The organism is Pseudomonas sp. RC10-4-2 (genome assembly GCF_050433085.1).
In the GTDB taxonomy this organism is placed as follows: domain Bacteria; phylum Pseudomonadota; class Gammaproteobacteria; order Pseudomonadales; family Pseudomonadaceae; genus Pseudomonas; species Pseudomonas aeruginosa.
Window position 1 is genome coordinate 1 of record NZ_JBNPXX010000010.1, and the last position, 56,085, is coordinate 56,085.

56 protein-coding genes and 4 tRNA genes (1 of these 60 only partly in view) are annotated in these 56,085 nt (G+C 63.4%); 55 read left to right on the forward strand and 5 right to left on the reverse strand.

What is annotated here, in order from left to right; translation table 11 throughout:
• Positions 1-197 precede the first annotated feature (197 nt).
• The 50 genes from birA (at position 198) to bfr (ending at position 36,948) form a co-directional block, all read left to right on the forward strand.
• Positions 198-1,136 (forward strand): bifunctional biotin--[acetyl-CoA-carboxylase] ligase/biotin operon repressor BirA, encoded by a 939-nt coding sequence (gene birA / locus FHW81_RS29895; protein WP_003117986.1) that lies wholly within the window; start codon positions 198-200, stop codon positions 1,134-1,136.
• Entirely contained in the window at positions 1,133-1,879 is a 747-nt protein-coding gene (locus FHW81_RS29900) for a pantothenate kinase (RefSeq protein WP_003118934.1), read from the forward strand. Before birA ends, FHW81_RS29900 begins: the two co-directional genes overlap by 4 nt.
• Before the next feature lie 8 nt (positions 1,880-1,887).
• Positions 1,888-2,592, forward strand: coding sequence for an SPOR domain-containing protein (locus FHW81_RS29905; RefSeq protein ID WP_003118935.1), 705 nt, complete (start codon positions 1,888-1,890; stop codon positions 2,590-2,592).
• A gap of 147 nt (positions 2,593-2,739) precedes the next feature.
• A tRNA-Tyr gene (locus FHW81_RS29910) sits at positions 2,740-2,824 on the forward strand.
• Positions 2,825-2,850: 26 nt separating this feature from the next.
• Positions 2,851-2,924, forward strand: a tRNA-Gly gene (locus tag FHW81_RS29915).
• 19 nt (positions 2,925-2,943) lie between these two features.
• Positions 2,944-3,019 (forward strand) — tRNA-Thr (locus tag FHW81_RS29920).
• A gap of 84 nt (positions 3,020-3,103) precedes the next feature.
• Positions 3,104-4,297: an elongation factor Tu gene (gene tuf, locus FHW81_RS29925; protein WP_003115146.1), complete on the forward strand. Its 1,194-nt coding sequence runs from the start codon at positions 3,104-3,106 to the stop codon at positions 4,295-4,297.
• A gap of 55 nt (positions 4,298-4,352) precedes the next feature.
• Positions 4,353-4,428, forward strand: a tRNA-Trp gene (locus FHW81_RS29930).
• A 45-nt stretch (positions 4,429-4,473) separates the two neighbouring features.
• Positions 4,474-4,842 carry a preprotein translocase subunit SecE gene (gene secE, locus FHW81_RS29935; protein WP_003108030.1) on the forward strand — a complete coding sequence of 123 codons (369 nt, stop codon included), beginning with the start codon at positions 4,474-4,476 and terminating at the stop codon, positions 4,840-4,842.
• A gap of 9 nt (positions 4,843-4,851) precedes the next feature.
• A complete protein-coding gene (gene nusG / locus FHW81_RS29940) occupies positions 4,852-5,385 on the forward strand; it encodes a transcription termination/antitermination protein NusG (protein ID WP_003108028.1) in 534 nt (177 codons plus the stop codon).
• Between the two features lie 116 nt (positions 5,386-5,501).
• On the forward strand, positions 5,502-5,933 hold the full coding sequence (gene rplK / locus FHW81_RS29945) for a 50S ribosomal protein L11 (protein WP_003093751.1): 432 nt from the start codon (positions 5,502-5,504) through the stop codon (positions 5,931-5,933).
• Positions 5,933-6,628 (forward strand): 50S ribosomal protein L1, encoded by a 696-nt coding sequence (gene rplA / locus FHW81_RS29950; protein ID WP_003093749.1) that lies wholly within the window; start codon positions 5,933-5,935, stop codon positions 6,626-6,628. Before rplK ends, rplA begins: the two co-directional genes overlap by 1 nt.
• A 198-nt stretch (positions 6,629-6,826) precedes the next feature.
• On the forward strand, positions 6,827-7,327 hold the full coding sequence (gene rplJ / locus FHW81_RS29955) for a 50S ribosomal protein L10 (protein ID WP_003093748.1): 501 nt from the start codon (positions 6,827-6,829) through the stop codon (positions 7,325-7,327).
• Between the two features lie 78 nt (positions 7,328-7,405).
• Positions 7,406-7,774 carry a 50S ribosomal protein L7/L12 gene (rplL, locus tag FHW81_RS29960; protein ID WP_003093747.1) on the forward strand — a complete coding sequence of 123 codons (369 nt, stop codon included), beginning with the start codon at positions 7,406-7,408 and terminating at the stop codon, positions 7,772-7,774.
• Between the two features lie 221 nt (positions 7,775-7,995).
• Entirely contained in the window at positions 7,996-12,069 is a 4,074-nt protein-coding gene (gene rpoB / locus FHW81_RS29965; protein ID WP_003093746.1) for a DNA-directed RNA polymerase subunit beta, read from the forward strand.
• 65 nt (positions 12,070-12,134) lie between these two features.
• Positions 12,135-16,334 carry a DNA-directed RNA polymerase subunit beta' gene (gene rpoC / locus FHW81_RS29970; RefSeq protein WP_003093745.1) on the forward strand — a complete coding sequence of 1,400 codons (4,200 nt, stop codon included), beginning with the start codon at positions 12,135-12,137 and terminating at the stop codon, positions 16,332-16,334.
• A 151-nt stretch (positions 16,335-16,485) separates the two neighbouring features.
• A complete protein-coding gene (rpsL, locus tag FHW81_RS29975) occupies positions 16,486-16,857 on the forward strand; it encodes a 30S ribosomal protein S12 (protein WP_003093744.1) in 372 nt (123 codons plus the stop codon).
• Positions 16,858-16,956: 99 nt separating this feature from the next.
• Positions 16,957-17,427: a 30S ribosomal protein S7 gene (gene rpsG, locus FHW81_RS29980; protein ID WP_003093742.1), complete on the forward strand. Its 471-nt coding sequence runs from the start codon at positions 16,957-16,959 to the stop codon at positions 17,425-17,427.
• Between the two features lie 30 nt (positions 17,428-17,457).
• Positions 17,458-19,578 (forward strand): elongation factor G, encoded by a 2,121-nt coding sequence (fusA, locus tag FHW81_RS29985; RefSeq protein WP_003093741.1) that lies wholly within the window; start codon positions 17,458-17,460, stop codon positions 19,576-19,578.
• 30 nt (positions 19,579-19,608) lie between these two features.
• A complete protein-coding gene (tuf, locus tag FHW81_RS29990; protein WP_003115146.1) occupies positions 19,609-20,802 on the forward strand; it encodes an elongation factor Tu in 1,194 nt (397 codons plus the stop codon).
• A 156-nt stretch (positions 20,803-20,958) separates the two neighbouring features.
• The gene (gene rpsJ, locus FHW81_RS29995; protein ID WP_003103876.1) at positions 20,959-21,270 is read left to right on the forward strand and encodes a 30S ribosomal protein S10; all 312 of its coding nucleotides are present in this window, start codon (positions 20,959-20,961) and stop codon (positions 21,268-21,270) included.
• An 82-nt stretch (positions 21,271-21,352) separates the two neighbouring features.
• Entirely contained in the window at positions 21,353-21,988 is a 636-nt protein-coding gene (gene rplC, locus FHW81_RS30000) for a 50S ribosomal protein L3 (RefSeq protein ID WP_003103877.1), read from the forward strand.
• 13 nt (positions 21,989-22,001) lie between these two features.
• Positions 22,002-22,604: a 50S ribosomal protein L4 gene (gene rplD / locus FHW81_RS30005; protein ID WP_003093737.1), complete on the forward strand. Its 603-nt coding sequence runs from the start codon at positions 22,002-22,004 to the stop codon at positions 22,602-22,604.
• On the forward strand, positions 22,601-22,900 hold the full coding sequence (gene rplW / locus FHW81_RS30010) for a 50S ribosomal protein L23 (protein ID WP_003093736.1): 300 nt from the start codon (positions 22,601-22,603) through the stop codon (positions 22,898-22,900). Before rplD ends, rplW begins: the two co-directional genes overlap by 4 nt.
• Before the next feature lie 11 nt (positions 22,901-22,911).
• Positions 22,912-23,733: a 50S ribosomal protein L2 gene (rplB, locus tag FHW81_RS30015; protein WP_003103878.1), complete on the forward strand. Its 822-nt coding sequence runs from the start codon at positions 22,912-22,914 to the stop codon at positions 23,731-23,733.
• 16 nt (positions 23,734-23,749) lie between these two features.
• Positions 23,750-24,025 carry a 30S ribosomal protein S19 gene (gene rpsS, locus FHW81_RS30020; RefSeq protein WP_003093734.1) on the forward strand — a complete coding sequence of 92 codons (276 nt, stop codon included), beginning with the start codon at positions 23,750-23,752 and terminating at the stop codon, positions 24,023-24,025.
• Positions 24,026-24,037: 12 nt separating this feature from the next.
• Complete coding sequence (rplV, locus tag FHW81_RS30025; protein ID WP_003103908.1) at positions 24,038-24,370, forward strand: 50S ribosomal protein L22; 333 nt, start codon at positions 24,038-24,040, stop codon at positions 24,368-24,370.
• 12 nt (positions 24,371-24,382) lie between these two features.
• Positions 24,383-25,069 (forward strand): 30S ribosomal protein S3, encoded by a 687-nt coding sequence (gene rpsC / locus FHW81_RS30030; RefSeq protein WP_003093727.1) that lies wholly within the window; start codon positions 24,383-24,385, stop codon positions 25,067-25,069.
• A gap of 11 nt (positions 25,070-25,080) precedes the next feature.
• Positions 25,081-25,494 carry a 50S ribosomal protein L16 gene (gene rplP / locus FHW81_RS30035; RefSeq protein ID WP_003093723.1) on the forward strand — a complete coding sequence of 138 codons (414 nt, stop codon included), beginning with the start codon at positions 25,081-25,083 and terminating at the stop codon, positions 25,492-25,494.
• Positions 25,494-25,685 carry a 50S ribosomal protein L29 gene (rpmC, locus tag FHW81_RS30040; protein WP_003093720.1) on the forward strand — a complete coding sequence of 64 codons (192 nt, stop codon included), beginning with the start codon at positions 25,494-25,496 and terminating at the stop codon, positions 25,683-25,685. The genes rplP and rpmC overlap by 1 nt, the downstream gene beginning before the upstream one ends.
• Before the next feature lie 2 nt (positions 25,686-25,687).
• Positions 25,688-25,954 carry a 30S ribosomal protein S17 gene (gene rpsQ, locus FHW81_RS30045; protein ID WP_003093717.1) on the forward strand — a complete coding sequence of 89 codons (267 nt, stop codon included), beginning with the start codon at positions 25,688-25,690 and terminating at the stop codon, positions 25,952-25,954.
• A gap of 23 nt (positions 25,955-25,977) precedes the next feature.
• Positions 25,978-26,346, forward strand: coding sequence for a 50S ribosomal protein L14 (rplN, locus tag FHW81_RS30050; protein WP_003093714.1), 369 nt, complete (start codon positions 25,978-25,980; stop codon positions 26,344-26,346).
• 12 nt (positions 26,347-26,358) lie between these two features.
• Positions 26,359-26,673: a 50S ribosomal protein L24 gene (gene rplX, locus FHW81_RS30055; RefSeq protein ID WP_003093711.1), complete on the forward strand. Its 315-nt coding sequence runs from the start codon at positions 26,359-26,361 to the stop codon at positions 26,671-26,673.
• 19 nt (positions 26,674-26,692) lie between these two features.
• Complete coding sequence (gene rplE / locus FHW81_RS30060) at positions 26,693-27,232, forward strand: 50S ribosomal protein L5 (RefSeq protein WP_003093703.1); 540 nt, start codon at positions 26,693-26,695, stop codon at positions 27,230-27,232.
• A gap of 13 nt (positions 27,233-27,245) precedes the next feature.
• Positions 27,246-27,551 carry a 30S ribosomal protein S14 gene (rpsN, locus tag FHW81_RS30065; RefSeq protein WP_003093701.1) on the forward strand — a complete coding sequence of 102 codons (306 nt, stop codon included), beginning with the start codon at positions 27,246-27,248 and terminating at the stop codon, positions 27,549-27,551.
• A 189-nt stretch (positions 27,552-27,740) separates the two neighbouring features.
• The gene (gene rpsH / locus FHW81_RS30070; protein ID WP_003093700.1) at positions 27,741-28,133 is read left to right on the forward strand and encodes a 30S ribosomal protein S8; all 393 of its coding nucleotides are present in this window, start codon (positions 27,741-27,743) and stop codon (positions 28,131-28,133) included.
• 11 nt (positions 28,134-28,144) lie between these two features.
• The gene (gene rplF / locus FHW81_RS30075; RefSeq protein ID WP_003093699.1) at positions 28,145-28,678 is read left to right on the forward strand and encodes a 50S ribosomal protein L6; all 534 of its coding nucleotides are present in this window, start codon (positions 28,145-28,147) and stop codon (positions 28,676-28,678) included.
• Positions 28,679-28,688: 10 nt separating this feature from the next.
• Entirely contained in the window at positions 28,689-29,039 is a 351-nt protein-coding gene (gene rplR / locus FHW81_RS30080) for a 50S ribosomal protein L18 (RefSeq protein ID WP_003093698.1), read from the forward strand.
• Between the two features lie 3 nt (positions 29,040-29,042).
• A complete protein-coding gene (gene rpsE, locus FHW81_RS30085) occupies positions 29,043-29,543 on the forward strand; it encodes a 30S ribosomal protein S5 (RefSeq protein ID WP_003093697.1) in 501 nt (166 codons plus the stop codon).
• Positions 29,544-29,545: 2 nt separating this feature from the next.
• The gene (rpmD, locus tag FHW81_RS30090; protein WP_003093696.1) at positions 29,546-29,722 is read left to right on the forward strand and encodes a 50S ribosomal protein L30; all 177 of its coding nucleotides are present in this window, start codon (positions 29,546-29,548) and stop codon (positions 29,720-29,722) included.
• Positions 29,723-29,725: 3 nt separating this feature from the next.
• Complete coding sequence (gene rplO / locus FHW81_RS30095) at positions 29,726-30,160, forward strand: 50S ribosomal protein L15 (protein WP_003093695.1); 435 nt, start codon at positions 29,726-29,728, stop codon at positions 30,158-30,160.
• Positions 30,161-31,489: a preprotein translocase subunit SecY gene (gene secY / locus FHW81_RS30100; protein ID WP_003093694.1), complete on the forward strand. Its 1,329-nt coding sequence runs from the start codon at positions 30,161-30,163 to the stop codon at positions 31,487-31,489.
• Positions 31,490-31,517: 28 nt separating this feature from the next.
• Positions 31,518-31,634, forward strand: coding sequence for a 50S ribosomal protein L36 (gene rpmJ / locus FHW81_RS30105; protein ID WP_003093693.1), 117 nt, complete (start codon positions 31,518-31,520; stop codon positions 31,632-31,634).
• A gap of 130 nt (positions 31,635-31,764) precedes the next feature.
• Complete coding sequence (gene rpsM, locus FHW81_RS30110; RefSeq protein ID WP_003093692.1) at positions 31,765-32,121, forward strand: 30S ribosomal protein S13; 357 nt, start codon at positions 31,765-31,767, stop codon at positions 32,119-32,121.
• Positions 32,122-32,139: 18 nt separating this feature from the next.
• A complete protein-coding gene (gene rpsK / locus FHW81_RS30115; RefSeq protein WP_003093689.1) occupies positions 32,140-32,529 on the forward strand; it encodes a 30S ribosomal protein S11 in 390 nt (129 codons plus the stop codon).
• A gap of 16 nt (positions 32,530-32,545) precedes the next feature.
• A complete protein-coding gene (rpsD, locus tag FHW81_RS30120; protein ID WP_003093678.1) occupies positions 32,546-33,166 on the forward strand; it encodes a 30S ribosomal protein S4 in 621 nt (206 codons plus the stop codon).
• 22 nt (positions 33,167-33,188) lie between these two features.
• Positions 33,189-34,190 carry a DNA-directed RNA polymerase subunit alpha gene (locus FHW81_RS30125; protein ID WP_003093675.1) on the forward strand — a complete coding sequence of 334 codons (1,002 nt, stop codon included), beginning with the start codon at positions 33,189-33,191 and terminating at the stop codon, positions 34,188-34,190.
• A 43-nt stretch (positions 34,191-34,233) separates the two neighbouring features.
• On the forward strand, positions 34,234-34,623 hold the full coding sequence (rplQ, locus tag FHW81_RS30130; protein WP_003093672.1) for a 50S ribosomal protein L17: 390 nt from the start codon (positions 34,234-34,236) through the stop codon (positions 34,621-34,623).
• A gap of 281 nt (positions 34,624-34,904) precedes the next feature.
• Positions 34,905-36,353: a catalase KatA gene (katA, locus tag FHW81_RS30135; protein WP_003103909.1), complete on the forward strand. Its 1,449-nt coding sequence runs from the start codon at positions 34,905-34,907 to the stop codon at positions 36,351-36,353.
• Positions 36,354-36,483: 130 nt separating this feature from the next.
• Positions 36,484-36,948 carry a bacterioferritin gene (gene bfr, locus FHW81_RS30140; RefSeq protein WP_003093668.1) on the forward strand — a complete coding sequence of 155 codons (465 nt, stop codon included), beginning with the start codon at positions 36,484-36,486 and terminating at the stop codon, positions 36,946-36,948.
• 71 nt (positions 36,949-37,019) lie between these two features.
• On the opposite strand, the gene uvrA is transcribed toward bfr, so the two are convergent.
• Positions 37,020-39,857 carry an excinuclease ABC subunit UvrA gene (uvrA, locus tag FHW81_RS30145; protein WP_003093663.1) on the reverse strand — a complete coding sequence of 946 codons (2,838 nt, stop codon included), beginning with the start codon at positions 39,855-39,857 and terminating at the stop codon, positions 37,020-37,022.
• A gap of 213 nt (positions 39,858-40,070) precedes the next feature.
• On the opposite strand from uvrA, the gene FHW81_RS30150 reads away from it, so the two are divergent.
• Positions 40,071-41,459, forward strand: a complete 1,389-nt coding sequence (locus FHW81_RS30150; RefSeq protein ID WP_003103910.1) for an MFS transporter — start codon at positions 40,071-40,073, stop codon at positions 41,457-41,459.
• 16 nt (positions 41,460-41,475) lie between these two features.
• Positions 41,476-41,973, forward strand: a complete 498-nt coding sequence (ssb, locus tag FHW81_RS30155) for a single-stranded DNA-binding protein (protein ID WP_003114685.1) — start codon at positions 41,476-41,478, stop codon at positions 41,971-41,973.
• 88 nt (positions 41,974-42,061) lie between these two features.
• Here ssb and pchA read toward each other — a convergent pair whose 3' ends face one another.
• The 4 genes from pchA to pchD are packed head-to-tail and all read right to left on the reverse strand — an operon-like array spanning position 42,062 to position 46,189.
• Positions 42,062-43,492, reverse strand: coding sequence for an isochorismate synthase PchA (gene pchA / locus FHW81_RS30160; RefSeq protein WP_003114686.1), 1,431 nt, complete (start codon positions 43,490-43,492; stop codon positions 42,062-42,064).
• The gene (gene pchB, locus FHW81_RS30165; RefSeq protein WP_003106950.1) at positions 43,489-43,794 is read right to left on the reverse strand and encodes an isochorismate lyase PchB; all 306 of its coding nucleotides are present in this window, start codon (positions 43,792-43,794) and stop codon (positions 43,489-43,491) included. Before pchB ends, pchA begins: the two co-directional genes overlap by 4 nt.
• Positions 43,794-44,549, reverse strand: a complete 756-nt coding sequence (gene pchC / locus FHW81_RS30170; protein ID WP_096314561.1) for a pyochelin biosynthesis editing thioesterase PchC — start codon at positions 44,547-44,549, stop codon at positions 43,794-43,796. Before pchC ends, pchB begins: the two co-directional genes overlap by 1 nt.
• Positions 44,546-46,189 carry a pyochelin biosynthesis salicyl-AMP ligase PchD gene (gene pchD, locus FHW81_RS30175; protein WP_023085650.1) on the reverse strand — a complete coding sequence of 548 codons (1,644 nt, stop codon included), beginning with the start codon at positions 46,187-46,189 and terminating at the stop codon, positions 44,546-44,548. The genes pchC and pchD overlap by 4 nt, the downstream gene beginning before the upstream one ends.
• Before the next feature lie 229 nt (positions 46,190-46,418).
• Here pchD and pchR point away from each other — a divergent pair, with 229 nt between their 5' ends.
• From pchR to pchF, 3 genes are all read left to right on the forward strand, one after another.
• Positions 46,419-47,309: a pyochelin biosynthesis transcriptional regulator PchR gene (gene pchR, locus FHW81_RS30180; protein WP_003106955.1), complete on the forward strand. Its 891-nt coding sequence runs from the start codon at positions 46,419-46,421 to the stop codon at positions 47,307-47,309.
• Between the two features lie 193 nt (positions 47,310-47,502).
• Positions 47,503-51,819, forward strand: coding sequence for a pyochelin non-ribosomal peptide synthetase PchE (gene pchE, locus FHW81_RS30185; RefSeq protein WP_017148495.1), 4,317 nt, complete (start codon positions 47,503-47,505; stop codon positions 51,817-51,819).
• On the forward strand, positions 51,816-56,085 hold the 5' portion of the coding sequence (gene pchF / locus FHW81_RS30190) for a pyochelin non-ribosomal peptide synthetase PchF (RefSeq protein ID WP_034007761.1). Its footprint extends 1,160 nt past the window's final position; the window shows 4,270 of its 5,430 coding nt (coding positions 1-4,270); the start codon lies at positions 51,816-51,818; the stop codon falls past the right edge of the window. The genes pchE and pchF overlap by 4 nt, the downstream gene beginning before the upstream one ends.

Consider the following 56,085-nt stretch of genomic DNA (forward strand, 5'->3'; position numbering starts at 1 on the left):
GGGGTCTCCCCATGTGAGAGTAGGTCATCGTCAAGCTCCTATCCCAAAACCCCTGGTCAGCGATGACCGGGGGTTTTGCTTTTGCGCGCGGAAAAGTCTGCGAAAATCCGGGGAAAAGGCAGCTATACGGCAGGGCTTTTCGTAGGCAAAGCGCAAGTGCCTCTATATGATGCGTGCCTGGCTAGTGTGGGGCGTCTATGCAGACCTTGCTGAAACTACTTCAAGACGGGCGATTCCACTCCGGTGAGGAGTTGGGGGCAGTACTGGGCATCAGTCGCAGTGCAGTCTGGAAACGCTTGCAGCACCTGGAGGCTGAACATGGCCTGCAGTTCCACAAGGTGCGTGGCCGGGGTTACCGCCTGGCGAGTCCCCTCAGTCTCCTGGATCCGCGGAAGATCGACAGCCTCTGGCCGGTCGAGATCATGCCCACCGTCGATTCGACCAATAGCGAGGCCATGCGCAGGCTCGCGGCTGGAGCCTCGACGCCTTTCGTTATCGTCGCCGAGCAGCAGACTGCCGGGCGTGGACGTCGCGGCCGAGCCTGGGTCAGTCCCTATGGAGAGAACCTCTATTATTCTCTGGCCATTACTGTCAGGGGGGGCGCTCGGGAGCTCGAAGGGTTGAGCCTGGTTGTCGGTCTCGCGGTGCTCCGGGCCCTGGAGTCTTTGGGCGTCCGGGACGCCGGGTTGAAGTGGCCGAACGACCTTCTGCAGGGAGGCAAGAAGATCGCCGGAATTCTCCTGGAGCTGAGTGGCGACCCCGCGGATCTGTGTCATGTCGTTATCGGCATAGGGATCAACGTCAACATGAAGACCGCCACTGATATCGGCCAGCCTTGGACCTCCCTGCGCGAAGCGCTGGGGGAACTGGTGGATCGTTCGCGGCTGCTTTCTGCTCTCAATCGGCAGTTGGCCGATTATCTCGATAGGCATTCGCGCGAAGGCTTTGCTGCAAGTCGCGAGGAGTGGGAGTCCTGCAATCTCTGGCAGGGTGCCCAGGTCATTCTCTCGACTGCTCTGAGTTCCATCGAGGGTCGTGTGCTGGGTGTCGATAGCCGAGGAGCGCTGCGTCTCGAGGTGGATGGCGTGGAGCAGGGGTTCAGTGGAGGGGAGCTTAGTTTGAGGTTGCGTCAATGATTCTTGAGCTCGACTGTGGAAACTCGCTGATCAAGTGGCGGGTCATCGAGGGCGCGTCACGGTCGGTCGCCGGTGGCCTTGCGGAGTCCGATGATGCCCTGGTCGAACAGTTAACGTCGCAGCAAGCGTTGCCAGTGCGAGCCTGTCGCCTGGTGAGCGTTCGCAGCGAGCAGGAAACCTCGCAACTGGTCGCACGGTTGGAGCAGCTGTTCCCGGTTTCGGCGCTGGTTGCATCATCCGGCAAGCAGTTGGCGGGTGTGCGCAACGGCTATCTCGATTACCAGCGCCTGGGGCTCGACCGCTGGCTGGCCCTCGTCGCGGCTCATCACCTGGCTAAGAAGGCCTGCCTGGTCATCGATCTGGGGACCGCGGTCACCTCTGACCTGGTCGCGGCGGATGGAGTGCATCTGGGGGGCTACATATGCCCGGGCATGACCCTGATGAGAAGCCAGTTGCGCACCCATACCCGACGTATCCGCTACGACGATGCAGAGGCCCGTCGGGCGCTTGCCAGTCTCCAGCCGGGGCAGGCCACGGCCGAGGCGGTTGAGCGGGGTTGTCTGCTCATGCTCAGGGGGTTCGTTCGTGAGCAGTACGCCATGGCGTGCGAGCTGCTCGGTCCGGATTGTGAAATATTCCTGACGGGTGGGGATGCCGAACTGGTTCGCGACGAACTGGCTGGCGCCCGGATCATGCCGGACCTGGTTTTCGTAGGGCTGGCACTGGCTTGCCCGATTGAGTGAGAGGATCTATGCGCTGGTTCTTCCTGTTTCTCCTGGCCCTGAACGTCTTCTACTACGTCTGGCACCAGCAGCAATCCCCGCTACGGGCCAAGGAAATCGCACCGCTGGAACTCTATAAGGATGGGCAGAAGAACATTCTGCTGTTGGCCGAGAGCAACCTTGCTTCCAGGGCGCGCTCGGGATCGCAGGTGCCGGCGCCGAGTGTGCCTCCGGCTGCCGAAGAGTCGATCGCATCCGAGTCGGCCTGTCTCTATCTTGGCGGAGGCGGTGAGGAGGCGGATGCCCGAAGGTTGCAGCAGCGCCTGCTGGGCCTGGATATCGAGGCGGAGGTCGAGGCCCGTGGGGAGATGAGCGTCGATTACTGGGTCTATCTTCCTCCGCTAGCCTCGCGGGAGGCTGCGCTTCGTCAGTTGAAGGAGCTTCAGGCGCGCAATATCGACAGCTACCTGATTGGCGAGGGAGTGCTGGCCAATGGCATTTCTTTGGGGATGTTTTCCGCGCGGGATTCGGCTGAAAGTGCGCAGGCCCGTCTCAAGACGGCAGGTTACGAGGCGGAGCTGAAGGAATTGCCCCGCGGGCAGCGTGATTTCTGGGTAAGGGTGGCACCCGGCAGCCGGCGTCTGGTGGATGAGCAACTGCTCCAGGAGCTGGCTCGGGACTTCAAGGGATTGCAGCATCAAATAATGTCGTGCAAAGGTGTTGCATCCCCCTGATGGTTTGCATAGAATGGCGCCCGCTTCGCAGGGGGAAGGCTGAAAGACTCCTACCATGAAGTTGCTGTTGAAACCTAAGTTCAGGTTTTTTAAGAGAAAACTCTTGACAGCAAGGTGGCAGACGTAGAGAATGCCGCCCACCAGTTTGGAGGGATTCCCGAGTGGCCAAAGGGATCAGACTGTAAATCTGACGTCATAGACTTCGAAGGTTCGAATCCTTCTCCCTCCACCAGTTTAAAAGCGTGAGCTTCGGGCTCCGCGGGTATAGTTCAGTGGTAGAACCTCAGCCTTCCAAGCTGATGATGCGGGTTCGATTCCCGCTACCCGCTCCAGTCAAGTTGCTTGTGTTTCGCTCATGTAGCTCAGTTGGTAGAGCACACCCTTGGTAAGGGTGAGGTCAGCGGTTCAAATCCGCTCATGAGCTCCATTTATCCAGGGGCAGATATGAAAATATCTGCCCTTGTTCTAATGGTAGCGTGATCCGCTCAATTCCTTGAAGGGGATGGTCTCCATGGCTAAAGAAAAATTTGAACGGAACAAGCCGCACGTCAACGTCGGCACCATCGGTCACGTTGACCATGGCAAGACCACTCTGACCGCTGCACTGACCAAGGTCTGCTCCGACACCTGGGGTGGTTCCGCTCGTGCTTTCGATCAGATCGACAACGCGCCGGAAGAAAAGGCCCGCGGTATCACCATCAACACCTCGCACGTTGAATACGATTCCGCTGTTCGTCACTACGCCCACGTTGACTGCCCCGGTCACGCCGACTACGTGAAGAACATGATCACCGGTGCTGCCCAGATGGACGGCGCGATCCTGGTTTGCTCGGCTGCCGACGGCCCCATGCCGCAGACCCGCGAGCACATCCTGCTGTCCCGCCAGGTAGGCGTTCCCTACATCGTCGTGTTCCTGAACAAGGCCGACATGGTCGACGACGCCGAGCTGCTGGAACTGGTCGAGATGGAAGTTCGCGATCTGCTGAACACCTACGACTTCCCGGGCGACGACACTCCGATCATCATCGGTTCCGCGCTGATGGCGCTGGAAGGCAAGGATGACAACGGCATCGGCGTAAGCGCCGTGCAGAAGCTGGTAGAGACCCTGGACTCCTACATTCCGGAGCCGGTTCGTGCCATCGACCAGCCGTTCCTGATGCCGATCGAAGACGTGTTCTCGATCTCCGGCCGCGGTACCGTGGTAACTGGTCGTGTAGAGCGCGGCATCATCAAGGTCCAGGAAGAAGTGGAAATCGTCGGCATCAAGGCGACCACCAAGACCACCTGCACCGGCGTTGAAATGTTCCGCAAGCTGCTCGACGAAGGTCGTGCTGGTGAGAACGTTGGTATCCTGCTGCGTGGCACCAAGCGTGAAGACGTAGAGCGTGGCCAGGTACTGGCCAAGCCGGGCACCATCAAGCCGCACACCAAGTTCGAGTGCGAAGTGTACGTGCTGTCCAAGGAAGAAGGTGGTCGTCACACCCCGTTCTTCAAGGGCTACCGTCCGCAGTTCTACTTCCGTACCACCGACGTGACCGGTAACTGCGAACTGCCGGAAGGCGTAGAGATGGTAATGCCGGGCGACAACATCAAGATGGTTGTCACCCTGATCGCTCCGATCGCCATGGAAGATGGCCTGCGCTTCGCGATCCGCGAAGGCGGCCGTACCGTTGGCGCCGGCGTGGTTGCCAAGATCATCGAATAATATCGGTTGATCTTCCCCTCTCAGGCTGGCATAATGGTCGGCCTGATTTTGCTTCAGGCCAGTAGCTCAATTGGCAGAGCGGCGGTCTCCAAAACCGCAGGTTGGGGGTTCGATTCCCTCCTGGCCTGCCAGATTTCCCAAGTAAATCTGGCTTTTCTTCACGAGATTCCTAACAGATGAATGCCAAGGCAGAAGCCAAAGAATCACGTTTTGATCTCTTGAAATGGCTCTTGGTTGCCGTTCTGGTTGTGGTTGCCGTTGTGGGCAATCAGTACTTTTCGGCTCAACCAATCCTGTATCGCGTTCTCGGTATTCTCGTTCTGGCGGTGATCGCTGCTTTCCTGGCTCTGCAAACGGCCAAGGGGCAGGCCTTCTTTAGTCTTGCTAAGGAAGCGCGCGTCGAGATTCGCAAGGTCGTATGGCCGAGTCGTCAAGAAACAACTCAGACCACGCTGATCGTGGTCGCGGTAGTGCTGGTAATGGCGCTGCTGCTGTGGGGGCTCGATTCCCTGCTGGGTTGGTTGGTTTCCATGATTGTAGGTTAAGGGTGCGCCGTGGCTAAGCGTTGGTACGTTGTGCATGCATACTCGGGCTACGAGAAGCATGTCATGCGCTCGCTGATCGAGCGTGTCAAGCTTGCTGGCATGGAAGAAGAGTTCGGCGAGATTCTGGTTCCCACCGAAGAAGTGGTGGAGATGCGGAACGGCCAGAAGCGCAAGAGCGAGCGCAAATTCTTCCCTGGCTATGTGCTGGTTCAGATGGAAATGAACGAAGGTACCTGGCACCTGGTGAAGGATACCCCGCGTGTCATGGGCTTCATCGGCGGGACTGCCGACAAGCCGGCTCCGATCACCGATCGTGAGGCTGATGCAATCCTGCGTCGCGTGGCCGATAGCGGCGACAAGCCCAAGCCGAAGACCCTGTTCGAGCCGGGCGAGACCGTTCGTGTCATCGATGGTCCTTTCGCCGACTTCAATGGTGTCGTCGAAGAAGTTAACTACGAGAAGAGCCGGATCCAAGTGGCCGTGCTCATCTTTGGCCGCTCTACCCCGGTGGAGCTGGAGTTCAGTCAGGTCGAAAAGGTCTAGCTGAAAACGCATCCCTCACCCCGCAGCCCAAGGCTGCGGGGTTTTGTCGTCACTGGGATAAACGCGAAAGCAACCGGGGAGCCTTCAGGCGCTTGTACCCGAATTTGGAGTAGCAAATGGCTAAGAAAATCCAGGCTTATATCAAGCTGCAAGTAAAGGCCGGTCAGGCCAACCCGTCGCCGCCGGTCGGCCCTGCCCTGGGTCAGCACGGCGTGAACATCATGGAATTCTGCAAGGCGTTCAACGCCAAGACCCAAGGCCAAGAGCCGGGCCTGCCGACTCCTGTGATCATCACCGTTTACAGCGACCGTAGCTTCACCTTCGAAACCAAGAGCACCCCGGCTGCCGTCCTGCTGAAAAAAGCAGCTGGCATCACCAGCGGCTCCGCTCGTCCGAACTCCCAGAAAGTCGGCACCGTTACCCGTGCCCAGCTGGAAGAGATCGCCAAGACCAAGCAGGCTGACCTGACCGCTGCTGATCTGGACGCTGCTGTACGTACCATCGCTGGCTCCGCGCGCAGCATGGGCCTGAACGTGGAGGGTGTGTAATGGCTAAGCTGACCAAGCGCCAGAAGGCGATTGCCGAGAAAGTAGTTGCCGGCAAGCAGTACAGCTTCGAAGAGGCCGCCAAGCTGCTGGCCGAGCTGTCCACCATCAAGTTCAAGGAGTCCGTGGACGTTGCCGTGAACCTCGGCGTCGATCCGCGTAAATCCGACCAGGTCGTTCGTGGCGCCACCGTCCTGCCGAACGGCACCGGCAAGAGCGTCCGCGTTGCCGTCTTCACCCAGGGTCCGGCTGCCGAAGCCGCTCTGGCTGCCGGCGCCGACAAGGTGGGCATGGACGAGCTGGCTGCCGAAATGAAAGGCGGCGACCTGAACTACGACGTCGTCATCGCTTCCCCGGATGCCATGCGTGTCGTCGGCCAGCTGGGCCAGATCCTCGGCCCGCGTGGTCTGATGCCGAACCCGAAAGTCGGCACCGTGACTCCGGACGTCGCTACCGCCGTGAAGAATGCCAAGGCTGGTCAGGTACGTTTCCGTACCGACAAGAACGGCATCATCCACAGCTCCGTCGGTAAGGTCGATTTCGAGCCGGCCAAGCTGCAGCAGAACGTTGAAGCGCTGCTGGCCGACCTGAAGCGCCTGAAGCCGTCCTCGTCGAAAGGCGTGTACGTCAAGCGCGTGACCCTGAGCACCACCATGGGTCCGGGCCTGCAGATCGACCTGGCTTCCCTGGAAGCCTAAGTGAAATCGTGCAGCGGGTTCTGCCCGCTGCACAGGTATTGGGGTCCCTGCCTGGCGGGGGCTATCCAAGACCGTAGGTGGCGCAAGCCTTAAACCACAAGCCTACGCAGATGGTGCTCCCGATTCGGTTACCGAATCAGACACCAAAACGACGTCCGGCCCCGGCTGGACGAAACGGTAACATCCAGGAGTAAACCCGTGGCAATTAAACTCGAAGACAAGAAGGCCATCGTCGCTGAAGTCAACGAGGCTGCCAAAGCTGCCCTGTCCGCTGTCGTGGCCGATGCCCGTGGCGTGACCGTAGGCGCCATGACCGGACTCCGTAAAGAGGCCCGCGAAGCTGGTGTGTACGTGAAAGTCGTACGTAACACCCTGCTCAAGCGCGCCGTTGAAGGCACCCAGTTCGACGTGCTCAACGACGTGTTCAAAGGCCCGACCCTGATCGCTTTCTCCAACGAACATCCGGGCGCTGCCGCTCGTATCTTCCGTGAGTTCGCCAAGGGTCAGGACAAGTTCGAGATCAAGGCGGCTGCCTTCGAGGGTCAGTTCCTCGCAGCCAATCAGATCGACGTACTGGCAAGCCTGCCGACCTACGACGAAGCCGTATCGCAGCTGATGAGCGTGATTCAGGGCGCTACCAGCAAGCTGGCTCGTACTCTGGCGGCCATTCGCGACCAGAAAGAAGCTGCTGCCGCCTAAGTCGGCTCGCAAGCGCTTTCAATCTTATTTGTTTAATACGATGGCCGCAGGCCGTCCCCCAATACAGGAATTAGAGTCATGGCTCTGACCAACGAAGACATCATCAACGCCGTATCCGAAATGTCCGTCATGCAAGTGGTCGAACTGATCAAGGCGATGGAAGAGAAGTTCGGCGTTACCGCTGCTGCCGCTACCGTTGCCGCTGCTGGCCCGGCTGCTGCCGCTGCCGAAGAGCAGACCGAGTTCACCATCGTCCTGGCCGAAGCTGGCGACAAGAAAGTGAACGTGATCAAGGTCGTTCGCGAACTGACCGGTCTGGGTCTGAAAGAAGCCAAGGCCGTCGTAGACGGCGCTCCGGGCGTGGTGAAGGAAGGCGCTTCGAAAGAAGAAGCCGAAGCCGCCAAGAAAGCCCTGGAAGAAGCAGGCGCCAAAGTCGAGCTCAAGTAAGCGACGACCTTGCGTCTACAGCCCGAGCGTCAAGCGAAAGGCTGATGGCTGGTGGCTTTTGCCACCGGCCTTTTTCCGTTCTGGGTGGACTCGCCTCGGGCGTTCCACCCAAGACGTGAAAGTGCCCCGAGTGGGCAATGCAGGCCAAGGGGTCTGCAAGATTTTCCGGCTGCTCCCGTCGGAGACGCCAAACAAGCAGGTGACCAAGCTGGGGAACGCTGATGGCTTACTCATACACTGAGAAAAAACGTATCCGCAAGGACTTTAGCAAGTTGCCGGACGTCATGGATGTGCCGTATTTGCTGGCCATCCAGCTGGATTCCTATCGCGAATTCCTGCAGGCTGGCGCAACCAAGGAGCAGTTCCGCGATATCGGTCTGCACGCGGCCTTCAAGTCCGTTTTCCCGATTATCAGCTATTCCGGCAATGCTGCCCTGGAATACGTCGGCTACCGTCTGGGTGAGCCGGCATTCGATGTCAAGGAGTGCGTGCTGCGCGGCGTGACCTTCGCCGTACCGCTGCGCGTGAAAGTTCGCCTGATCATCTTCGACCGCGAGTCGTCGAACAAGGCGATCAAGGACATCAAGGAACAAGAAGTCTACATGGGGGAAATCCCCCTGATGACCGAGAACGGTACCTTCATCATCAACGGTACCGAACGTGTCATCGTCTCCCAGCTGCACCGTTCCCCGGGCGTGTTCTTCGACCACGACCGTGGCAAGACCCACAGCTCCGGCAAGCTGCTGTACTCCGCGCGGATCATTCCTTACCGCGGTTCCTGGCTGGACTTCGAGTTCGATCCGAAGGACTGCGTGTTCGTCCGTATCGACCGTCGCCGCAAGCTGCCGGCCTCGGTACTGCTGCGCGCGCTCGGCTACAGCACCGAAGAGATCCTCAACGCCTTCTACGCGACCAACGTCTTCCACATCAAGGGCGAGACCCTGAACCTGGAACTGGTCCCGCAGCGCCTGCGCGGTGAAGTCGCGAGCATCGACATCAAGGATGGCAGCGGCAAGGTGATCGTGGAGCAGGGGCGTCGTATCACTGCCCGCCACATCAACCAGCTGGAAAAGGCTGGCGTGAGTCAGCTGGAAGTGCCGTTCGACTACCTGATCGGCCGTACCATCGCCAAGGCGATCGTGCATCCGGCTACCGGCGAGATCATCGCCGAGTGCAACACCGAGCTGACCCTCGACCTCCTGGCCAAGGTGGCCAAGGCCCAGGTCGTGCGCATCGAGACCCTGTACACCAACGACATCGACTGCGGTCCGTTCATCTCCGACACCCTGAAGATCGACAACACCAGCAACCAGCTGGAAGCCCTGGTCGAGATCTACCGGATGATGCGTCCGGGCGAGCCGCCGACCAAGGAAGCTGCCGAGACCCTGTTCGGCAACCTGTTCTTCAGCGCCGAGCGTTACGACCTGTCGGCCGTAGGCCGGATGAAGTTCAACCGCCGTATCGGTCGTACCGAGATCGAAGGTCCGGGCGTCCTGAGCAAGGAAGACATCATCGATGTGCTCAAGACCCTCGTCGACATCCGTAACGGCAAGGGCATCGTCGATGACATCGACCACCTGGGCAACCGTCGCGTCCGTTGCGTCGGCGAAATGGCCGAGAACCAGTTCCGCGTGGGCCTGGTGCGTGTCGAGCGCGCGGTCAAGGAGCGCCTGTCCATGGCCGAAAGCGAAGGCCTGATGCCGCAGGACCTGATCAACGCCAAGCCGGTGGCTGCCGCGATCAAGGAGTTCTTCGGTTCGAGCCAGCTGTCGCAGTTCATGGACCAGAACAACCCGCTTTCCGAGATCACCCACAAGCGCCGCGTCTCCGCGCTCGGCCCGGGCGGTCTGACCCGTGAGCGTGCGGGCTTCGAGGTTCGTGACGTACACCCGACCCACTACGGCCGCGTGTGCCCGATCGAAACCCCTGAAGGTCCGAACATCGGTCTGATCAACTCCCTGGCGACCTACGCCCGCACCAACAAGTACGGCTTCCTCGAGAGCCCGTACCGCGTGGTCAAGGACAGCCTGGTAACCGACGAGATCGTGTTCCTGTCGGCGATCGAAGAAGCCGACCACGTCATCGCCCAGGCTTCGGCGACCCTCAACGAGAAGGGTCAACTGGTGGACGAGCTGGTGGCCGTGCGTCACCTGAACGAATTCACCGTGAAGGCGCCGGAAGACGTGACCCTGATGGACGTGTCGCCGAAGCAGGTCGTTTCCGTCGCTGCCTCGCTGATTCCGTTCCTCGAGCACGATGACGCCAACCGCGCACTCATGGGCTCGAACATGCAGCGTCAGGCCGTGCCGACCCTGCGTGCCGACAAGCCGCTGGTGGGTACCGGCATGGAGCGCAACGTGGCGCGCGACTCCGGCGTCTGCGTCGTGGCTCGCCGTGGCGGTGTGATCGACTCGGTCGATGCCAGCCGTGTCGTGGTTCGCGTGGCGGATGACGAGGTCGAGACCGGCGAAGCGGGTGTCGACATCTACAACCTGACCAAGTACACCCGTTCCAACCAGAACACCTGCATCAACCAGCGTCCGCTGGTGAGCAAGGGTGACGTGGTTGCGCGCGGCGACATCCTGGCCGACGGTCCGTCCACCGACATGGGCGAACTGGCCCTGGGCCAGAACATGCGCGTAGCGTTCATGCCCTGGAACGGCTTCAACTTCGAAGACTCCATCTGCCTGTCCGAGCGCGTGGTCCAGGAAGATCGTTTCACCACGATCCACATCCAGGAACTGACCTGCGTCGCTCGTGACACCAAGCTTGGCCCAGAGGAAATCACCGCGGACATCCCGAACGTGGGCGAGGCCGCGCTGAACAAGCTGGACGAAGCCGGTATCGTCTACGTCGGCGCCGAAGTGCAGGCCGGCGACATCCTGGTCGGCAAGGTCACTCCGAAAGGCGAGACCCAGCTGACTCCGGAAGAGAAGCTGCTGCGCGCGATCTTCGGTGAGAAGGCGTCCGACGTGAAGGACACCTCCCTGCGTGTGCCGACCGGCACCAAGGGTACCGTCATCGACGTTCAGGTCTTCACCCGCGACGGCGTCGAGCGCGACTCCCGCGCGCTGTCCATCGAGAAGATGCAACTCGACCAGATCCGCAAGGACCTGAACGAAGAGTTCCGCATCGTCGAAGGCGCGACCTTCGAGCGTCTGCGTGCCGCCCTGGTCGGTGCCAAGGCTGAAGGTGGCCCGGCGCTGAAGAAGGGCACGGAGATCACCGACGACTACCTCGACGGTCTCGAGCGCGGCCAGTGGTTCAAGCTGCGCATGGCCGACGACGCCCTGAACGAACAGCTGGAGAAGGCCCAGGCCTACATCAGCGATCGTCGCCAGCTCCTGGACGACAAGTTCGAGGACAAGAAGCGCAAGCTGCAGCAGGGCGACGACCTGGCTCCGGGCGTGCTGAAGATCGTCAAGGTCTACCTGGCGATCAAGCGTCGCATCCAGCCGGGCGACAAGATGGCCGGCCGTCACGGTAACAAGGGTGTGGTCTCGGTGATCATGCCGGTGGAAGACATGCCGCACGATGCCAACGGCACCCCGGTCGACATCGTCCTCAACCCGCTGGGCGTACCGTCGCGTATGAACGTCGGTCAGATCCTCGAAACCCACCTGGGCCTCGCGGCCAAGGGGCTGGGCGAGAAGATCAACCGCATGCTCGAAGAGCAGCGCAAGGTCGCCGAACTGCGTAAGTTCCTGCACGAGATCTACAACGAGATCGGCGGTCGCGAGGAAAACCTCGACGAGCTGGGCGACAACGAGATCCTCGCGCTGGCCAAGAACCTGCGCGGTGGCGTACCGATGGCGACCCCGGTGTTCGATGGCGCCAAGGAACGCGAGATCAAGGCCATGCTGAAGCTGGCCGACCTGCCGGAAAGCGGCCAGATGCGTCTGTTCGACGGCCGTACCGGCAACCAGTTCGAGCGTCCGACCACCGTCGGCTACATGTACATGCTCAAGCTGAACCACCTGGTGGACGACAAGATGCACGCCCGTTCCACCGGCTCGTACAGCCTGGTTACCCAGCAGCCGCTGGGTGGTAAGGCACAGTTCGGTGGTCAGCGCTTCGGTGAGATGGAGGTGTGGGCGCTGGAAGCCTATGGCGCGGCGTACACCCTGCAGGAAATGCTGACGGTCAAGTCGGACGACGTGAACGGCCGGACCAAGATGTACAAGAACATCGTGGACGGCGATCACCGCATGGAGGCCGGCATGCCCGAGTCCTTCAACGTTCTGATCAAAGAGATCCGTTCGCTCGGCATCGACATCGAACTGGAAACCGAATAACACGTGACGCTAGACGGTGCGGCTGGTCAAGGCCGGTCGCACCGGGTCCGTGAGGAGGAAAGGCCTTGAAAGACTTGCTTAATCTGTTGAAAAACCAGGGTCAAATCGAAGAGTTCGATGCCATCCGTATTGGCCTGGCTTCGCCCGAGATGATTCGTTCCTGGTCTTTCGGCGAAGTTAAAAAGCCGGAAACCATCAACTACCGTACCTTCAAGCCGGAGCGCGACGGCCTGTTCTGCGCCAAGATCTTCGGCCCGGTGAAGGACTACGAGTGCCTGTGCGGCAAGTACAAGCGCCTCAAGCACCGCGGTGTGATCTGCGAGAAGTGCGGCGTGGAAGTCGCCCTGGCCAAGGTGCGCCGCGAGCGCATGGGCCACATCGAGCTGGCTTCGCCGGTTGCCCACATCTGGTTCCTGAAGTCGCTGCCGTCCCGTATCGGCCTGCTGCTGGACATGACCCTGCGCGATATCGAGCGCGTGCTCTATTTCGAGAGCTACGTGGTGATCGATCCGGGCATGACCACCCTGGAAAAGGGCCAGCTGCTGAACGACGAGCAATACTTCGAGGCCCTCGAAGAGTTCGGTGACGATTTCGATGCTCGCATGGGCGCCGAAGCCGTTCACGAACTGCTCAACGCCATCGACCTGGAGCACGAGATTGGCCGCCTGCGCGAAGAGATTCCGCAGACCAACTCGGAAACCAAGATCAAGAAGCTGTCCAAGCGCCTGAAGCTGATGGAAGCCTTCCAGGGCTCCGGCAACAAGCCTGAGTGGATGGTCCTGACCGTTCTGCCGGTGCTGCCGCCGGACCTGCGTCCGCTGGTTCCGCTGGATGGCGGTCGCTTCGCGACTTCCGACCTGAACGACCTGTATCGTCGGGTGATCAACCGTAACAACCGTCTGAAGCGCCTGCTCGACCTGGCCGCTCCGGACATCATCGTGCGCAACGAAAAGCGCATGCTGCAGGAAGCCGTCGACGCCCTGCTCGACAACGGCCGTCGCGGTCGCGCCATCACCGGCTCGAACAAGCGTCCGCTGAAGTCGCTGGCCGACATGATCAAGGGCAAGCAAGGTCGCTTCCGTCAGAACCTGCTCGGCAAGCGCGTGGACTACTCCGGTCGTTCCGTGATCACCGTGGGCCCGACCCTGCGCCTGCACCAGTGCGGTCTGCCGAAGAAGATGGCCCTGGAGCTGTTCAAGCCGTTCATCTTCGGCAAGCTGGAAGGTCGTGGTATGGCCACCACCATCAAGGCCGCCAAGAAAATGGTCGAGCGCGAGCTGCCCGAGGTCTGGGACGTTCTCGCCGAAGTCATCCGCGAGCATCCGGTTCTCCTGAACCGTGCGCCGACCCTGCACCGTCTGGGCATCCAGGCGTTCGAGCCGGTCCTCATCGAAGGCAAGGCGATCCAGCTGCACCCGCTGGTCTGCGCCGCGTACAACGCCGACTTCGACGGTGACCAGATGGCCGTCCACGTTCCGCTGACCCTCGAGGCCCAGCTGGAAGCGCGCGCGCTGATGATGTCCACCAACAACATCCTGTCGCCCGCCAACGGCGAGCCGATCATCGTTCCGTCGCAGGACGTGGTAATGGGTCTGTACTACATGACCCGTGAAGCGATCAACGCGAAGGGCGAGGGCATGGCCTTCGCCGACCTGCAGGAAGTCGACCGCGCCTACCGCAGCGGCCAGGCGTCCCTGCACGCTCGCGTGAAAGTGCGCATCAACGAAAAGATCAAGGGTGAAGACGGCCAACTGACCGCCAATACCCGTATCGTCGACACCACCGTCGGCCGCGCGCTGCTGTTCCAGGTCGTTCCGGCCGGCCTGCCGTTCGACGTGGTCAACCAGTCGATGAAGAAGAAGGCGATCTCCAAGCTGATCAACCACTGCTATCGCGTGGTGGGTCTGAAGGACACCGTCATCTTCGCCGACCAGCTGATGTACACCGGTTTCGCCTACTCGACCATTTCCGGCGTGTCCATCGGCGTCAACGACTTCGTCATCCCGGACGAGAAGGCGCGGATCATCAACGCCGCCACCGACGAAGTGAAGGAGATCGAGAGCCAGTACGCCTCCGGCCTGGTAACCCAGGGCGAGAAGTACAACAAGGTGATCGACCTGTGGTCGAAGGCCAACGACGAAGTGTCCAAGGCGATGATGGCCAACCTCTCGAAAGAGAAGGTCGTCGATCGCGAGGGCAAGGAAGTTGACCAGGAGTCCTTCAACTCCATGTACATGATGGCTGACTCGGGTGCGCGGGGCTCCGCGGCCCAGATCCGTCAGCTGGCAGGTATGCGTGGCCTGATGGCCAAGCCGGACGGCTCGATCATCGAGACCCCGATCACCGCGAACTTCCGGGAAGGCCTGAACGTACTCCAGTACTTCATCTCCACCCACGGTGCTCGTAAGGGTCTGGCGGATACCGCGCTGAAGACCGCGAACTCCGGTTACCTGACCCGTCGTCTGGTCGACGTGGCCCAGGATCTGGTAGTGACCGAGATCGATTGCGGTACCGAGCACGGCCTGCTGATGTCGCCGCACATCGAAGGCGGCGACGTGGTCGAGCCGCTCGGCGAGCGCGTGCTCGGCCGTGTGATCGCGCGCGACGTGTTCAAGCCGGGCAGCGACGAGGTCATCGTGCCGGCCGGCACCCTGATCGACGAGAAGTGGGTCGACTTCCTCGAAGTGATGAGCGTCGACGAAGTGGTGGTGCGTTCCCCGATCACCTGCGAAACCCGTCATGGCATCTGCGCCATGTGCTACGGCCGCGACCTGGCCCGTGGCCATCGCGTCAACATCGGCGAGGCGGTCGGTGTCATCGCTGCCCAGTCCATCGGTGAGCCGGGCACCCAGCTGACCATGCGTACCTTCCACATCGGTGGTGCGGCCAGCCGGACCTCCGCGGCCGACAACGTCCAGGTGAAGAACGGCGGCACCATCCGCCTGCACAACCTGAAGCATGTGGTTCGTGCCGACGGCGCGCTGGTCGCGGTTTCCCGTTCCGGCGAACTGGCGGTTGCCGACGACTTCGGTCGCGAGCGCGAGCGCTACAAGCTGCCGTACGGTGCGGTGATCTCGGTCAAGGAAGGTGACAAGGTCGACCCGGGCGCTATCGTCGCCAAGTGGGACCCGCACACCCACCCGATCGTCACCGAGGTGGACGGTACCGTGGCCTTCGTGGGCATGGAAGAGGGCATCACCGTCAAGCGTCAGACCGACGAACTGACCGGCCTGACCAACATCGAAGTGATGGATCCGAAGGACCGTCCGGCTGCCGGCAAGGACATCCGTCCGGCCGTGAAGCTGATCGATGCCGCGGGCAAGGACCTGCTGCTGCCGGGTACCGACGTACCGGCGCAGTACTTCCTGCCGGCCAACGCCCTGGTCAACCTGACCGACGGCGCCAAGGTGAGCATCGGTGACGTTGTCGCGCGTATCCCGCAGGAAACCTCGAAGACCCGTGACATCACCGGTGGTCTGCCGCGCGTTGCCGACCTGTTCGAGGCTCGTCGTCCGAAAGAGCCTTCGATCCTGGCGGAAATCAGCGGCACCATCTCCTTCGGCAAGGAGACCAAGGGCAAGCGCCGCCTGGTCATCACGCCGAACGATGGCAGCGATCCGTACGAGGAGCTGATTCCGAAGTGGCGTCACCTGAACGTGTTCGAAGGCGAACAGGTGAACCGCGGCGAAGTCATCTCCGACGGTCCGAGCAACCCGCACGACATCCTGCGCCTGCTGGGCGTGAGCTCGCTGGCGAAGTACATCGTCAACGAGATCCAGGACGTCTACCGTCTGCAGGGCGTGAAGATCAACGACAAGCACATCGAGACCATCCTGCGTCAGATGCTGCGCAAGGTCGAAGTCAGCGAGTCCGGCGACTCCAGCTTCATCAAAGGCGACCAGGTGGAACTCACCCAGGTGCTGGAAGAGAACGAACAGCTCGGTACCGAGGACAAGTTCCCGGCCAAGTACGAGCGGGTTCTGCTGGGTATCACCAAGGCCTCCCTGTCGACCGAGTCGTTCATTTCCGCGGCGTCGTTCCAGGAGACCACCCGCGTCCTCACCGAGGCGGCGGTCACCGGCAAGCGCGACTTCCTGCGTGGTCTGAAAGAGAACGTGGTCGTGGGTCGCCTGATTCCGGCCGGTACCGGTCTGGCTTACCACAGCGAGCGCAAGCGTCAGCGCGACCTCGGCAAGCCGCAGCGTGTGAGTGCCAGCGAGGCGGAAGCCGCACTGACCGAAGCGCTGAACTCGAGCGGTAACTAAGCATCAACGACAAGCCCCGGCTATCCCGATAGCCGGGGCTTTGTCTTGACGGTGTACAAGAACCTCTTTACTATTTTGTACCCCGAAAATTGGCAGGGCGCATGCTCTGTCATTTCGTTTGTGTGTCGTAAGACAATCAGTGGAGCTATAGATGGCAACTATCAACCAGCTGGTGCGTAAGCCGCGCAAGCGCATGGTCGACAAGAGCGACGTGCCTGCGCTGCAGAACTGCCCGCAACGTCGTGGCGTATGCACCCGCGTATACACCACCACGCCGAAAAAGCCGAACTCGGCACTGCGTAAGGTATGCCGTGTACGTCTGACCAACGGTTTCGAGGTTTCCTCGTACATCGGTGGTGAAGGTCACAACCTGCAAGAGCACAGCGTAGTGCTGATCCGTGGCGGTCGTGTAAAGGACCTTCCGGGTGTGCGTTACCACACCGTGCGCGGTTCGCTGGACACCTCGGGTGTCAAAGACCGTAAGCAGGGTCGTTCGAAGTACGGCGCCAAGCGTCCGAAGTAATAGCGTTTTTATATTTATCTGAGTCGATAAGAGTAAGGTCGGGCGTAACTTGACTGTTATGGTCCCGGGCTAACCTGAAGACCGTTTGAGGGCTTATCAATGCCAAGACGTCGTGTAGCGGCCAAGCGTGAAGTGCTGGCTGATCCGAAATACGGAAGCCAGATCCTGGCCAAGTTCATGAACCACGTGATGGAAAGCGGCAAGAAAGCCGTTGCCGAGCGTATCGTTTACGGTGCGCTGGACAAGGTGAAGGAACGCGGCAAGGCCGATCCCCTGGAAACCTTCGAAAAAGCTCTCGATGCCATCGCTCCGCTGGTCGAAGTGAAGTCCCGCCGCGTAGGTGGTGCGACTTACCAGGTTCCGGTCGAAGTCCGTCCGTCCCGTCGTAATGCCCTGGCCATGCGTTGGCTGGTGGACTTCGCCCGCAAGCGTGGCGAGAAGTCCATGGCTCTGCGCCTGGCTGGCGAGCTGCTGGATGCCGCTGAAGGCAAGGGCGCAGCAGTCAAGAAGCGTGAAGACGTGCACCGTATGGCAGAGGCCAACAAGGCCTTCTCGCACTACCGGTTCTAATCGCGCTGCCCAACCCCCGAGGACCTTATTGTGGCCCGTACTACACCCATCAACCGCTACCGTAATATCGGTATCTGTGCCCACGTTGACGCGGGCAAGACCACCACCACGGAGCGGGTTCTGTTCTATACCGGCGTCAACCACAAGCTGGGCGAAGTGCATGACGGCGCTGCGACCACCGACTGGATGGTGCAGGAGCAGGAGCGCGGTATCACCATTACCTCCGCTGCCGTTACCACCTTCTGGAAGGGCTCGCGCGGTCAGTACGACAACTATCGCGTAAACGTCATCGACACCCCCGGCCACGTAGACTTCACCATCGAGGTGGAGCGTTCCCTGCGTGTATTGGATGGCGCTGTCGTGGTGTTCTGTGGCACCTCCGGCGTAGAGCCGCAGTCGGAAACCGTATGGCGTCAGGCCAACAAGTACGGCGTACCGCGCATCGTCTACGTCAACAAGATGGACCGCCAGGGCGCGAACTTCCTGCGCGTCGTCGAGCAGATCAAGAAGCGCCTGGGTCATACCCCGGTTCCGGTCCAGCTCGCCATCGGCGCTGAAGAGAACTTCGTCGGTCAGGTCGACCTGATCAAGATGAAGGCCATCTACTGGAACGATGACGACAAGGGCATGACCTACCGCGAGGAAGAAATTCCTGCGGAGCTCAAGGACCTGGCCGAAGAGTGGCGTTCCAGCATGGTCGAGGCTGCGGCCGAAGCCAACGAAGAGCTGATGAACAAGTACCTCGAAGAGGGCGAGCTCTCCGAAGCCGAGATCAAGGAAGGCCTGCGTCTGCGCACCCTGGCGTGCGAGATCGTTCCGGCCGTCTGCGGTTCCTCGTTCAAGAACAAGGGCGTTCCGCTGGTTCTCGATGCCGTCATCGACTACCTCCCGGCTCCGACCGAGATCCCTGCGATCAAGGGCGTCAGCCCGGACGACGAGACCGTCGAAGACGAGCGTCATGCCGACGACAACGAACCGTTCTCGTCCCTGGCGTTCAAGATCGCTACCGACCCGTTCGTCGGTACCCTGACCTTCGCCCGCGTTTACTCCGGCGTCCTGAGTTCCGGCGACTCCGTCCTGAACTCGGTGAAAGGCAAGAAAGAGCGCGTCGGTCGGATGGTGCAGATGCACGCCAACCAGCGTGAAGAGATCAAGGAAGTGCGCGCAGGCGACATCGCTGCCCTGATCGGCATGAAGGACGTCACCACCGGTGACACCCTGTGCTCGATCGAGAAGCCGATCATCCTCGAGCGCATGGACTTCCCCGAGCCGGTAATCTCGGTCGCTGTAGAGCCGAAGACCAAGGCTGACCAGGAGAAGATGGGTATCGCCCTCGGCAAGCTGGCCCAGGAAGACCCGTCGTTCCGTGTCAAGACCGACGAAGAGTCCGGTCAGACCATCATCTCCGGCATGGGCGAGCTGCACCTGGACATCATCGTCGACCGCATGAAGCGCGAGTTCGGCGTTGAGGCCAACATCGGCAAGCCGCAGGTTGCCTACCGTGAGACCATCACCAAGGACAACGTGGAGATCGAAGGCAAGTTCGTTCGCCAGTCCGGTGGTCGCGGTCAGTTCGGTCATTGCTGGATCCGTTTCTCGGCCGCGGACGTGGACGAGAAGGGCAACATCACCGAAGGCCTGGTGTTCGAGAACGAAGTCGTGGGCGGTGTGGTTCCGAAGGAATACATCCCGGCGATCCAGAAGGGTATCGAAGAGCAGATGAAGAACGGCGTCGTTGCCGGCTATCCGCTCATCGGCCTGAAGGCTACCGTTTTCGATGGTTCCTACCATGACGTCGACTCCAACGAGATGGCGTTCAAGATCGCTGCTTCCATGGCGACCAAGCAGCTGGCCCAGAAGGGCGGCGGCAAGGTGCTCGAGCCGATCATGAAGGTAGAGGTGGTGACTCCTGAGGACTACATGGGTGACGTGATGGGCGACCTGAACCGTCGTCGTGGTCTGATTCAGGGGATGGAGGACACGGTTTCCGGTAAGGTTATTCGTGCCGAGGTTCCGCTGGGTGAGATGTTCGGTTATGCGACCGACGTGCGTTCCATGTCCCAGGGTCGCGCGAGCTACTCCATGGAATTCTCCAAATACGCCGAAGCTCCGTCGAACATCGTCGAAGCGCTGGTTAAAAAACAAGGTTGATTCAGCCCTTTAAGTAAGAGGTTTACTGTCGTGGCTAAGGAAAAATTCGAACGTAACAAACCGCACGTCAACGTCGGCACCATCGGTCACGTTGACCATGGCAAGACCACTCTGACCGCTGCACTGACCAAGGTCTGCTCCGACACCTGGGGTGGTTCCGCTCGTGCTTTCGATCAGATCGACAACGCGCCGGAAGAAAAGGCCCGCGGTATCACCATCAACACCTCGCACGTTGAATACGATTCCGCTGTTCGTCACTACGCTCACGTTGACTGCCCCGGTCACGCCGACTACGTGAAGAACATGATCACCGGTGCTGCCCAGATGGACGGCGCGATCCTGGTTTGCTCGGCTGCCGACGGCCCCATGCCGCAGACCCGCGAGCACATCCTGCTGTCCCGCCAGGTAGGCGTTCCCTACATCGTCGTGTTCCTGAACAAGGCCGACATGGTCGACGACGCCGAGCTGCTGGAACTGGTCGAGATGGAAGTTCGCGATCTGCTGAACACCTACGACTTCCCGGGCGACGACACTCCGATCATCATTGGTTCCGCGCTGATGGCGCTGGAAGGCAAGGATGACAACGGCATCGGCGTAAGCGCCGTGCAGAAGCTGGTAGAGACCCTGGACTCCTACATTCCGGAGCCGGTTCGTGCCATCGACCAGCCGTTCCTGATGCCGATCGAAGACGTGTTCTCGATCTCCGGCCGCGGTACCGTGGTAACCGGTCGTGTAGAGCGCGGCATCATCAAGGTCCAGGAAGAAGTGGAAATCGTCGGCATCAAGGCGACCACCAAGACCACCTGCACCGGCGTTGAAATGTTCCGCAAGCTGCTCGACGAAGGTCGTGCTGGTGAGAACGTTGGTATCCTGCTGCGTGGCACCAAGCGTGAAGACGTAGAGCGTGGCCAGGTGCTGGCCAAGCCGGGCACCATCAAGCCGCACACCAAGTTCGAGTGCGAAGTGTACGTGCTGTCCAAGGAAGAAGGTGGTCGTCACACCCCGTTCTTCAAGGGCTACCGTCCGCAGTTCTACTTCCGTACCACCGACGTGACCGGTAACTGCGAACTGCCGGAAGGCGTAGAGATGGTAATGCCGGGCGACAACATCAAGATGGTTGTCACCCTGATCGCTCCGATCGCCATGGAAGATGGCCTGCGCTTCGCGATCCGCGAAGGCGGCCGTACCGTTGGCGCCGGCGTGGTTGCCAAGATCATCGAGTAATCGCTGATCCTGCCATCAGAAAAGGGGCCCTCCGGGGCCCCTTTTTTCGTTCGTTGGTTAAATATTGACACCCTGTGGGGGCATCCGTACAATTGCGCCTCCTTTTAACGGGCGTAGTCCGTCCGTTGGGAATGGTAAATTGGAGTCTGAGGTCAAATGCAAAACCAACAAATCCGGATTCGGTTGAAGGCTTTTGACCATCGCCTGATCGATCAATCAACCCAGGAAATCGTGGAAACCGCGAAACGTACTGGTGCTCAGGTGCGTGGTCCAATCCCTCTGCCGACCCGCAAGGAACGTTTCACCGTGCTGATCTCTCCGCACGTCAACAAAGATGCGCGTGATCAGTACGAAATTCGTACACATAAGCGTGTACTGGACATCGTCCAGCCGACGGATAAAACCGTCGATGCGCTGATGAAGCTCGATCTTGCTGCAGGCGTTGAAGTACAGATCAGCCTCGGCTAATGCCTTCGGCATTGGTCGTGTAACGCTCTGAAATGGGCGGCCATAGCGGGTGAAAGCCCCGTACACTCAAGAGGTTTACAACATGACAATTGGTGTTGTCGGTCGTAAATGCGGCATGACCCGCATTTTCACCGAGGAAGGTGTCTCTATTCCGGTTACGGTCATCGAGGTCGAGCCGAATCGCGTCACCCAGTTCAAGACTGAAGAAACCGATGGCTACCGTGCAGTGCAAGTCACCGCCGGCGAGCGTCGTGCTTCTCGCGTTACCAAAGCGCAAGCTGGTCACTTTGCCAAGGCGAATGTCGCCGCCGGTCGCGGCGTGTGGGAATTCCGTCTGGGCGAAGAGCAGTATGCCGCTGGTGACCAGATCACTGTCGATCTGTTCCAGGCAGGCCAGATGGTAGACGTTACCGGCGAGTCCAAGGGTAAGGGCTTCGCGGGCACCATCAAGCGCTGGAACTTCCGTGGTCAGGATAACACCCACGGTAACTCCGTTTCCCACCGCGTCCCGGGTTCCATCGGCCAGTGCCAGACTCCTGGTCGAGTGTTCAAGGGCAAGAAAATGTCCGGTCATCTGGGTGCGGAGCGGGTAACCGTTCAATCCCTGGAGATCGTGCGCGTCGATGCTGAACGCAATCTGCTGCTGGTCAAGGGTGCCGTTCCCGGCGCTACCGGCGGTGATGTGATCGTGCGTCCGGCAGCCAAGGCTCGCGGTTAAGGGGGAAGCTGAGATGCAATTGAATGTGAACGGCGCTCAGGCTATCGAAGTCTCCGAGCGTACCTTTGGTGGCGAATTCAACGAGACTCTGGTGCACCAGGCAGTCGTGGCCTACATGGCTGGCGGCCGTCAGGGCAGCAAGGCGCAGAAGACTCGCTCCGAAGTCTCTGGTGGTGGCAAGAAGCCGTGGCGTCAGAAGGGCACCGGTCGTGCTCGCGCTGGCACCATCCGTAGCCCCATCTGGCGTGGGGGCGGCACCACTTTCGCCGCTAAACCGCGTAGCCACGAACAGAAGCTGAACAAGAAGATGTACCGCGCAGCACTGCGCTCCATCCTTGCCGAGCTCGTTCGTCTGGACCGTCTGGTCGTCGTTGCCGACTTCGCTGTCGATGCACCGAAAACCAAGGGCCTGGTTGCCAAGCTGGACACCCTGGGTCTGAAAGACGTGCTGATCGTGACCGATGGTGTCGACGAGAACCTGTACCTCGCTGCGCGCAACCTGGCGCACGTCGATGTACGTGATGTCCAAGGTTCCGACCCCGTCAGCCTGATCGCCTACGACAAGGTGCTGGTCACCGTGTCCGCCGTGAAGAAGTTCGAGGAGCTGCTGGGATGAACCAGGAACGCGTATTCAAAGTGCTGCTTGGTCCGCACATCTCCGAGAAAGCCACGGGTCTCGCGGACGGCAAGAGCCAATTCGTTTTCAAGGTTGCCACCGATGCAACCAAGCTGGAAATCAAGAAGGCCGTAGAAAGCCTGTTCAGCGTGAAGGTACAGCGCGTCACTACCCTGAACGTCAAGGGTAAGACCAAGCGCACCGCTCGCGGTCTGGGCAAGCGTAACGACTGGAAAAAAGCGTACATCGCTCTCCAGCCGGGCCAAGATCTCGATTTCGCCACCAGCGCTGAGTAAAGGGGTGCATCATGGCAATCGTTAAGTGCAAACCGACTTCCGCTGGTCGTCGCTTTGTCGTCAAGGTGGTGAATCAGGAGCTGCACAAAGGCGCTCCCTACGCACCGCTGCTGGAAAAGAAATCCAAGTCTGGCGGCCGTAACAACAACGGTCGTATCACCACCCGTCATATCGGTGGTGGTCACAAGCAGCACTACCGTCTGGTCGACTTCCGTCGCAACAAGGATGGCATCCCTGCCATCGTTGAGCGCGTCGAATACGATCCGAACCGCACTGCACACATCGCTCTGCTGAAGTATGCAGACGGCGAGCGTCGCTACATCATCGCCCCCAAGGGCGTTGCTGCAGGTGACCAGCTGATCTCCGGTATCGGTGCGCCGATCAAGGCAGGCAACAGCATGCCTCTGCGCAACATCCCGGTGGGTAGCACTGTTCATGGTATCGAGCTGAAGCCGGGTAAAGGCGCTCAGATCGCTCGCTCCGCTGGCGCTTCTGCCCAGCTGGTCGCGCGTGAAGGTGCGTACGTAACCCTGCGTCTGCGCTCCGGTGAAATGCGTAAAGTCCTGGCTGAGTGCCGTGCGACCCTGGGCGAAGTCTCGAACTCCGAGCACAGCCTGCGTTCGCTGGGTAAAGCCGGTGCTACGCGCTGGCGTGGTGTTCGCCCGACCGTTCGCGGCGTGGCGATGAACCCGGTCGACCACCCGCATGGTGGTGGTGAAGGCCGTACCTCTGCTGGTCGTCATCCGGTATCGCCGTGGGGTCTTCAGACCAAGGGTAAGAAGACTCGCTCGAACAAGCGTACCGATAACATGATCGTCCGCCGCCGCAAGTAAATAGAGGGATACCACAGTGCCACGTTCACTGAAAAAAGGTCCGTTTATCGATCTTCACCTGTTGAAGAAGGTCGAAGTCGCGGTGGAAAAGAACGACCGCAAGCCGATCAAGACCTGGTCGCGTCGTTCGATGATTCTGCCGCATATGGTTGGTCTGACCATCGCCGTGCACAACGGCCGTCAACACGTACCGGTTCTCGTCAACGAGGACATGGTCGGCCACAAACTGGGCGAGTTCGCCGCTACCCGCACCTACCGCGGGCATGCTGCGGACAAGAAAGCCAAGCGTTAAGGGGTAAGGAAGATGGAAGTAGCCGCTAAGCTGTCGGGCGCTCGTATCTCCGCCCAGAAAGCCCGCTTGGTCGCCGACCAGATCCGCGGGAAGAAGGTGGGCGAAGCGCTCAACCTCCTGGCTTTCAGCAGTAAGAAAGCCGCCGAGATCATGAAGAAAGTGCTGGAGTCGGCCGTTGCCAACGCTGAGCACAACGAAGGCGCCGATGTGGATGACCTGAAGGTCTCCACCGTCTTCGTCAACGAAGGTCGTTCGCTCAAGCGCATCATGCCGCGTGCCAAAGGCCGTGCTGATCGCATCGTGAAGCGGTCTTGCCATATCACGGTCAAGGTTGCGGACAAGTAACGGAGTCGACAGATGGGTCAGAAAGTACATCCCAATGGCATTCGCCTGGGTATCGTCAAGGAGCACACCTCCGTTTGGTACGCAGACCGCAAGAACTATGCGGATTACCTGTTTGCCGACCTGAAGGTGCGTGAGTACCTCCAAGACAAACTAAAAAGCGCGTCCGTAAGCCGTATCGATATTCATCGTCCGGCTCAAACCGCACGCATCACCATCCACACCGCTCGTCCCGGCATCGTGATCGGCAAGAAAGGTGAAGATGTTGAGAAACTGCGCCAGGACCTGACCAAGCAAATGGGTGTGCCCGTGCACATCAACATCGAGGAAATCCGCAAGCCGGAACTCGATGCCATGCTGGTTGCGCAGAGCGTAGCCCAGCAGCTGGAGCGTCGCGTAATGTTCCGTCGCGCCATGAAGCGCGCCGTACAGAACGCCATGCGCATTGGTGCCAAGGGCATCAAGATTCAGGTCAGCGGTCGTCTGGGTGGGGCTGAAATCGCCCGTACCGAATGGTATCGCGAAGGTCGTGTGCCCCTGCACACCCTGCGCGCCGATATCGACTATGCCACCTACGAAGCGCACACCACTTACGGTGTGATCGGTGTCAAGGTTTGGATCTTCAAGGGCGAGGTCATCGGTGGCCGCCAGGAAGAGCTGAAGCCGGTAGCACCCGCTCCTCGTAAAAAAGCTGCTAGGTAAGGAGTACGCAAATGCTGCAACCCAAGCGTACGAAGTTCCGCAAACAAATGACCGGCCACAACCGTGGTCTGGCTCATCGTGGTAGTAAGGTCAGCTTCGGTGAGTACGCACTGAAGGCCACTAGCCGTGGCCGCCTTACTGCTCGTCAGATCGAGTCCGCGCGTCGTGCGCTGACCCGTCACGTGAAGCGTGGCGGCAAGATCTGGATCCGCGTATTCCCTGACAAGCCTGTCACCAAGAAGCCCCTCGAAGTTCGTATGGGTAAAGGTAAGGGTGGGGTCGAGTACTGGGTAGCCCAGATCCAGCCGGGCAAGGTCCTGTACGAGATCGAGGGTGTTTCCGAAGAGCTGGCGCGTGAGGCTTTCGCCCTGGCTGCTGCAAAGCTGCCCCTCGCCACCTCCTTTGTTAAGCGGACGGTGATGTGATGAAAGCGAATGAACTTCGTGAAAAATCCGTTGAGCAGCTGAACGAGCAACTGCTCGGCCTGCTGCGCGACCAGTTCAATCTGCGCATGCAGAAAGCAACTGGCCAGTTGGGGCAGTCTCACCTGCTCTCGCAGGTTAAGCGCGACATCGCTCGCGTTAAAACTGTGCTCAATCAGCAAGCAGGTAAGTGATCATGGCTGAAGCTCAGAAAACCGTCCGTACGCTGACCGGCCGCGTCGTCAGCGACAAAATGGACAAGACCGTCACCGTACTGATCGAGCGTCGCGTCAAGCACCCGATTTACGGCAAATACGTCAAGCGTTCGACCAAACTGCACGCACACGACGAATCCAATCAGTGCCGCATTGGTGACCTGGTCACCATTCGCGAAACCCGTCCGCTGGCCAAGACCAAGGCCTGGACCCTGGTTGATATCGTTGAACGCGCGGTGGAAGTCTAAGGACTAGGGGTCGGAGAAATTATATGATTCAGACTCAATCCATGCTCGATGTCGCTGACAACAGCGGCGCGCGTCGTGTGATGTGCATCAAGGTGCTCGGCGGTTCCCACCGCCGTTACGCCGGCATCGGCGACATCATCAAGGTCACCGTCAAGGAAGCGATTCCGCGCGGCAAAGTGAAGAAGGGCCAGGTCATGACTGCCGTGGTCGTTCGCACCAAGCACGGCGTACGTCGTACCGACGGTTCCATCATCCGCTTCGACGGCAACGCCGCCGTCCTGCTGAACAACAAGCAGGAGCCGATCGGCACCCGTATCTTTGGGCCAGTGACTCGTGAACTCCGTACCGAGAAGTTCATGAAGATCGTCTCGCTCGCCCCCGAAGTGCTGTAAGGAGTAGCCGTCATGCAAAAGATTCGTCGTGACGACGAAGTAATCGTCATTGCCGGCAAGGACAAGGGCAAGCGTGGCAAGGTGCTGAAGGTTCTCGCTGACGACCGTCTGGTCGTCGGCGGGGTGAACCTGATCAAGCGCCACACCAAGCCCAATCCGATGCTCGGCCAACAGGGCGGTATCGTCGAGAAGGAGGCGCCTCTGCACGTCTCCAACGTCGCCATCTTCAATACTGAAACCAGCAAGGCTGACCGCGTTGGCTTCAAGGTAGAAGACGGTAAGAAAATTCGTGTCTTCAAGTCGACCCAGAAACCGGTTCAGGCTTGAGGCTGCTAGGTAGATCACCATGGCACGATTGAAAGAAATTTATCGGAAGGAAATCGCGCCCAAGCTGAAAGAAGAGCTTCAGCTGGCGAACGTGATGGAAGTTCCGCGCGTTACCAAAATCACCCTGAACATGGGTCTTGGCGAGGCGGTCGGTGACAAGAAGATCATCGAGAACGCCGTAGCCGATCTGGAAAAGATCACTGGTCAGAAGCCGGTCGTGACTTACGCTCGTAAGTCCATCGCAGGCTTCAAGATCCGTGAAGGCTGGCCGATCGGCGTCAAGGTCACCCTGCGTAGCGACCGGATGTACGAGTTCCTGGATCGTCTGCTGTCCATCTCCCTGCCGCGCGTGCGTGACTTCCGCGGCCTGAATGCCAAGTCCTTCGATGGTCGCGGCAACTACAGCATGGGCGTGAAAGAGCAGATCATCTTCCCGGAAATCGATTACGACAAGATCGATGCGCTGCGTGGCCTGGACATCACCCTGACCACCACCGCTCGTACGGATGACGAAGGTCGCGCCCTGCTGCGTGCTTTCAAATTCCCGTTCCGTAACTGATTGGAGTAGGAACATGGCTAAAGAGAGCATGAAGAACCGCGAGCTGAAGCGTCAGCTGACGGTAGCCAAGTACGCCAAGAAGCGTGCCGAGCTGAAAGCGATCATCGCTAATCCGAACTCCTCTGCGGAAGAGCGTTGGAATGCCCAGGTCGCCCTGCAGAAGCAACCGCGTGACGCCAGCGCCAGCCGCCTGCGTAACCGTTGCCGCCTGACCGGTCGTCCGCACGGCTTCTACCGCAAGTTCGGCCTGAGCCGTAACAAGCTGCGCGAAGCCGCCATGCGCGGCGACGTACCGGGTCTGGTGAAAGCCAGCTGGTAATCGCAACGAACGGTGTCGCCAGTCGGCACCGTTGATCGCGACATCGAATCAAGCCCCTCATGGGGCTTGATTCGTTTTGGCGTGATCTCTAGAATACCCGGCTCCCCTGAGCCTGGGTTTGTTTCGCCTGGCGTTTATGGGCGAATTGAAGTTGAAGGCTTATTCTTTTGTATCAGGAGCGTTAAGCCCATGAGTATGCAGGACCCGTTAGCAGACATGCTAACTCGCATCCGTAATGCCCAGATGGCTGAAAAGACCGTCGTAAGCATGCCGTCCTCGAAACTGAAAGCGGCGGTAGCCAAAGTCCTGAAGGACGAAGGCTATATTGCGGATTTCCAGATCAGCTCGGAAGTAAAACCCCAGCTGTCCATCGAACTGAAGTACTTCGAAGGCAAGCCTGTCATCGAAGAGGTCAAGCGCATCAGCCGTCCTGGCCTGCGTCAGTACAAATCCGTTGAGCAACTGCCGAAAGTTCGTGGCGGCCTCGGTGTGTCGATCGTCTCCACCAACAAAGGTGTGATGACCGATCGTGCTGCCCGTGCTGCTGGTGTTGGCGGCGAAGTGCTCTGCACTGTGTTCTAAGGGGAATCAGCATGTCTCGCGTTGCTAAGAACCCCGTCAAGCTGCCTGCCGGCGTTGAAATCAAACTGGCTGGTCAGCAACTGTCCATCAAGGGCGCCAAAGGTGCTCTGGAGCTCAAGGTCCATCCTTCGGTCGAAGTGATCCAGGACAGCGGTGAGCTGCGTTTTGCTGCGCGTAACGGCGACCAGCAGACTCGCGCCATGGCTGGTACCACCCGTGCTCTGGTGAACAACATGGTAGTCGGCGTCAGCCAGGGCTTCGAGCGCAAGCTCCAGCTGGTCGGCGTTGGTTACAAAGCGCAGGCCAAGGGCCAAGTGCTGTCCCTGTCCCTCGGCTTCTCCCATCCGGTTGATTACGAACTGCCGGCCGGCATCGTCGCTGAGACCCCCAGCCAGACCGATATCCTGATCAAGGGTATCGACAAGCAGCTGGTCGGTCAGGTTGCTGCCGAAATTCGCGACTTCCGTCCGCCGGAGCCTTACAAAGGCAAGGGCGTGCGTTACGCCGACGAAGTCGTCCGTCGTAAAGAAGCCAAGAAGAAGTAGGGCATAGCAAATGAGCGTCAAGAAAGAAACCCGTCTGCGTCGCGCTCGCAAGGCACGCCTGAAGATGCGCGAGCTGGAAACCGTACGCCTCTGCGTGTACCGCTCTTCCCAGCACATTTACGCCCAGGTCATTGCGGCCGACGGCGGCAAGGTCCTGGCCAGCGCCTCGACCCTGGACAAAGACCTGCGCGAAGGTGCCACCGGCAACATCGATGCAGCCAAGAAAGTTGGTCAACTGGTCGCCGAGCGCGCCAAAGCGGCCGGCGTCACCCAGGTGGCGTTCGATCGTTCTGGCTTCAAGTACCACGGCCGTGTGAAAGCGCTGGCTGATGCCGCTCGTGAAGGCGGACTGGAGTTCTAAGTTATGGCAAACAACGAGCAAAAGCGCGACGAAGGCTACATCGAGAAGCTGGTTCAGGTTAACCGCGTCGCCAAAACCGTAAAAGGTGGCCGTATCTTCGCTTTCACCGCACTGACCGTGGTGGGTGATGGCAAGGGTCGCGTTGGTTTCGGTCGTGGCAAGGCGCGTGAAGTGCCGGCCGCCATCCAGAAAGCAATGGAAGCCGCTCGCCGCAACATGATCCAAGTCGATCTGAACGGCACCACCCTGCAGTATCCGACCAAGTCCGCCCATGGCGCCTCCAAGGTGTACATGCAGCCGGCTTCGGAAGGTACCGGCATCATCGCCGGCGGCGCCATGCGTGCCGTTCTGGAAGTGGCTGGTGTGCAGAACGTCCTGGCCAAGTGCTATGGCTCCACCAATCCGGTGAACGTGGTTTACGCCACCTTCAAGGGCCTGAAGAACATGCAGGCTCCGGAAGCAGTAGCGGCCAAGCGTGGCAAGAGCGTCGAGGAGATTCTCTAACCATGGCAACTGTCAAAGTCACTCTGGTCAAGAGCCTGAACGGCCGTCTGGCCAACCACAAGGCTTGCGTCAAGGGTCTCGGCCTGCGTCGCATCAATCATACCGTCGAAGTTCAGGACACTCCTGAGAACCGCGGCATGATCAACAAGGCCTACTACCTGCTGCGTGTGGAGGGTTAATCCATGCAACTGAACGATCTGCGTTCCGCGCCGGGTGCCCGTCGCGAAAAGCACCGTCCGGGCCGTGGCATCGGTAGCGGTCTGGGCAAGACCGGTGGCCGTGGTCACAAAGGTCTGACCTCCCGCTCCGGTGGCAAGGTCGCTCCGGGCTTCGAGGGTGGTCAACAGCCTCTGCACCGTCGCCTGCCGAAGTTCGGCTTCGTTTCCCTGAAGGCCATGGATCGTGCTGAAGTACGCACCTCCGAGCTGGCCAAGGTCGAAGGCGACGTCGTCAGCCTGCAGACCCTGAAGGATGCCAACCTGATCAACCAGCACGTACAGCGCGTCAAAGTCATGCTGTCCGGCGAAGTTGGTCGTGCGGTCACCCTGAAAGGTATCGCCGCCACCAAGGGTGCGCGTGCGGCTATCGAAGCAGCTGGCGGTAAATTCGAGGACTAAATGGCTAAGCAAGGTGCTCTCTCTGCGCTAAGCAACGGCGGTCTGTCCGAGCTCTGGGCACGTCTGCGTTTCCTGTTCCTGGCGATCATCGTCTATCGGATCGGCGCGCACATCCCAGTTCCGGGCATAAACCCCGATCGCTTGGCGGCACTGTTCCGGCAGAACGAGGGGACCATTCTTAGCCTCTTCAACATGTTTTCCGGCGGCGCGCTGGAGCGCATGAGTATCTTTGCACTGGGGATCATGCCGTACATCTCGGCTTCGATCATCATGCAGCTCATGACCGCTATCAGCCCGCAGCTGGAGCAGTTGAAGAAAGAGGGTGAGTCTGGGCGTCGCAAGATCAGCCAGTACACCCGCTACGGTACTGTAGTCCTGGCACTGGTCCAGGCCATCGGCATGTCCGTTGGCCTGGGCAGCCAGGGCGTAGCCTTCTCCAACGACTTCGGCTTCTACTTCGTGGCTGTCACCACCTTCGTGGCTGGTGCCATGTTCATGATGTGGCTGGGCGAGCAGATCACCGAGCGCGGTGTCGGCAACGGCATCTCGATGTTGATCTTCGCTGGTATCGTTGCAGGCCTGCCGCGCGCCATCGGTCAGTCTTTCGAGTCTGCCCGTCAAGGTGACATCAACATCTTCGCCCTGATCGGCGTCGGCCTGCTGGCCGTGGCGATCATCGCGTTCGTGGTGTTCATCGAGCGTGGCCAGCGTCGCATCGCGGTGCATTACGCCAAGCGCCAGCAAGGCCGCAAGGTGTTTGCAGCGCAGACCAGCCATCTGCCGTTGAAGGTGAACATGGCGGGTGTGATTCCCGCGATTTTCGCCAGCAGTATCCTGCTGTTCCCGGCGTCCCTGGGCTCCTGGTTCGGTCAGTCGGAAGGCTTGGGTTGGTTGCAGGACGTCGCGCAAGCGATCGCTCCGGGGCAGCCGCTGAACATCTTGCTGTTCACTGCAGGGATCGTTTTCTTCTGCTTCTTCTATACAGCGCTGATGTTCAACCCGAAGGACGTGGCGGAGAACCTCAAGAAGTCCGGTGCATTTATTCCGGGCATCCGTCCGGGCGAACAGTCCGCTCGCTACATCGATGGCGTGCTGACCCGTTTGACCATGTTCGGTGCTCTGTACATGACGGCTGTCTGCCTGCTGCCCCAGTTCCTGGTGGTTGCGGCGCACGTGCCGTTCTATCTTGGCGGGACCTCGCTGTTGATCGTGGTCGTGGTTGTCATGGACTTTATGGCCCAGGTGCAATCTCACCTCGTTTCTCACCAGTATGAATCCCTGATGAAGAAAGCCAACCTGAAGGGCTACGGCAGCGGCATGCTGCGCTGATAGACCCGTAAGGTTCGAGGAGTTGGTGATGAAAGTTCGTGCATCGGTCAAGAAGCTGTGCCGTAACTGCAAAATCATCCGTCGCGATGGCATCGTGCGGGTGATCTGCAGCGCGGAACCGCGTCACAAGCAGCGCCAAGGCTGATTGTGATCCACGCGTGATAACCCGGCAGCTAGTGTGCTGCCGGGTTGATTATTTGCTATTACAGCGCTAATATCCGCGCCCTTTCTTGGCTTCCTGGGCGCAGGGTAGCTGTCAATTGGAGTTTTTCTGAATGGCCCGTATTGCAGGCGTCAACATTCCGGATAACAAGCACACTGTTATCTCGCTGACCTACATCTATGGTGTTGGTCGCACTACTGCTCAGAGCATCTGCGCAGCCACCGGCGTAAACCCGGCTGCCAAGATCAAGGACCTGAGCGACGAGCAGATCGATCAGCTGCGTAACGAAGTCGCGAAGATCACCACCGAAGGTGACCTGCGTCGCGAAATCAACATGAACATCAAGCGTCTGATGGACCTCGGTTGCTACCGCGGTCTGCGTCATCGTCGCGGTCTGCCGGTTCGCGGTCAGCGTACCAAGACCAACGCGCGTACCCGCAAGGGCCCGCGTAAGCCGATCCGCAAGTAATCGCGTAGGAATCTAGTCATGGCAAAACCTGCTGCTCGTCCCCGTAAGAAAGTCAAAAAGACAGTGGTCGATGGGATCGCCCACATCCACGCGTCTTTCAACAACACCATCGTGACCATCACCGACCGTCAGGGCAACGCACTGTCCTGGGCGACCTCCGGTGGTTCCGGTTTCCGCGGCTCGCGTAAGAGCACCCCGTTCGCTGCCCAGGTAGCGGCCGAGCGTGCCGGCCAGGCTGCCCTGGAATACGGTCTGAAGAACCTGGACGTCAACGTCAAGGGCCCGGGCCCGGGCCGCGAGTCCGCCGTTCGCGCTCTGAATGCTTGCGGCTACAAGATCGCCAGCATCACCGACGTAACCCCGATCCCGCATAACGGCTGCCGTCCGCCGAAAAAGCGTCGCGTGTAATAGGAGACAGTGAGAAATGGCTCGTTACATTGGTCCCAAGTGCAAACTGTCTCGCCGTGAAGGCACCGACCTGTTCCTGAAGAGCGGCGCCCGCGCCCTCGACTCGAAGTGCAAGGCTGAAAACGTTCCTGGCCAGCATGGCCAGCGTCGTGGCCGTCTGTCCGACTACGGTCTGCAGCTGCGTGAAAAGCAGAAAGTACGTCGCATCTACGGCGTGCTGGAGCGTCAGTTCCGCGGTTACTACCAGGAAGCTTCCCGTCGCAAGGGTTCTACCGGTGAGAACCTGCTGCAACTGCTCGAGTGCCGCCTGGACAACGTCGTATACCGCATGGGCTTCGGTTCCACTCGTTCGGAATCCCGCCAGCTGGTATCCCACAAGGCCATCACCGTCAACGGTCAGACCGTCAACATCCCTTCCTACCAAGTGAAGGCCGGTGACGTCGTAGCTGTTCGCGAAAAATCGAAGAACCAGCTGCGTATCGCTCAGGCTCTGGAACTCTGTGGCCAGCGCGGTCGCGTCGAGTGGGTCGAAGTCGACCTCGACAAGAAGGCTGGTACCTTCAAGAGTGCTCCGGCTCGCAGCGACCTGTCCGCTGATATCAACGAAAACCTGATTGTCGAGCTCTACTCCAAGTAAGGGCTAGAAAATAGGTGCATCCATGCAGAGTTCGGTAAATGAGTTCCTGACCCCCCGCCACATCGATGTGCAGGTGGTCAGTCAAACCCGCGCCAAGATCACGCTCGAGCCTCTCGAGCGTGGTTTTGGTCACACCCTGGGCAACGCGCTGCGTCGCATCCTGTTGTCCTCCATGCCTGGCTGCGCAGTGGTCGAGGCCGAGATCGACGGCGTACTCCACGAGTACTCGGCGATCGAAGGTGTGCAGGAAGATGTAATCGAGATCCTGCTGAACCTGAAAGGTCTGGCCATCAAGCTGCACGGTCGTGATGAAGTGACGCTGACCCTGGCTAAGAAGGGCTCGGGTGTTGTGACTGCTGCCGATATTCAGCTGGATCACGATGTTGAGATCATCAACGGTGACCACGTTATCGCCAACCTGGCAGACAACGGCGCGCTGAACATGAAGCTGAAGGTAGCTCGTGGCCGTGGCTACGAGCCTGCCGACGCACGTCAGAGCGATGAAGACGAAAGCCGCAGCATCGGCCGTCTGCAGCTCGACGCATCGTTCAGCCCGGTCCGTCGTGTCTCCTACGTGGTGGAAAACGCCCGTGTCGAGCAGCGCACCAACCTGGACAAACTGGTCCTGGACCTGGAAACCAACGGCACCCTGGATCCCGAAGAGGCTATCCGTCGCGCCGCTACCATCCTGCAACAGCAGCTGGCAGCGTTCGTGGACCTCAAGGGCGACAGCGAACCCGTCGTTGAAGAGCAGGAAGACGAGATCGATCCGATCCTCCTGCGCCCGGTCGATGACCTGGAACTGACCGTACGTTCGGCCAACTGCCTGAAGGCGGAAAACATCTACTACATCGGTGACCTGATCCAGCGCACCGAAGTGGAGCTGTTGAAAACGCCGAACCTGGGCAAGAAGTCCCTGACCGAAATCAAGGACGTTCTGGCTTCCCGTGGTCTGTCCCTCGGTATGCGCCTCGATAACTGGCCGCCGGCAAGTCTTAAGAAAGACGACAAGGCCACTGCCTGATCGTCGTAACTACCGAACGTAAAGTTTGGAAAGGAATTGAACCATGCGCCATCGTAAAAGTGGTCGTCACCTGAGCCGCACCAGCGCGCACCGCAAGGCTATGTTCCAGAACATGGCGGTGTCGCTGTTCGAACACGAACTGATCAAAACCACCCTGCCCAAGGCCAAGGAACTGCGTCGCGTTGCCGAGCCGCTGATCACCTTGGCCAAGGAAGACAGCGTCGCCAACCGTCGCCTGGCTTTCGACCGTACCCGTTCGAAAGCTGCCGTTGGCAAGCTGTTCAACGACCTGGGCAAGCGCTACGCCAACCGTCCGGGCGGCTACCTGCGCATCCTGAAGTGCGGTTTCCGCGCTGGCGACAACGCCCCCATGGCGTACGTCGAGCTGGTTGATCGTCCTGTCGGCGGTGAAGTCGTAGAAGCTGCCGAATAAGGCATCTGCTGCACAAGAAACCGGGCCTAGGCCCGGTTTTTTTATTACCTGCCTTAAAGTTTTTATCTATCGGATCGCTTTCTTTAATAAATTGGATTGCGGGAGGGCTGTCATTCATCCTTAACCTGCTTTTACGAAAAGCTACGTTCGGATAAGCGAGATCAATGCAAAGGGCGCTTGGTTCAGCCGACAGGTTGTCCTCCGCCAATCCCTGGTCCACGCTGATGATTTCCGTGTAGCCGCTTCGCTTCATAGCACGTTAGCCGTTGAGGAGAGAGTAAATGGAAGAGAAGACCCGCCTGACCACTGCCGCTGGCGCACCGGTGGTCGATAACCAGAACGTGCAGACCGCCGGTCCGCGTGGCCCGATGTTGCTGCAGGACGTGTGGTTCCTCGAGAAGCTCGCCCACTTCGATCGCGAAGTGATCCCCGAGCGACGCATGCATGCGAAAGGCTCCGCGGCCTACGGCACCTTCACCGTCACCCATGACATCACCCCCTACACCCGGGCGAAGATCTTCTCCCAGGTCGGCAAGAAGACCGATATGTTCCTGCGCTTCTCCACCGTCGCCGGTGAGCGCGGCGCGGCGGATGCCGAGCGCGACATCCGCGGCTTCTCCATGCGTTTCTACACCGAGCAGGGCAACTGGGACCTGGTCGGCAACAACACCCCGGTGTTCTACCTGCGCGACCCGCTCAAGTTCCCCGATCTCAACCACGTGGTGAAGCGTGACCCGCGCACCAACCTGCGCAATGCGACCTTCAAGTGGGACTTTTTCTCTCACCTCCCCGAGTCGCTGCATCAGTTGACCATCGACTTCAGCGACCGCGGCCTGCCGAAGAGCTATCGGCACATCCATGGTTTCGGCAGCCATACCTTCAGCTTCATCAATGCGAACAACGAGCGCTTCTGGGTCAAGTTCCACTTCAAGACCCAACAGGGCATCGAGAACCTGACCAACGCCGAGGCTGCCGAAGTGATCGCCCAGGACCGCGAGAGTTCGCAGCGCGACTTGTACGAGAGCATCGAGAAAGGCGACTTCCCGCGCTGGAAGATGTACGTGCAGATCATGCCCGAGAAGGAAGCGGCCACCTATCGCTACAACCCGTTCGACCTGACCAAGGTCTGGCCCCACGGCGACTACCCGTTGATCGAAGTGGGCTTCTTCGAGCTGAACCGTAACCCGGACAACTACTTCGCCGAGGTCGAGCAGGCCGCTTTCACGCCGGCCAACGTGGTGCCCGGTATCGGTTTCTCGCCGGACAAGATGCTCCAGGGCCGTCTGTTCTCCTACGGCGACGCCCATCGCTATCGCCTGGGCGTCAACCACCACCAGATCCCGGTGAACGCCGCGCGTTGCCCGCACCAGGTCTACCACCGCGACGGCGGCATGCGGGTGGACGGCAACAACGCCCATCAGCGCGTCACCTACGAGCCGAACAGCTTCAACCAGTGGCAGGAGCAGCCTGACTTCTCCGAGCCGCCGCTGAGCCTGGAGGGCGCGGCGGACCACTGGAACCACCGGGTGGACGACGACTACTACAGCCAGCCCGCCGCGCTGTTCCATCTGTTCACTGACGAGCAGAAGCAGCGGCTGTTCGCCAACATCGCCGAAGACATCCGCGATGTACCGGAACAGATCCAGCGTCGCCAGATCGGCCTGTTCCTCAAGGTCGACCCGGCCTACGGCAAAGGCGTCGCCGACGCCCTCGGCCTGAAGCTGGACTGATGGCCTGATGAGGCCCCCGGCCCCCTTCCTAGGAAGGGGGCTTTTTTATCTGCATTGGCTTGACCCGGATCAGGCGGAGCCGGGAGCATATGCGGCTAGATTCCTAGTTTTCTCCAGGGAGAGCCCCCCGATGCAAGGCCATCCGGAAGTCATCGATTACCTCAACACGCTGCTGACCGGCGAGCTGGCCGCGCGCGACCAGTACTTCATCCACTCGCGCATGTACGAGGACTGGGGCTTCAGCAAGCTCTACGAGCGCCTCAACCACGAGATGGAGGAGGAGACCCAGCACGCCGATGCCCTGCTGCGCCGTATCCTCCTGCTCGAAGGTACGCCGCGCATGCGTCCCGACGATATCCACCCGGGCACCACGGTGCCGGAGATGCTCGAGGCCGACCTCAAGCTCGAGCGCCATGTCCGCGCCGCGCTGGCCAAGGGCATCGCCCTCTGCGAGCAGCACAAGGACTTCGTCAGCCGCGACATCCTCAAGGCCCAACTGGCCGACACCGAGGAAGACCACGCCTACTGGTTGGAGCAACAGCTTGGCCTGATCGCCAGGATGGGCCTGGAGAACTACCTGCAATCGCAGATCTGACCCTACCCCGCGGATACGAAAAAGCCCCTGCGCCTCACGGTCGCAGGGGCTTTTTCATGAGCGCCCGGCAATCAGGCGCGATCGCGTTCCAGCAGCGGCTTGAGGAAGTGGCCGGTGTGCGACTGGGGCATCTCGGCCACCTGCTCCGGCGTACCGTTGGCGATGATCTGGCCACCCTTGGAGCCGCCCTCGGGGCCGAGGTCGACCAGCCAGTCGGCGGTCTTGATCACGTCCAGGTTGTGCTCGATCACCACCACGGTGTTGCCGTGGTCGCGCAGGCGGTGGAGCACGTCGAGCAGTTGCTGGATGTCGGCGAAATGCAGGCCGGTGGTCGGTTCGTCGAGGATGTACAGGGTCTTGCCGGTATCGCGCTTGGACAGCTCGCGGGACAGCTTGACCCGTTGCGCCTCGCCGCCCGAGAGGGTGGTCGCGCTCTGGCCCAGCTTGATGTAGGACAGGCCGACGTCCATCAGCGTCTGCAGCTTGCGCGCCAGGGCGGGGACGGCGTCGAAGAACTCGCGGGCTTCCTCGATGGTCATCTCCAGCACCTCGTGGATGCTCTTGCCCTTGTAGCGGATCTCCAGGGTCTCGCGGTTGTAGCGCTTGCCCTTGCAGACATCGCAGGGAACGTAGATGTCCGGCAGGAAGTGCATCTCCACCTTGATCACGCCGTCGCCCTGGCAGGCCTCGCAACGGCCGCCCTTGACGTTGAACGAGAAGCGGCCGGGACCGTAGCCGCGCGAGCGGGCCTCCGGCACGCCGGAGAACAGTTCGCGGATCGGCGTGAACAGGCCGGTATAGGTCGCCGGGTTGGAGCGCGGGGTACGACCGATCGGGCTCTGGTCGATGTCGACCACCTTGTCCAGGTGCTGCAGGCCGTCGAACGAGTCATACGGCGCCACTTCCAGGGTAGTCGCGCCGTTCAGCGCGGTGGCGGTGATCGGGAACAGGGTGTTGTTGATCAGCGTCGACTTGCCGGAGCCCGAGACCCCGGTGATGCAGGTGAACAGGCCGACCGGGATTTCCAGGTTGACGTTCTGCAGGTTGTTGCCGCGGGCGCCTTTCAGCTTCAGCAGCTTCTTCTTGTCGCGCGGGGTGCGCTTGGCCGGAACCGCGATTTTCTTGCGCCCGGAAAGGTACTTGCCGGTCAGCGAGTCGGGGTGGTTCATCACCTGGTCGGGCGTACCTTCCGCCACTACCTGGCCGCCGTGCACGCCGGCGCCCGGACCGATGTCGACGACGTAGTCGGCGAGTCGGATCGCGTCCTCGTCGTGCTCGACCACGATCACCGTGTTGCCGAGGTTGCGCAGGTGGGTGAGGGTGCCGAGCAGGCGCTCGTTGTCGCGTTGGTGCAGGCCGATCGAGGGTTCGTCGAGGATGTACATCACTCCCACCAGGCCGGCGCCGATCTGGCTGGCCAGGCGGATGCGCTGGGCTTCGCCGCCGGACAGGGTGTCGGCGCTGCGGTCGAGGGTCAGGTAGTCGAGGCCGACGTTGACCAGGAATTGCAGGCGGTCGCGGATTTCCTTGAGGATCTTCGCCGCGATCTCGCCACGGCGGCCGGTCAGGCTGAGTCCGGCGGCATACTCGCAGGCTTCGCCGACCGGCATCGCGGTGATCGCCGGCAGCGTCCGGTCGCCGACCCACACATGCCGCGCCTCGCGGCGCAGGCGGGTACCGTGGCAATCCGGGCAGGGCTGGGTGCTGAGGAACTTGGCCAGCTCCTCGCGGACCGTGGCCGACTCGGTCTCGCGGTAGCGCCGCTCAAGGTTCGGCAGGATGCCTTCGAAGGGGTGCGAGCGCTTGACGATGTCGCCGCGGTCGTTGAGATAGCGGAAGTCGACGTTTTCCCGGCCGGAGCCGTAGAGCACCACCTTCTGGTGTTCGGCGCCGAGTTCGTCGAAGGGTTCTTCCAGGCTGAAGCCGTAATGCTGGGCCAGCGAACCGAGCATCTGGAAGTAATAGACGTTGCGCCGGTCCCAGCCGCGGATCGCGCCCTCGGCCAGGGTCAACTCGCCGTTGACCACCCGGCGCGCGTCGAAGAATTGCTTCACGCCGAGGCCGTCGCAGGTCGGACAGGCGCCGGCCGGGTTGTTGAAGGAGAACAGCTTGGGTTCCAGCTCGCTGATAGAGTGGCCGCAGACCGGGCAGGCGAAGCGCGCCGAGAAGATGATCTCCTCGACATCCTCGTCCTCGTCCATCGGTGCTACCAGGGCGATACCGTCGGCCAGGGACAGGGCGGTCTCGAACGACTCGGCCAGGCGTTGCTGGAGGTCCGCGCGAACCTTGAAGCGGTCCACCACCACATCGATGCTGTGCTTCTTCTGCTTATCCAGTTTCGGCACTTCGTCGAGTTCGTAGAGCTTGCCGTCGACCCGGGCGCGGACGAAGCCCTGCGCGCGCATCTCGTCGAACACCGCCAGGTGCTCGCCCTTGCGCTCGCGGATCACCGGCGCCAGCAGCATCAGCTTGCTGCCTTCCGGCAGGGCCAGGACCTGGTCGACCATCTGGCTGACGGTCTGCGCCTCCAGCGGGATGTCGTGGTCCGGGCAGCGCGGGGTACCGACGCGGGCATAAAGCAGGCGCAGGTAGTCGTAGATCTCGGTGATCGTACCCACGGTGGAGCGTGGGTTGTGGGAAGTGGACTTCTGTTCGATGGAAATCGCCGGCGACAGCCCTTCGATGGTGTCCACGTCCGGCTTCTCCATCATCGACAGGAACTGCCGGGCGTAGGCCGAGAGGGATTCCACGTAGCGCCGCTGGCCTTCCGCATAGAGCGTGTCGAAAGCCAGGGAAGACTTGCCGGAACCGGAAAGACCGGTGATCACGATCAGTTTGTCGCGTGGCAGTGTGAGGTCGACGTTCTTCAGGTTGTGGGTACGCGCCCCACGAATCAGGATCTTATCCACAGCGGCCTCGCATGGCGGGCGAAAACCGCTGATTATACGGCTGGCCGCTAGCGCGCGGCAAAGTGGCGCGCCTGTGCCGCGAGGGGGCGGACTGGTAGAATGCGCGGCATTTTTCCGGCGCGGGCATTGCCCCGGCCGCCCAGGAGCGGGCGGCGGCGCCATCGGCAGGGGCATGAGGCCTTGCCCTGCAGCGGTTTCTTCCATGAGGGTGTTATGCACGACTCACATACTGAGCGGATGAGCGGTACCGAAACGCGAGCGGCCGTCGGGCTGTCACTGGTATTCGCCTTCCGCATGCTCGGCATGTTCATGGTCCTGCCGGTGCTGGCCACCTACGGCCAGGACCTGGCCGGCGCGACCCCGGCGCTGATCGGCCTGGCCATCGGCGCCTATGGCCTGACCCAGGCGATCCTGCAGATTCCCTTCGGGACCATTTCCGACCGCATCGGCCGGCGCCCGGTGATCGTCGTCGGGCTGCTGATCTTCGCCGCCGGCGCGGCCCTCGCGGCCAATGCCGACTCCATCTGGGGGGTGATCGCCGGCCGCGTCCTGCAGGGCGCCGGGGCGATCTCGGCGGCGGTGATGGCGCTGCTCTCCGACCTCACCCGCGAGCAGCACCGGACCAAGGCGATGGCGATGATCGGCATGAGCATCGGCGTCTCCTTCGCCGTGGCCATGGTGCTCGGCCCGGTGCTGACCCATCTGTTCGGCCTGCATGGGCTGTTCTGGTTCACCGCCGGGATGGCGCTGGTCGGCCTGCTGCTGATCCTGTTCTTCGTCCCGCAGCCGGACCACATGACCCAGCACCGCGAATCCAGCGTGGCGCGCCAGGCCCTGCTGCCGACCCTGAAGCACGGCGACCTGCTGCGCCTGGACGCCGGCATCCTGATCCTCCACGCCATCCTCATGGCCAGCTTCGTCGCCTTGCCGCTGGCACTGGTGCACGAGGGTGGCCTGCCCAAGGAGCAGCACTGGTGGGTCTACCTGACCGCGCTGCTGGTCGGTTTCTTCGGCATGGTGCCGTTCATCATCTACGCCGAGAAGAAGCGTCGCATGAAGCGCGTGCTGACCGGCGCGGTGGCGACCCTGCTGGCCTGCGAACTGTTCTTCCTGGTCTTCGGTCACAGCCTGGCCATGCTGGTGGTCGGCACGGTGGTGTTCTTCACTGCCTTCAACCTGCTCGAAGCCTCGCTGCCGTCGCTGGTCAGCAAGGTCTCGCCGGCCGGCGGCAAGGGCACGGCGATGGGGGTGTATTCCACCAGCCAATTCCTCGGCGCGGCGCTGGGCGGCATCCTCGGCGGCTGGATGTTCCAGCACGGCGGGCTGAGCATGGTGTTCATCGGATGCGCGGTGCTCGCTGCCCTCTGGCTGGCGATTGCTGTTACCATGCGCGAACCGCCTTATGTGACCAGCATTCGCCTGCCGCTCGCGCCCGCCGCGCTGCAGGACGCGGTGCTGGTCCAGCGATTCAGGGCGTTGCCCGGTGTGGCAGACGCCGTGGTGGTGGCCGAGGAGGCCGCCGCCTATGTCAAAGTGGATACCCAACAAGTGGATCGCACCGCCCTCGAGCGCCTGGCCCAGGCCGCGCCGGGCGGATGCTGAACCTTAGGAGAACGTCATGGCCCGTGGGGTTAACAAAGTCATTCTGGTTGGTAACGTCGGTGGTGACCCGGAAACCCGCTACATGCCCAACGGCAATGCGGTGACCAACATCACCCTCGCCACCAGCGAGAGCTGGAAGGACAAGCAGACCGGCCAGCAACAGGAGCGCACCGAATGGCACCGCGTGGTGTTCTTCGGCCGCCTGGCGGAGATCGCCGGCGAGTACCTGCGCAAGGGTTCCCAGGTCTACGTCGAAGGCAGCCTGCGCACCCGCAAGTGGCAGGGCCAGGATGGTCAGGATCGCTACACCACCGAGATCGTGGTCGACATCAACGGCAACATGCAGTTGCTCGGCGGCCGCCCCTCCGGCGACGATTCGCAGCGCGCCCCGCGCGAGCCCATGCAGCGCCCGCAGCAGGCCCCGCAGCAGCAGTCGCGTCCGGCCCCGCAGCAGCAACCGGCGCCGCAACCGGCCCAGGACTACGACAGCTTCGACGACGACATTCCGTTCTAAGCGACGCCCTTGCGGCGCGGCCCGTCCGCGCCACGGGCAGACCTTCGAAGACCCCCTGCCGCCCTCGGGCCGCAGGGGGTCTTCGTTTTCAGGCGACGCCGCGCTGCAAGGGCACTTCGTCCAGGCCGCCTATGGCGGATAGAGCTTCCCGCATGGCACTGAGCTTAAGGCAGGTTTCGCGATACTCGTGGGCCGGTTCCGAATCGCCTACCAGACCGCAGCCGGCGAACAGGTAGCCCCGGCCCGGCGTGAGCAGGGCCGAGCGCAGCGCCACCAGGAAATCGCCGTTGCCTTCGCCGTCGAGCCAGCCCAGCGGCGCGGCGTACCAGCCGCGGTCCATCCCTTCGTGCTGGCGGATGTAGTCCAGCGCCGCGCTGCGTGGGTAGCCGCCCACCGCGGGGGTCGGATGCAGCGCCTGCAGCAGCCGCAGGATGCCGCCTGCGTCAGCGAGGCGGGCGCGGATCGGCGTGTTCAGGTGCTGGACTCGCGCCAGTCGTTTCAGGCCGGGCGCATCGGGGATTTCCAGTACCTCGCTGAAGGGTTCCAGGGCCGTACGGATCGCCTCCACCACCAACTGGTGTTCGTGCCTGTCCTTGGCGCTGTCCAGCAGGGCCTGTCCGAGCCGCGCATCTTCCTGGGCATCGCCGCCGCGGGCGATGGTCCCGGCCAGGGCATGGGTGAGTGCCTCGCCGGCGCGAATGCGGACCAGGCGTTCCGGGGAGGCGCCGAGGAAGCAGGCGTTGCCGCGGCGACAGGCGAACAGCTGGGCGTCGGCATGTTGCAGACGCAAGTGTTCGATGACCTGCCACGGCTCGATGTCGCCGAGAGGCCGGGCCTGGGTGCGGGCCAGCACGACCTTGCCGAAGCGTCCCTGGCGGACACTGCTTACCGCGTCGCTCACCTTGGCTTCCCATTGCCTGCGCTCCTGCGCCGAAGCGTCGCCCTGCGCGCCAGCGGTCGGCCCCGAGGGCCGGCGTCTGGCCGGCTGCCTCAGGCGCAGTAGCGCCGAGCAGTGGTAGGCGGCCAGGGCCAGGGCATCTTCGCCGGGCTTGGCCAGGTGTTGGCAGAGTACCCGGTAGCGTTCGCCCTCGCGCAGCACGGTGATGCCGGCGAGCATCAGGCTGGCATCGGCGAAGGCTTGCCAGTGTTCCTCGCGCGGGCCGCGCGGATCGAAGCGGAATCCGCCGCACAGGCGCGGCGCCAGCGGGCCCTCGACCACGGCGTCGGCGCAGAGCAATTGCCAGTTTTCCTCGATCCGGGCGAAGCGCTGTTCGCCGTGGCCTTGCAGCTCCAGGGCGCAGCCCCAGGCGAAGAACGCCAGCTCGGGCTGTTCCCAGTACAGGCAGGGCGTTTGCCGGTCGTCCCAGGCACCGAATACCTGCAGCGGGTCCAATGGGTCGATCTCGAACGACGCCGCCACCAAGACCGGACGATCGAGCGCCTGCGCTTGGCCGATGGCGCGCTCGAAGGTGCCGCGCAAGGCGTGCAGGCACTGGCTCAGGGGCGCCAGCCGGCTCATGCGGCACCCCGTGTCTGGCGCCAGTACTTGATCTGCTCGGCGATGTACCAGTGGATGATCTGCGCGAACAGTCCCTCGACGAAGGGCGCGTCGAGTCCGTTTTCCTCGGCCCAGCGGGCGCGCTCGGGGAGCATCGCGGCGACCCGCTCGGGCGCCGGAATCGCCGCCTCGCTGGCCTTGAAGCGCGACGCCGCCTTGACGTAGTCCATGCGGCGGCCGAGGGCCTGGACGATATCCAGGTCGATCCGGTCGATGGCCTCGCGGATGTCCGCCAGGCCGGTGCAGTCTTCGGGAGTTTTCATCATGCAACCTCTCGGGAAAGGGCGTCGGGATGTGCGAGGCGGCGCAGCAGGTGCTCGATCACCGCGTCGCGCCCCTCGCTCAGGTAGAAGTGGCCGCCAGGAAAGCGCCGCAGCCTGGCGGGGGGCCGGCTGGCGTCGCTCCAGGCCTGCGCCTCGGCGGCGCTGACTTCCTCGTCGTGCTCGCCGAGGAGGACGTCGAGGGCGCAGGCCAGGGCGATGGGCTGCGCCCGTCGGTAGGTCTCGATCGCCTGGTAGTCGGCGCGCAGGATCGGCAGGAACAGCGCGCGCAGGTCGGCGTCCTCGAGTAGCTCGCTGGCGCCACCCTGGCGGCGGACGTCCTCCAGCAGCGTCGCCTCGTCGCCGCGGTGCAACGCGCCGCCGCGTTGCCGGTGCGGTGCCGGATGGGCGGAGACGAACAGGTGGCGCAGCGGCGCGCCGGCGCTTTCCAGGCGCAGGGCGGTTTCGTAGGCCAGCGCCGCGCCGAGACTGTGGCCGAACAGCGCCAGGGGCGCGTCGGCGAAATCGCGCAGGGCGAGGGCGGCGCCGTCGGCGAGGTCCTCCAGGCGGGTGGCCGGCGCCTCGTTGAAGCGGTCCTCGCGACCCGGGTACTGCAGGGCAAGCAGGTCGATGTCTGGCGGCAGGCGTTCGCTCCAGCTACGGAAGAAGCTGGCGCTGCCGCCTGCATGGGGGAAGCAGGCCAGGCGCAGGTGCGGCATCGGCGTCAGGCGGAACGGCCGGACCCAGGCGGCGCTCATGCGCGGGCCTCCAGCTCGCGGCGCAGGCGCTCGCGCAGGTCCTTCTTGCTGATCTTGCCGATGCCGGTCTGGGGGAAGGCCGGGACCAGCTCGATGCGGTCCGGCACCTTGAACGCGGCCAGCCCGCAGGCGTGCAGGTATTGCTTCAGCTTCAGCGCCGAGGGCGCCGGTTGGCGCGGGATGACGAAGGCGCAGGTGCGCTCGCCGAGCAGGCTGTCGGGCATCGCCACGACGGTGGCGTCGTGCACCTGCGGATGGGCTATCAGCAGGTTCTCCACCTCTTCCGCGGCGATCTTCTCGCCGCCGCGGTTGATCTGGTCCTTGTCGCGGCCCTCCACCACCAGGTAGCCGTCCTTGTCGCGGCTGACCCGGTCGCCGGTGCGGTAGAAGCCGTCCGCGCTGAAGGCCTTGGCGTTGTGTTCGGGCAGGCGGTAGTAGCCGCGGATGGTGTAGGGACCGCGCACGGTCAGTTCGCCCACCTCGCCGGGGCCGACCTCGCGGCCCTCGGCGTCGACCACCCGCACTTCGTCGTCCGGCGACAGCGGCCGGCCCTGGGTATGCAGCACGCGTTCGGGCGGATCGTCCAGGCGGGTGTAGCAGATCAGCCCCTCGGCCATTCCCAGCACCTGTTGCAACTGGCAGCCGAGCACCGGTTCGACGCGTTGCGCGGCACTGCTGCCGAGCCTGGAGCCGCCGACCTGGAGCAGACGCAGGCTGGATAGATCGGCGCGGCGGCTTTCCTGGGCATCCAGCCAGAGCATCGCCAGCGGCGGTACCAGGGCGGTGTGGGTGACCCGTTCACGGGCGATCAGGGCGAAGCAATGCTCGGGATCGGCGCGCTGGCTGACCACCACGCGGCCGCCGGCCAGCAGCGTGCCGATCACTCCGGGGCAGCAGAGAGTGAAGTTGTGCGCCATCGGCAAGCCGGTGAGGTACACCGTGTGCTCGTCGAAGCCGCAGACCTCGGCGCTGGCGCGGACGTTGTAGAGATACTCGCGATGACGCCGGGGAATCAGCTTCGGCGTGCCGGTGGTGCCGCCGGACAACTGGAAGCAGGCGATATCCTCGGCGCGGGCGGCGCAGTCTTCCAGCGCGTCGGCCTGGTACAGCGGTGCCAGCGCTTGCAGCGGCGCCTCGGCCTCGCCGTGGATCAGCGCCATCCGGCAGGCGCCGCTGGCGAGCAGCTCACGGACCATCGGCCGTGGGTCGAAGCCGTCGATCCGTTCGGCGCCGATGTAGGCCTTGGCCTCGGCGAAGCGACAGAAACCGCTGATCTCATGCTGGCGATGGGCGGGGAGGGCGAGCACCGGGCGTACGCCGAGCTGGAACAGGGCGAAGCAGGTCTCGACGAAGGCGATGCCGTTGGGCAGGTGCAGCACTACCGTGTCGCCATGTGCGAGGCCGGCCTGGCGCAGTCCGGCTGCCAGGCGGCGGCAGCGCTGGAGCAGGTCGGCATAGCTGAGCCGCTGGTCGTCGTCGCAGAGCGCGATCCGCCGCGGATGGCGCGCGGCGCTGGTGGCCAGGGCTTCGGCGAAGCTCTGGTCCTGCCAGTGGCCGGCGTCGAGATAGCGGCGGACGAAGGCGGCGGGCCAGTCGGGGGCGTCGTCGACGGCCGATGGGGTGACGGGCGAGGAAGTCATGCGATCTCCGTGGATGCGGTCGATTGCCATTGCTGGGAAATGAGATTTATTATCATTGGCGGGCGGCAGGGACCGCGCAAGCCCGCGCCTTTCGATTGCGGGGCTTTTTCATTCGCTGCAGGGGCGGAGTGCAGGGCGCTTTGTCCATCTCCGCTAAAAAGTCCCCCTGCCCCCACGTATCCAGGAAGGCGTCGCCGCGTCGGCAGCGCCCGGGCTACAGGAAAACCTGATGACCATCACCATCATTGCTCCGCCACAGGCCGATGCCGCCGCGCCGGCACCGGGCAACCGGCCCGGCGTCGCGCACATCGATCCGAACATGAAGCTGGTGACCGGAACCTTCTGTTCGGCCAGCGAGGACTGGTTCGAGGAACCGCTGGAGCGCGGCCTGCGCCTGATCCTCGTGCAGAGCGGCCAGTTGCGCTGCCGGATTCCCGGCCAGCCCGAGCACCTCATCGAGGGGCCGAGCCTGTGCACCATCGCCAACGATGGCGACTTCACCTCGGCGCAGATCTACGGCACCGACAAGCCGTTGCGCTACACCATCGTCCAACTCGGCGTCGAAGCCCTGGACAGCCGCCTCGGCTGGCTGCCCGAGCAACTGATACGCCGCCCCGGCGGCGATCCGCGAATCATGAGCTGCCCGGCGCCGCGGGCGATGCAGGCGTTGGCCTCGCAGATCGCCACCTGCCAGATGCTCGGTCCGACCCGCGATCTCTACCTCGGCGGCAAGGCCCTGGAGTTGGCCGCGCTCAGCGCACAGTTCCTTTCCGGCGAGGGGCGCCCCGTCGAGGAGCCGCGCATCACCTGCTCGGAGGTCGAGCGCATCCACGCCGCCCGCGACCTGCTGGTCGGCGCCTTGCAGGAGCCGCCGTCGCTGGACACGCTGGCCAGCCGCGTGGGCATGAACCCGCGCAAGCTGACTGCCGGCTTTCGCAAGGTGTTCGGCGCCAGCGTATTCGGCTACCTGCAGGAATACCGCCTGCGCGAGGCGCACCGGATGCTCTGCGACGAAGAGGCGAACGTCTCCACGGTGGCCTACCGGGTGGGCTACAGCCCGGCGCATTTCTCCATCGCTTTCCGCAAGCGCTACGGCATCTCCCCCAGCGAGATCCGCTGAGTCTCCGCGACGACCCCCGACCCGGCCACGGGAGGGGTGTCGCCGCTGCGGGATGACGCTGCATCTAACGAAACAGTCCGGCTGTCTAAAGCATTGCCGGCCAGGCCTCCCAGGCAAGTGAGATAAGGTCGCATTTGATAATCGTTGCCAGGAACTGGCAACCGACCTCAGATGCTTGCCCTAGGGAGCCCCCATGGATCTGCCCCCCGATTCCCGTACCGCCCTGCGCGACTGGCTGACCGAGCAGCTCGCCGACCTGCTCGGTGAACCGCTTGCCGACGTGCGCGCCCTGGCGGACGACGACGACCTGCTGGGCTGCGGCCTCGACTCGATCCGCCTGATGTACCTGCAGGAACGCCTGCGCGCGCGTGGCTCGACGCTGGACTTCGCCCAGTTGGCGCAGCGCCCCTGCCTGGGGGCCTGGCTCGACCTGCTGGCCTGCGCGGACCGGCTGTCCGCCCCGGCAACGGTCGCGCTGCCGACGGCGCAGGATCGCGACCAGCCGTTCGAGCTGTCTTCCGTGCAGCAGGCCTACTGGCTGGGACGTGGCGCCGGCGAGGTGCTGGGCAATGTCAGCTGCCATGCCTTCCTGGAATTCCGCACGCGGGATGTCGACCCGCAGCGCCTGGCCGCGGCGGCGGAGTGCGTGCGTCAACGCCACCCGATGTTGCGGGCGCGCTTCCTCGACGGTCGCCAGCAGATCCTTCCGACGCCGCCGCTGTCCTGCTTCGACCTGCAGGACTGGCGCACCTTACAGGTGGACGAGGCCGAGCGCGACTGGCAGGCGCTGCGCGACTGGCGCGCCCATGAATGCCTGGCGGTGGAGCGCGGCCAGGTGTTCCTGCTCGGGCTGGTGCGCATGCCGGGCGGCGAGGATCGCCTCTGGCTGAGTCTCGACCTGCTTGCCGCCGATGTCGAAAGCTTGCGCCTGCTGCTGGCCGAACTGGGCGTTGCCTACCTGGCGCCGGAGCGCCTGGCGGAGCCGCCGGCGCTGCATTTCGCCGACTACCTGGCACACCGTGCGGCGCAACGCGCCGAGGCCGCGGCGCGGGCCCGCGACTACTGGCTGGAACGCCTGCCGCGCTTGCCGGACGCGCCGGCCCTGCCGTTGGCCTGCGCGCCGGAAAGCATCCGCCAGCCGCGCACCCGGCGCCTGGCATTCCAGCTTTCCGCCGGCGAGAGCCGGCGCCTGGAGCGTCTTGCCGCGCAGCATGGCGTGACCTTGTCCAGCGTGTTCGGCTGCGCCTTCGCGCTGGTCCTGGCGCGCTGGAGCGAAAGCGCGGAATTTCTCCTCAACGTGCCGTTGTTCGATCGGCATGCCGACGACCCGCGTATCGGCGAGGTGATCGCCGACTTCACCACCCTGTTGCTGCTGGAGTGCCGGATGCAGGCCGGGGTGTCCTTCGCCGAGGCGGTGAAGAGCTTCCAGCGCAACCTCCACGGAGCCATCGACCACGCCGCATTCCCCGCCCTGGAGGTGCTCCGCGAGGCGCGCCGGCAGGGCCAGCCACGCTCGGCGCCGGTGGTGTTCGCCAGCAACCTGGGCGAGGAGGGCTTCGTCCCGGCGGCCTTCCGCGACGCTTTCGGCGATCTCCACGACATGCTCTCGCAGACCCCGCAGGTCTGGCTCGACCACCAGCTCTACCGGGTGGGCGACGGTATCCTGCTGGCCTGGGATAGCGTCGTCGGCCTGTTCCCCGAAGGTCTGCCGGAAACCATGTTCGAAGCCTACGTGGGGCTGCTCCAGCGTCTCTGCGACAGCGCCTGGGAGCAGCCCGCCGATCTGCCGTTGCCCTGGGCGCAGCAGGCGCGCCGGGCCCTGCTCAACGGCCAGCCGGCATGCGCCACGGCGCGCACCCTACATCGCGACTTCTTCCTTCGCGCCGCCGAGGCGCCGGATGCCGACGCGCTGCTCTATCGCGACCAACGTGTCACCCGCGGCGAACTGGCCGAGCGTGCGCTGCGCATCGCCGGCGGCCTGCGCGAAGCCGGGGTGCGCCCTGGCGACGCGGTCGAGGTCAGCCTGCCGCGCGGACCGCAGCAGGTCGCGGCGGTATTCGGCGTGCTCGCCGCAGGCGCCTGCTACGTGCCGCTGGACATCGACCAGCCGCCCGCACGGCGGCGCCTGATCGAAGAGGCCGCCGGGGTATGCCTGGCGATCACCGAGGAGGACGATCCGCAGGCCTTGCCGCCGCGCCTGGATGTCCAGCGCCTGCTGCGCGGCCCGGCGCTGGCCGCCCCCGTGCCGCTGGCGCCGCAGGCGAGTGCCTATGTGATCTACACCTCGGGCTCCACCGGGGTGCCCAAGGGCGTCGAGGTCAGCCACGCGGCGGCGATCAATACCATCGACGCGCTGCTCGACCTGCTGCGGGTGAACGCATCGGATCGCTTGCTGGCGGTCTCCGCGCTGGACTTCGATCTGTCGGTCTTCGACCTGTTCGGCGGCCTCGGCGCCGGTGCCAGCCTGGTCCTGCCGGCCCAGGAACAGGCGCGCGATGCCGCTGCCTGGGCGGAGGCTATCCAGCGGCATGCGGTGAGCCTGTGGAACTCGGCGCCGGCCTTGCTGGAGATGGCCCTCAGCCTGCCGGCGAGCCAGGCCGACTATCGCAGTCTGCGGGCGGTGCTGCTGTCCGGCGACTGGGTGGCCCTGGACCTGCCCGGCCGCCTGCGCCCACGTTGTGCCGAAGGCTGCCGCCTGCATGTGCTGGGTGGCGCTACCGAAGCGGGCATCTGGTCGAACCTGCAGAGCGTCGATACGGTGCCGCCGCACTGGCGTTCGATTCCCTACGGCCGGCCATTGCCGGGACAGGCCTACCGGGTGGTCGACACCCACGGGCGCGACGTGCCGGACCTGGTGGTCGGCGAGCTGTGGATCGGCGGCGCCAGCCTGGCCCGCGGCTATCGCAACGATCCCGAACTCAGCGCCCGGCGTTTCGTCCACGATGCCCAGGGCCGCTGGTATCGCACCGGCGATCGCGGTCGCTACTGGGGCGACGGTACCCTGGAATTCCTCGGTCGGGTCGACCAGCAGGTGAAAGTGCGCGGCCAGCGCATCGAGTTGGGCGAGGTGGAGGCCGCGCTGTGCGCCCAGGCTGGCGTGGAGAGCGCCTGCGCGGCGGTGCTCGGCGGTGGCGTGGCGAGCCTCGGCGCGGTGCTGGTACCGCGCCTGGCGCCACGGGCCGAAGGCTCCATGGATCTACCGGCCGCACAGCCCTTCGCCGGCCTGGCAGAGGCCGAGGCGGTACTCACCCGGGAAATCCTCGGCGCGCTGCTGGAGGCGCCGCTGGAGCTAGACGACGGTTTGCGCCGGCGCTGGCTGGACTGGCTAGCGGACTCCGCCGCCAGCGCGCTGCCGTCGCTCGACGAGGCGTTGCGCCGGCTCGGCTGGCAGGCCGCGGGGCTGACCGCGATGGGCAACGCTCTGCGCGGCCTGCTCGCCGGCGAACAGGCGCCGGCCGCGCTGCTCCTCGATCCCTGGCTGGCGCCGCAGGCGGTGGCCGCGCGCCTGCCGGACGGCCGCGAGGCCCTGGCGCGCCTGCTCGAAGCGCTGCCGACGCCGGCTGCCGGCGAACGCCTGCGGGTGGCGGTGCTGGATACCCGCGCCGGGCTCTGGCTCGACCAGGGCATGGCCTCGCTGTTGCGCCCGGGGCTGGAACTGACCCTCTTCGAACGCAGCCGCGTCCTCCTCGACGCCGCCGCCACCCGCTTGCCGGAACGGATCGTGGTGCAGGCGCTGGACGACGGCCTGCTACCTGCCGAGCACCTCGGTCGCTACGACCGGGTGATCAGCTTCGCCGCGCTGCACGCCTACGAGGCCAGCCGCGAAGGCCTGGCGCTGGCGGCGGCGCTGCTGCGCCCGCAGGGCCGCCTGTTGCTGGTGGACCTGCTATGCGAGTCGCCACTGGCGCTGCTCGGTGCGGCCTTGCTCGACGACCGGCCGCTGCGCCTGGCGGAGTTGCCGAGCCTGCTGGCCGATCTCGCCGCTGCGGGACTGGCGCCGCGTTGCCTGTGGCGCAGCGAACGGCTCGCCCTGGTCGAGGCGCTGGCGCCGGGACTAGGGCTCGACGCCGCCGCGCTCCAGGCCGGCCTGGAGCAACGCCTGCCCCAGGCGATGCGGCCCGAACGCCTGTGGTGCCTGCCAAGCCTGCCGTTGAACGGCAATGGCAAGGTCGATCGTCGCCGCCTGGCCGAGAGCATGACCCGCGCACTCGGCGAGTGTCGTCACGAGCCCTCGGCGGAGGAGCCGCTGGAAGCCCATGAGCAAGCGCTGGCCGAGTGCTGGGAAGCGGTTCTCAAACGCCCGGTGCGTCGTCGCGAGGCGAGCTTCTTCAGCCTCGGCGGCGACAGCCTGCTGGCGACCCGCCTGCTGGCCGGCATACGTGAGCGTTTCGGCGTACGCCTGGGCATGGCCGACTTCTATCGCCAGCCGACCCTGGCCGGTCTTGCCCGCCACTTGCAGGCGCAGACCGTCGAAATCGAGGAAACCCAACTGGAAGAGGGCGTGCTATGAGCCTCGGCGAACTGCTGGAAACCTGCCGCAGCCGGCGCATCGAACTCTGGAGCGAGGCGGGCCGCCTGCGCTATCGCGCCCCACAGGGCGCCCTCGACGCCGGCCTCGCCGAGCGCCTGCGGGCCGAGCGCGAGGCCCTGCTGGAACACCTGGAAGGCGGCCCTGGCTGGCGCGCCGAACCCGACCTGGCCCACCAGCGCTTCCCATTGACCCCGGTGCAGGCCGCCTACGTGCTGGGCCGCCAGGCGGCCTTCGACTACGGCGGTAACGCCTGCCAGCTGTACGCCGAGTACGACTGGCCGGTCGACACCGATCCGGCGCGCCTGGAGGCGGCCTGGAACGCCATGGTCGAGCGCCACCCGATGCTGCGCGCGGTGATCGAGGACAACGCCTGGCAGCGCGTGCTGCCCGAGGTGCCCTGGCAGCGGCTGACCGTGCATGCCTGCGCGGGGCTCGACGAGGCCGCTTTCCAGGCGCACCTGGAGCGGGTCCGCGAACGCCTCGACCACGCCTGCGCGGCACTCGACCAGTGGCCGGTCCTGCGCCCCGAGCTGAGTATCGGCCGGGATGCCTGCGTACTGCACTGCTCGGTGGATTTCACCCTGGTCGACTACGCCAGCCTGCAATTGCTGCTTGGCGAATGGCGCCGCCGCTATCTCGATCCGCAATGGACGGCGGAACCGCTGGAGGCGACCTTCCGCGACTATGTCGGCGTCGAGCAGCGCCGACGCCAGTCGCCAGCCTGGCAGCGCGACCGCGACTGGTGGCTGGCGCGTCTCGACGCGCTACCGGGGCGTCCCGACCTGCCGCTGCGGGTGCAGCCGGACACCCGGTCCACGCGCTTCCGGCACTTCCACGCGCGCCTCGACGAGGCCGCCTGGCAGGCGCTCGGCGCGCGCGCCGGCGAACACGGCCTGAGCGCTGCCGGCGTGGCCTTGGCGGCCTTCGCCGAGACCATCGGTCGCTGGAGCCAGGCACCGGCGTTCTGTCTCAACCTGACGGTACTCAACCGGCCGCCGCTGCATCCGCAGCTGGCGCAGGTGCTCGGTGACTTCACCGCGCTCAGCCTGCTGGCAGTGGACAGCCGCCACGGCGACAGTTTCGTCGAGCGTGCCCGACGCATCGGCGAGCAGATGTTCGACGACCTCGACCACCCGACCTTCAGCGGCGTCGACCTGCTGCGCGAACTGGCGCGCCGGCGTGGTCGCGGCGCCGATCTGATGCCGGTGGTGTTCACCAGTGGCATCGGCAGTGTGCAGCGCCTGCTCGGCGATGGCGAGGCGCCGCGCGCGCCACGCTACATGATCAGCCAGACCCCGCAGGTCTGGCTGGACTGCCAGGTCACCGACCAGTTCGGCGGCCTGGAGATCGGCTGGGACGTACGCCTCGGGTTGTTCCCCGAGGGCCAGGCGGAAGCCATGTTCGACGACTTCGTCGGGCTGCTCCGGCGCCTGGCGCAGAGCCCGCGCGCCTGGACCGACGGCGATGCCACGGAACCCGTCGAGGCGCCGCCGCAGGCGTTGCCCGGTAGTGCCCGGAGCATCGCCGCCGGTTTCGCCGAGCGTGCCCTGCTGACCCCCGACGCCACGGTGATCCACGATGCCGCCGGCAGCTACAGCTACCGCCAGGTCGCCCAGCACGCCAGCGCCCTGCGCCGCGTCCTGGAAGCGCACGGCGCGGGCCGTGGCCGGCGGGTCGCGGTGATGCTGCCGAAAAGCGCCGCGCAATTGGTCGCGGTGATCGGCATCCTCCAGGCCGGCGCCGCCTATGTGCCGGTAGACATCCGCCAGCCTCCGCTGCGGCGCCAGGCGATCCTCGCCAGCGCCGAAGTGGTCGCGCTGGTCTGCCTGGAAAGCGATGTCCCGGACGCCGGCTGCGCCTGCGTGGCCATCGACCGGCTGGCCGCCGACAGCGACTGGCCGCCACCGCCCGCGGCGGAGGTGGCGGCGGACGACCTCGCCTACGTGATCTACACCTCCGGCTCCACCGGCACGCCCAAGGGCGTGATGCTCAGCCATGCAGCGGTGAGCAACACGCTGCTCGACATCAACCAGCGCTACGGCGTCGACGCCAACGACCGCGTCCTCGGCCTCGCCGAGCTGAGCTTCGACCTCTCGGTCTACGACTTCTTCGGCGCCACCGCGATGGGGGCCCAGGTGGTCCTGCCGGACCCGGCGCGCGGCAGCGATCCTTCGCATTGGGCGGAACTGCTGGAACGCCACGCCATCACCCTGTGGAACTCGGTGCCGGCCCAGGGCCAGATGCTCATCGATTACCTGGAGAGCGAGCCGCAACGCCACCTGCCGGGACCGCGCTGCGTGCTCTGGTCCGGTGACTGGATTCCGGTCAGCCTGCCGACCCGCTGGTGGCGGCGCTGGCCGGACAGCGCGCTGTTCAGCCTGGGCGGCGCCACCGAGGCGGCGATCTGGTCGATCGAGCAGCCGATCCGCCCGCAGCACACCGAGCTGGCCAGCATCCCTTATGGCCGTGCCCTGCGTGGGCAGAGCGTGGAAGTCCTGGATGCCCGCGGGCGGCGCTGCCCGCCGGGCGTGCGCGGCGAGATCCATATCGGCGGGGTTGGCCTGGCGCTCGGCTACGCCGGCGATCCGCAGCGCACCGCCGAACGCTTCGTCCGTCACCCCGATGGCCGTCGCCTGTATCGCACCGGCGACCTCGGCCGCTACCTGGCCGACGGCAGCATCGAGTTCCTCGGCCGCGAGGACGACCAGGTGAAGATTCGCGGCCACCGCATCGAACTGGCCGAACTGGACGCCGCGCTGTGCGCTCATCCGCAGGTCAACCTGGCGGCCACCGTGGTGCTCGGCGAGACCCACGAGCGCAGCCTGGCCAGCTTCGTCACCCTGCATGCGCCGGTGGAGGCTGGCGAGGATCCGCGTACGGCGCTCGACGCGGTGCGCCAGCGGGCGGCCCAGGCCTTGCGCCGCGACTGGGGCAGCGAGGAGGGCATCGCCGCGGCGGTGGCCGCACTCGACCGTGCCTGCCTCGCCTCGTTGGCCGCCTGGCTGGCCGGCAGCGGTCTGTTCGCCAGTGCGACGCCGCTGGACTTCGCCACCCTGTGCCAGCGCCTGGGTATCGCCGAGGCGCGCCAGCGCCTGCTGCGCCACTGGTTGCGCCAACTGGAGGAGGGCGGCTACCTGCGCGCCGAGGGCGAGGGCTGGCTGGGCTGCGCCGAGCGTCCCGCGCAGAGTCCGGAGGACGCCTGGACGGCGTTCGCCGGCTGCGCGCCGGCGGCGCTCTGGCCGGCCGAGCTGGTCGCCTACCTGCGTGACAGCGCGCAATCCCTCGGCGAGCAACTGGCCGGGCGGATCAGCCCGGCGGCGCTGATGTTCCCGCAGGGCTCGGCGCGCATCGCCGAGGCCATGTACAGCCAGGGCCTGCATGCCCAGGCGCTGCACGAGGCGATGGCCGAGGCCATCGCCGCCATCGTCGAGCGCCAGCCGCAACGGCGCTGGCGCCTGCTGGAGCTTGGCGCCGGCACCGCCGCCGCCAGCCGCGCGGTGATCGCCCGGTTGGCGCCGCTGGTGCAGCGAGGGGCGGAGGTGGACTACCTGTTCACCGACGTTTCCAGCTACTTCCTCGCCGCCGCCCGCGAGCGCTTCGCCGACCAGCCGTGGGTACGCTTCGGCCGCTTCGACATGAACGGCGATCTTCTCGACCAGGGCGTGGCGCCGCACTCGGTGGATATCCTGCTCAGCTCCGGGGCCTTGAACAACGCGCTGGACACCCCGGCGCTGCTGGCCGGCCTGCGCGAGTTGCTGAGCGCCGACGCCTGGCTGGTGATCCAGGAACTGACGCGCGAGCACAACGAGATCAGCGTCAGCCAGAGCCTGATGATGGAAAACCCGTGCGACCTCCGCGACGAGCGCCGCCAACTGTTCGTCCACACCGGGCAATGGCTGGAGTGGCTGGCGGCACAGGGTGGCGACCTGGCTTGTGGGGTGGTGCCGCCGGGCAGCGCTCTCGACCTGCTTGGCTACGATGTCCTGCTGGCTCGCTGCAAGACCGACCGCGCCCGCCTGGAGCCGGCCGAGCTGCTGGCCTTCGTCGAAGCGCGGGTGCCGCGCTACATGCTCCCGGCGCAGTTGCGCGTGCTCGAACGCCTGCCGGTCACCGGCAACGGCAAGATCGACCGCAAGGCCCTGACCGGCTTTGCCCGCCGGCCCCAGGCGGACCTTCGGCATGGCGTCGCGCAGGCACCGGCCGACGAACTGGAGAATGCGCTGCTGGCACTCTGGAGGGAGGTGC

Coding starts and splice junctions, on each gene's coding strand:
- rpsC (WP_003093727.1), top strand. CDS start 24,383: ATGGGTCAGAAAGTACATCCCAATGGCATTCGCCTGGGTATCGTCAAG.
- rplB (WP_003103878.1), top strand. CDS start 22,912: ATGGCAATCGTTAAGTGCAAACCGACTTCCGCTGGTCGTCGCTTTGTC.
- pchD (WP_023085650.1), bottom strand. CDS start 46,189: ATGACTTCCTCGCCCGTCACCCCATCGGCCGTCGACGACGCCCCCGAC.
- rpsL (WP_003093744.1), top strand. CDS start 16,486: ATGGCAACTATCAACCAGCTGGTGCGTAAGCCGCGCAAGCGCATGGTC.
- rpmJ (WP_003093693.1), top strand. CDS start 31,518: ATGAAAGTTCGTGCATCGGTCAAGAAGCTGTGCCGTAACTGCAAAATC.
- FHW81_RS29900 (WP_003118934.1), top strand. CDS start 1,133: ATGATTCTTGAGCTCGACTGTGGAAACTCGCTGATCAAGTGGCGGGTC.
- secY (WP_003093694.1), top strand. CDS start 30,161: ATGGCTAAGCAAGGTGCTCTCTCTGCGCTAAGCAACGGCGGTCTGTCC.
- rplX (WP_003093711.1), top strand. CDS start 26,359: ATGCAAAAGATTCGTCGTGACGACGAAGTAATCGTCATTGCCGGCAAG.
- rplR (WP_003093698.1), top strand. CDS start 28,689: ATGAGCGTCAAGAAAGAAACCCGTCTGCGTCGCGCTCGCAAGGCACGC.
- tuf (WP_003115146.1), top strand. CDS start 3,104: ATGGCTAAAGAAAAATTTGAACGGAACAAGCCGCACGTCAACGTCGGC.
- rplE (WP_003093703.1), top strand. CDS start 26,693: ATGGCACGATTGAAAGAAATTTATCGGAAGGAAATCGCGCCCAAGCTG.
- rpsN (WP_003093701.1), top strand. CDS start 27,246: ATGGCTAAAGAGAGCATGAAGAACCGCGAGCTGAAGCGTCAGCTGACG.
- FHW81_RS29905 (WP_003118935.1), top strand. CDS start 1,888: ATGCGCTGGTTCTTCCTGTTTCTCCTGGCCCTGAACGTCTTCTACTAC.
- rplV (WP_003103908.1), top strand. CDS start 24,038: ATGGAAGTAGCCGCTAAGCTGTCGGGCGCTCGTATCTCCGCCCAGAAA.
- ssb (WP_003114685.1), top strand. CDS start 41,476: ATGGCCCGTGGGGTTAACAAAGTCATTCTGGTTGGTAACGTCGGTGGT.
- pchR (WP_003106955.1), top strand. CDS start 46,419: ATGACCATCACCATCATTGCTCCGCCACAGGCCGATGCCGCCGCGCCG.
- bfr (WP_003093668.1), top strand. CDS start 36,484: ATGCAAGGCCATCCGGAAGTCATCGATTACCTCAACACGCTGCTGACC.
- katA (WP_003103909.1), top strand. CDS start 34,905: ATGGAAGAGAAGACCCGCCTGACCACTGCCGCTGGCGCACCGGTGGTC.
- rplL (WP_003093747.1), top strand. CDS start 7,406: ATGGCTCTGACCAACGAAGACATCATCAACGCCGTATCCGAAATGTCC.
- rplC (WP_003103877.1), top strand. CDS start 21,353: ATGACAATTGGTGTTGTCGGTCGTAAATGCGGCATGACCCGCATTTTC.
- rplW (WP_003093736.1), top strand. CDS start 22,601: ATGAACCAGGAACGCGTATTCAAAGTGCTGCTTGGTCCGCACATCTCC.
- rpsJ (WP_003103876.1), top strand. CDS start 20,959: ATGCAAAACCAACAAATCCGGATTCGGTTGAAGGCTTTTGACCATCGC.
- rplF (WP_003093699.1), top strand. CDS start 28,145: ATGTCTCGCGTTGCTAAGAACCCCGTCAAGCTGCCTGCCGGCGTTGAA.
- FHW81_RS30150 (WP_003103910.1), top strand. CDS start 40,071: ATGCACGACTCACATACTGAGCGGATGAGCGGTACCGAAACGCGAGCG.
- FHW81_RS30125 (WP_003093675.1), top strand. CDS start 33,189: ATGCAGAGTTCGGTAAATGAGTTCCTGACCCCCCGCCACATCGATGTG.
- rplA (WP_003093749.1), top strand. CDS start 5,933: ATGGCTAAGCTGACCAAGCGCCAGAAGGCGATTGCCGAGAAAGTAGTT.
- birA (WP_003117986.1), top strand. CDS start 198: ATGCAGACCTTGCTGAAACTACTTCAAGACGGGCGATTCCACTCCGGT.
- rpsH (WP_003093700.1), top strand. CDS start 27,741: ATGAGTATGCAGGACCCGTTAGCAGACATGCTAACTCGCATCCGTAAT.
- rpsQ (WP_003093717.1), top strand. CDS start 25,688: ATGGCTGAAGCTCAGAAAACCGTCCGTACGCTGACCGGCCGCGTCGTC.
- rplO (WP_003093695.1), top strand. CDS start 29,726: ATGCAACTGAACGATCTGCGTTCCGCGCCGGGTGCCCGTCGCGAAAAG.
- pchE (WP_017148495.1), top strand. CDS start 47,503: ATGGATCTGCCCCCCGATTCCCGTACCGCCCTGCGCGACTGGCTGACC.
- rplN (WP_003093714.1), top strand. CDS start 25,978: ATGATTCAGACTCAATCCATGCTCGATGTCGCTGACAACAGCGGCGCG.
- pchB (WP_003106950.1), bottom strand. CDS start 43,794: ATGAAAACTCCCGAAGACTGCACCGGCCTGGCGGACATCCGCGAGGCC.
- secE (WP_003108030.1), top strand. CDS start 4,474: ATGAATGCCAAGGCAGAAGCCAAAGAATCACGTTTTGATCTCTTGAAA.
- rplK (WP_003093751.1), top strand. CDS start 5,502: ATGGCTAAGAAAATCCAGGCTTATATCAAGCTGCAAGTAAAGGCCGGT.
- pchC (WP_096314561.1), bottom strand. CDS start 44,549: ATGAGCGCCGCCTGGGTCCGGCCGTTCCGCCTGACGCCGATGCCGCAC.
- rpsE (WP_003093697.1), top strand. CDS start 29,043: ATGGCAAACAACGAGCAAAAGCGCGACGAAGGCTACATCGAGAAGCTG.
- rpoB (WP_003093746.1), top strand. CDS start 7,996: ATGGCTTACTCATACACTGAGAAAAAACGTATCCGCAAGGACTTTAGC.
- rpsD (WP_003093678.1), top strand. CDS start 32,546: ATGGCTCGTTACATTGGTCCCAAGTGCAAACTGTCTCGCCGTGAAGGC.
- pchA (WP_003114686.1), bottom strand. CDS start 43,492: ATGAGCCGGCTGGCGCCCCTGAGCCAGTGCCTGCACGCCTTGCGCGGC.
- rpsK (WP_003093689.1), top strand. CDS start 32,140: ATGGCAAAACCTGCTGCTCGTCCCCGTAAGAAAGTCAAAAAGACAGTG.
- rpmD (WP_003093696.1), top strand. CDS start 29,546: ATGGCAACTGTCAAAGTCACTCTGGTCAAGAGCCTGAACGGCCGTCTG.
- rplP (WP_003093723.1), top strand. CDS start 25,081: ATGCTGCAACCCAAGCGTACGAAGTTCCGCAAACAAATGACCGGCCAC.
- rpmC (WP_003093720.1), top strand. CDS start 25,494: ATGAAAGCGAATGAACTTCGTGAAAAATCCGTTGAGCAGCTGAACGAG.
- rpsM (WP_003093692.1), top strand. CDS start 31,765: ATGGCCCGTATTGCAGGCGTCAACATTCCGGATAACAAGCACACTGTT.
- rplQ (WP_003093672.1), top strand. CDS start 34,234: ATGCGCCATCGTAAAAGTGGTCGTCACCTGAGCCGCACCAGCGCGCAC.
- rpsG (WP_003093742.1), top strand. CDS start 16,957: ATGCCAAGACGTCGTGTAGCGGCCAAGCGTGAAGTGCTGGCTGATCCG.
- rplD (WP_003093737.1), top strand. CDS start 22,002: ATGCAATTGAATGTGAACGGCGCTCAGGCTATCGAAGTCTCCGAGCGT.